Source organism: Actinoplanes italicus, assembly GCF_003001815.1.
In the GTDB taxonomy this organism is placed as follows: domain Bacteria; phylum Actinomycetota; class Actinomycetes; order Mycobacteriales; family Micromonosporaceae; genus Actinoplanes; species Actinoplanes italicus.
Map to the genome: position 1 here is coordinate 399,847 of NZ_PVMZ01000007.1, position 44,732 is coordinate 444,578.

Consider the following 44,732-nt stretch of genomic DNA (forward strand, 5'->3'; position numbering starts at 1 on the left):
CACGGCACGCACGAACGCCCGGTCCACCGCCACGTGCCCGTCCACCGGATCGCAGGTGACGGTCTCGGCACGGTCGCCGTCGCGGATCACCAGCTCGGTCTCGGTCAGGGCCAGGGCCAGCCCGTCGGCGTAGACCTCCAGCCCGGCCCGCTGCTTCCAGCCGAGCACGCAGGTGGCCGCCAGGGTCCCGACCGCGCCGCTCGCGAACCGCAGCACCGCGGTGGTGGCGCCGTCCACATCCGCGCCGTCGACCGGTGGCGGTGTCCCGTTGCCGTAGGCGAACACCTCGTCCACCTCGCCGGCCAGGTGCCGGGCCAGGTCGAGCACGTGCGCGGCCTGCTCGACGACCGGGCCGCCGGAGCGCCCGCCGATCGGCCACCAGGCCACCGGCGGCACCTTGTCCAGCCAGGACCCGGTGAGCAGCCGGACCGGCCGCCCGGCCAGCACCTCCCGGGCCCTCTCCACCACGGGCAGGTAACGCCAGTGGTGGCCGACCGCGGTGAGCACCTTGCCGGTCTCGATCTGTGCGGCGAGCTCCGAGGCGATGCCGTGGTTGATCGCGATCGGCTTCTCCACGAACATCGGCAGCCCGGCCGCGAGGACGGCCCGTTCGGCGTCGCCGTGGGCGAACGGCGGCACACAGACGTAAACGGCGTCCGGCCGGTCGGCGAGCAGGTCGTCGACGGTGGCGTACGCCCGGCCGCCGTGCTGTCCGGCGAGGCGCTCGGCGGCCTCGGGCACGACGTCGGTGACACCGCTGACCGTCACTCCGGGCAGTCCCGACAGCACGCGGGCGTGCCGGGCCGCGACGCCGCCCGCACCGATCAGGCCGATTCTCGTGGTGGTCATGCGCTCCCCTGTCCCTCGTCGGCCGGTTCTGTAACCGTCCCCGAGAATGCCAAACATCGATGCGGGAGGGATTCGTCACGCTCCAGGGGGATTGATCACGGTCGAACGCGGGAATGGGGGCGGAGCCGGCAAGATCGCGCAACTGGGGGTAGCGGATGTGGCACTCGCACGCGAACACCTCGCCCGTCGTCGAGGCATGGACGACCTACCGGACCGGTCACGCCGGTCGATGGACACCCGAGGCCCTGCTCGCCGCGAAGGGCCGTGACCGGGTCAGCGTCGTCATTCCGGCCCGCAACGAGGAGGCCACCATCGGCGCGATCGTCGCGACGATCCGCCGCGACCTGGTCGAACACGTGCCTCTGGTGGACGAGATCCTGGTGGTGGACTCCCGTTCCACCGACGCCACCGCGGAGGTGGCCCGCCGGGCCGGCGCCCGGGTGGTCAGCCAGGACCGGATGACCCGCGGACTGCCCCGGATGGAGGGCAAGGGCGACGCGCTGTGGGCCGGGCTCGCGGCCACCACCGGTGACCTGGTCGCGTTCGTCGACGGCGACCTGCACGAGTTCTCGTCGCACTTCGTGACCGGGCTGCTCGGCCCGATGCTCACCGATCAGTCGGTCGAGTTCGTGAAGGGCTTCTACCACCGGCCGCTGAACGGGCCGGTGAGCGTGGAGGCCGACGGCGGCGGGCGGGTCACCGAACTCGCGGCCCGGCCCCTGATCAACCTGTTCTTCCCGGAACTCGCCGGATTCGTGCAGCCGCTCGCCGGTGAGTACGCGGGACGCCGCCGGACCCTGGAGCGGGTGCCGTTCGTCTCCGGCTACGGCGTCGAGATCGGCATGCTGATCGACCTCGTGGACCTCGTCGGCCTGGACGCGCTCGCCCAGGTGGACCTGGGTGAGCGCAAGCACCGGCACCAGAGCAGCGAGGCGCTCGGTCGGATGGCCGCGCAGATCATGGTGACCGCCTGGTCGCGGATGTACCGGCGCGGGCTGGCCACCGAGCCGCTGCCACCGTCCACCCTGCTCACCCAGTTCCGCCGCGGCGGGCACGACGCGCTGCCCAACCTGGACCGGGAGATCGCGGTCACCGAGACCGCCGTGACCGAGCGGCCGCCGCTGGCCTCCCTCCGTAGCGCGGTGGCGGCATGAGCGAGCTCGCGAGCGAATCATCGGGCACAGGTGAAAACTCGTGCCGACGCCGGAGCGAAGCGGAGGTGGCGGCATGAGGGTCCTGATGAACGCCGGGCCGTGGCTGGCCGTGCCGCCGGCCGGGTACGGCGGCATCGAGAACGTCGTCGCCACGCTGATCCCGGAGCTGCGCGCGCTCGGTGTCCAGGTGGTGCTCGCCAGCGTCGGCGAGAGCACGGTCGAGACCGACGGGCGGGTGTCGGTCTTCGAGCGGGGCCAGTTCGCGCAGATCCAGCGGCCCTACAACCAGGCGGTCGGCGTCGTCCAGGCGCATCAGCACGCGGTGACCCGGGCGGTCGCCGGCGGCGGGTTCGACGTGATCCACGACCACGTCGAGGCGGCCGGGCTGGTCACCGCCGCGTCCCTCGGTGACGGCGCGCCGCCGGTGCTCCACACCCTGCACTGGGACCTGCACAAACACCCCGAGCTGTACGGGACCTTCGACGGCGGCGGCCGGGTCCGGGTCAACGGCGTGTCCGCGTCGCAGCTCGCCCGCGCCCCGGAGGCGCTGCGCCGGCACTCGATCGGCCACGTCCACCTGGCCACACCCCTGGCCGCCCAGCCCGTCCCGGAGGTGAGCCGGGGGTCGTACGCCGTCGTCCTGGGTCGTATCTTCCCGGGCAAGGGGCAGGACCTCGCGGCACGGCTGGCGCACGAGCACGGGTTCGATCTCGTGCTGGCGGGGCCGGTCGGGCCGTACCGCAACGCCGCCGAGCTCGCCCTCGCCGACCGGGAGAATCCGGATGTGCGTTTCTGGGACGAGCAGGTGGCGCCGCACGTCGACGGGACGCGGGTGCGCTGGATCGGCACGGTGACCGGCCGCGACCGGGACCTGCTGGTGGCCGGCGCCCGCGCCGCGCTCTTCCCGCTGCGCTGGGAGGAACCGGGCGGCACCGCCGTGGTGGAGTCGCTGGCGCTGGGGACGCCGGTCGTCGGGATGGCCCGGGGCTGCCTGCCCGAGCTGATCGACGACGGCGTGACGGGGCTGCTCACCGACGACGAGGACGCCCTCGGCGAGCTGATGAACAAGGCCGGCGCCGTGGACCCGGGTGTCTGCCGGGCGGAGGCGGAGCGCCGTTTCAGCCCCGCGGTCATGGCCGCCGCATATCTGGACCTGTACGAACGGCTCTGTTGACGTTTGCCCCCGGCGGACGCCGGGCACCCCTGTGCCTGACGTCCGCCGGGCGTCCGGCGCGGTCCGCGGGGAGGGAGACGCATGCCCAGCCAGCTCGTGTGCCGGCCGGTGCGGGACCTTCCGGTGGCGGTGCTCCGCATCAGCGGCACCCTGGACCACATCACCGGTGGTGCGCTCGGTGCGGCGGTACGCCGCAGCCTGTCGGTGCAGCCGGCGAAGGTGCTGCTCGATGTGACCCGATTACGCGTCGGCGACCCGGTGGCCCTGTCCGGGCTTGGCGCCGTGGTCTGTCAGGCCGAGGAGTTCCCGGCCGTGCCGATCGTGGTGTGCGGCGCCGACCCGCCCACCCTCGAGGCGCTCGCCGCCGACCGGGGCTGCGCGGGTCTCACGCTCGCTGACGATTGTGACAAAGCGCTCGCCGAGGCCGAGGCCCTGCCCGGCACCCCCTCGCTACGGGTCCGCCTGCGGCCGGTGCCGGAGGCCTGCCGGCAGGTACGTCACCTGGTAACCCAGGCGTGCACCGCCTGGCAGCGCACCGATGTGACGGCGACGGCGACACTGGTCGCCACCGAACTCGTCGCGAACGTGGTCCGGCACGCGCACACCACGATGGAGTTCACCCTCGGGCTGCGCGACGGCCGCCTGATCCTGGCGGTGCGCGATCGCAGCCGCGTGCTGCCCCGCACGCTCGACCCGGCCGTCACCGACGCGGGCGGGCGCGGTCTGCGGCTGGTCCGCGACCTCACCGACACGTGGGGAGTATTGCCGGTCTCCGACGGTAAGGTGGTCTGGACACAGCTCACCACCGGAGCCGCCGTGTGACCGAGCCCGCACCTGCCGAGCGCCGGGACCTGATCGCCGTCGGTGCCTCCGCAGGCGGCGTGGAAGCTCTGCGCGCCCTGGTCGGCGGGCTGCCTCCGGCGTACCCCGGAACTCTTCTGGTCGTGTTGCACATGCCGCGCTCCGCGCCGAGCGCCCTTCCCGGCATCCTGTCGCGCAGCGGTCCTCTCCCGGCGACCGCCGCCCGCGACGGTGAGCCGGTGGCCGCCGGACGGATCTACGTCGCCCCGGCCGACCATCATCTCCTGCTGATGGACGGCCACCTGCAACTGAGCCGGGGACCCACCGAGAACGGGCACCGCCCGGCCGTCGACCCGCTGTTCCGCTCGGTGGCCCGGGCCGCCGGGCGACGGGCCGTCGGGGTGGTGCTGTCCGGTTCCCGCGACGACGGCGCGGCCGGGCTGGCCGTGATCGCCGCGCGCGGCGGCGCCACCATCGTGCAGGAGCCGCAGGATGCCCTGCACCCGTGGATGCCGCGGGCCGCCCTGAATGCGGTCGAGGTCCACCACGTGGTGCCGGCCGCCAAGATCGGACCCCTGCTCGGTGAGATCACCGCGACGACGCTGGCACCGGCTTCCGCCCTGGGGCCCGACCCCCTGCTCGACGCCGAGGTCGCCGTGTCGGAATTCGTTCCGCTGAGCTCGGACCAGTTCGCGCCTCCGGCCGGTTTCGGCTGCCCCACCTGCGGCGGCAGCCTGTTCCAGATCGAGGAGCGGCCGATCCCGCGGTTCCGCTGCCGGGTCGGCCATGCCTGGTCACCGGAGACCCTCCTCGACGAGCAGGCCGAGGTGCTGGAGGGCGCGCTCTGGATGGCGTTGCGCGCGTTGCGGGAGAAGGCGGAGCTGAGCCGGCGGATGGCCGCCGGGGGCCGCGACCACTTCCTGGAGCGGGCCGAGGAGGCCGAGGCAGCGGCCGCCACACTCGGTGAGCTGATCGCCCGTCTCGGTGCCACCGCCACGAATTGACGTGCGGTAGCGTTCCGGATCGTGCAAGAGACCGACCCTCACTTCGAGGCCCTTCTGGTCTATCTGAAGGAATCCCGCGGCTTCGACTTCACCGGTTACAAGCGGTCCAGCCTGATGCGCCGGGTGAACCGCCGGATGACACAGGTGGACGCCGCCGAGTACCAGGACTACCTGGACTTCCTTCAGGTCCACCCGGACGAGTTCACCGCGCTCTTCAACACGATCCTGATCAACGTGACGGCGTTCTTCCGCGACCTCGACGCGTGGGAGTATTTGCAGTCGGACGTGCTGGAGCCGATGGTGGCGAGCAAGCCGGCCGACTCGATGATCCGGGTATGGTCCGCCGGCTGCGCCTCCGGCGAGGAGGCCTACACGCTGGCCATGGCCCTCGCCGAGCTGCTCGGCGTCGAGCAGTTCAAGGACCGCGTCAAGATCTATGCGACGGACGTGGACGAGGAGCAACTCAACGAGGCCCGGCAGGCGACCTACGGCGAGCGTGAGATGCAGGGCCTCTCGCCCGAGCTCGTCGAGCGCTACTTCGAGCAGAACGGTGGCCGCTACACGTTCCGCAAGGATCTGCGCCGCTCGGTCATCTTCGGCCGCAACGATCTGGTGCAGGACGCCCCGATCTCCCGGATCGACCTGCTCACCTGCCGCAACACGCTGATGTACTTCAACGCCGAGACTCAGGCGAAGATCCTCGGCCGGTTCCACTTCGCGCTGGCCGACACCGGCGTGCTCTTCCTCGGCAAGGCCGAGATGCTGCTCAGCCACAGCAGCCTGTTCACACCGATCGACCTGAAGCGGCGCGTTTTCCGGCGGGTTCCGCGGCTGTACGCGCCGCCCGGCGTCGTCTTCGCCGACCCGCCGCTGAACGGCGCCACCGCCGTAACCGGACTCGACGAGCTGCGCAACGAGGTCTTCGCGGCCAGCCCGCTCGCCCAGCTGGCGCTCACCCCCGACGGCCTGGTCGCACTGTCGAACCGGCAGCTGGAGAAGATGTTCGGGGTGTCCGCACGCGACATCGGCCGGCCGTTCCGCGACCTCGACCTGTCCTACCGGCCGGTCGAGCTGCGCCGCTACATCGAGCAGGCCCAGCTGGAACGGCGCACGCTGCGGGTCACCGACGTCGAGTTCCACCGCGGCTCCGAGGTCACCCACCTGGTGGTGCAGATCAGCCCGCTCAGCGGCAGCGACGGCAGCCTCCTCGGCGTCAACCTGATCTTCCACGACGTGACCGCGTCGCGCCGTCTGCAGGACGACCTCGAACACGCCAACCAGCAGCTGGAGGCGGCCTACGAGGAGCTTCAGTCGACCAACGAGGAGCTCGAGACCACCAACGAGGAGCTCCAGTCCACCGTCGAGGAGCTCGAGACCACCAACGAGGAACTCCAGTCCACCAACGAGGAACTGGAGACCATGAACGAGGAACTCCAGTCCACCAACGACGAGCTGCAGAGCATCAACGACCAGCTGCGCGTCAGCACGAGTCGCCTCGACGAGGCCAACGCCTTCCTCGAGACGGTGCTGACCAGCCTGCAGGCCGGCGTCGCGGTCGTCGACCCGGACCTGCGGATCCGCATGTGGAACCGGCACGCCGAGGACCTGTGGGGGCTGCGCTCCGGCGAGCTCATCGGCCAGCACTTCCTCAACCTGGACATCGGCCTGCCCATCGACCAGATCCGTCCGCTGCTGCGCGGCGCGCTCGGAGCCGACGGCGAATCGGGCGAGGTCCTGCTCGAGGCGGTCAACCGGCGGGGACGGCCGATCACCGTACGGGTGGCGTGCACCCCGCTGCGCGGCCGGGACGGTGGCACGATCGGGGGCGACGGGGCCATCATCGTCATGGAGACGGCCTGACGTTTACCCGGTCGAGACCGGGGAATTCGTGACAGGGCGGAAGGGCGAGGCCATGTCGATCCGGTGCGAAGTGTACGGCGACGGGACGACCCTGATCGCCGAGCTCTCGGGCGAGCTCCGCCTCTCCGACAGCGCGCCGCTCCGCGAGCGCCTGCTCAAGTGTCTCGCCGACCAGCCTGACGCCCTTCTGATCGACCTGTCCGGGATGCGGGTGGAACAGCCGCTCGCGCTGGCGATCTTCACGGCCGTGCTGAGGCAGGCCGCCCGCTGGCCCGGAACACCGATCCTGTGTTACTCACCCACCGGGGACACCCGTGAACTGCTGTCCGCCAAGGCGTACCACCGGCTGCCGATCTTCGGCAGCCGGGAGGCCGCGCTCGCACATCTGCACGACGGCCGGCTGACCGTGCCGTCGATCAGCGAGGAACTGCTGCCGGTCGGCGGGTCCAGCCGGCACGCCCGGGACGTCGCCACCGAGGCCTGCCTGCGGTGGGACCTGCCCGACCTGATCGCCCCGGCCAGCCTCATCGTCACCGAACTCGTCGCCAACGTGGTCGACCACGCGCGCACCATGATGACGCTGCGGCTGTCGCTGCGACCGCGTTACCTCAATCTCGCTGTCCGCGACGGATCACACGCACCACCGGTCGCCGCGATCCCGGCTCACCCGGAGGCGAAGCGGGGCCGCGGGCTGCTGCTGGTCAACGAGCTCGCGTACAGCTGGGGGCATCTTCCCTCGGACCACGGCAAGGTCGTCTGGGCGGCTCTGCGCCGCATCTGACTCTCAGGAACGGCTGACTTGCAGAAACGGCTGGCTCTCAGGAACGGCGCAACACTCCGGCCAGGCCCGACACGGCGAGGATCCTTGCGACGTACGGCTGAGCGCCCGTAACGCCGAACTCCACCCGCGCCGTCGCCGCGGCCTGCACGGCGTCCACCAGCACGGCAACGCCCGCGGCGTCCACCAGCGGGACCGCCGTGAGATCCACCGTCACGGCCGACACACCGTCACCGGAGATCGCGTGCCGCAGACCGATCCGCAGCCGGTCGGCCGTATCCCGATCCACCTCGCCGCGCACTCGTACCACCAGCGCGTCGCCGTCGCGGTCCACCGACACGTGCATGCCGGGGCGGCCGCCGCGCGTCTCGCCCTCCCAGTACGGTGGGTTGTCGCTGAGCATCGCCTCACGCAGCCAGGTCAGCGCCCGGCTCAGAAGCCGGGACACGTGCATCTGCGAGATGCCCAGCTCGTCGGCGATCTCCGCCTGGGTGCGGTTGCCGTAGAAACGCAACGCCAGCATCCGGCGCTCCCGGGCCGGCATCCGCAGCAGCAGGTCGGTCACGGTCAGCTTGTCGGTGACGGACTCCAGATCACCGTCGACGTCGCCGAGCAGGTCACCGAACTCCATGGCGCCGTCCTCGGCGACCGGCGCGTTCAGTGAAGCTGGTGAGTAACCGGCAGCCGACTCGACCGCCTCCAGCACGGCGGCCTCGGTCACCCCTAGACGGACCGCGAGTTCACCCACCGTGGGGGTACGGGCGAGCGTGCTGGTCAGCAGCATCGAGGCGTGCCCCACCTCGAGACTCAAGTCCTGCACCCGGCGCGGAACGTGCACACCCCAGGTGCGGTCACGGAAGTGGCGCTTCAGCTCACCGGAGATCGTGATGACCGCGTACGCCGTGAACGAGCCCCGCTCGGGGTCATAGCGGTCGACGGCCTTCACCAGGCCCAGCCGGGCCACCTGCTCCAGGTCCTCCAGGTACTCGCCGCGGCCGCGATAACGGCGGGCCAGCCGCCCGGCGAACGGAAGGCAGTAGCGGACCAGTTCCTCCCGGGCGGCGTCGATCTCGGCCCGGGTCGCACCGGCGCAGCGGTGCGCGTACGCAATCGCGGCCGCGTCGAGATCTTCGAGCGTGTTCTCAGCCGGTTCCCCGACCTGGCCTCGTGAGGGCATGTCACCCCTTCCGGAAGCGGAACCCGGACGGCACGGGAGTGCCCGGTGTCCAACCATCAACGGCATCTACTGCCCGGTCGGGCCGCGTCCCAAACACCCCCACCCTCCCTGCCGTGGACGAGGTTTCGCAATACCTCTCCCGCCGTGCCGGCACACGGACCCTCAGCATCGCTCATCGGACCGTCTCCCACGCCGGAACATCTCAGCTGTCAGCCCAAAGCGCGAACCTCAGCCGACGCCGCCCACCCTGACCACCGACAGCCGGCCATCCCTGAGACACGCATCCGCGCCGCTCGGCACACCGCGAATCGCCGCTTTCCGCGAGCGTCGCCTGTCCGCTCCGTGGTGACCCGTGCCCGCATGCGCACCACAAATCACCACCCACACCACCCACCCACGTCGCGTGGTGACCTACGCCCACAGACACACCACAAATCACCACCCACACCACCCACCCACGTCGCGTGGTGACCCGTGCCCGTATGCGCACCACAAATCACCACCCACACCACCCACCCACGTCGCGTGATGACCTACGCCCACAGACACACCACAAATCACCACCCACACCACCCACCCACGTCGCGTGGTGACCTACGCCCACAGACACACCACAGATCACCACGCCACCAGGCAGGGTGGCCTACCCAACGGACCGGTTGAACCACGACGCCAAACGCCCGCCATCCGGCACCCCGGCACGCGGCACGCGGCACCCAGCACCCGGCACGCGGCACCCGGCACCCGGCACCCGGCACCCGGCACCCGGCACAGATGATCAAGGCCGAGGCGAGGGTTCGTCCCCGGTCGTCGGGGCTCGGCCAGACGGACCGGTAGATCCTGCACCGCGGCGCGCGGCGTAGCAGCACGCGGCGCGAGGTTGCTGGTGGCCTATTGGCGCGGGCTGCGGCCGGGGAGGCCGCTGGGCGCGGTCGACGGGTCCTCCAGCCCCTCGGGCAGAGCGGCTGCTTCGGGACGGGTCAGGGCCACTCCGGAGCGGGGCGGCAGGCCGGACGGCACGTTCTCGTCGTCGGTCGGTGCGCCGTCGGAGAGGCGGGGTGCCGGCTCCGCGTGCGCGGCCGGAGCATTCTGCTGGCCCATGTCGGGTGCCTGCAACGGCCGCGGCGCGTTGTGCTGGCCCATGTCCGGGGCCTGCAGCGGCGAGCGGGCCGGGGCTTGCGCCGGATTCTGCTGACCCATGTCGGGCGCCTGCAACGGCGAACGAGCAGGAACCGCGGACATCGGCGCGTTGTGCTGACCCATGTCCGGCGCCTGCAACGGCGAACGGCCGGCCGCCGGCGGCATCGCAGCGTTGTGCTGGCCCATGTCCGGCGCCTGCAGCGGCGAGCGGGCCGGGGCCTGCGCCGGATTCTGCTGACCCATGTCGGGCGCCTGCAACGGCGAACGAGCAGGAACCGCCGACATCGGCGCGTTGTGCTGACCCATGTCCGGCGCCTGCAACGGCGAACGAGCAGGAACCGCCGGCTGCACGGGTACGTTCTGCTGTCCCGGGTCTGCGGGAGTCGGTGGGACGGCCGCGTTCTGCAGTCCCGGGCTCGCGGACGCCGATGGCATGACTGCGTTCTGCTGTCCCGGACCTGCGGTGGCCGATGGCAGGGCCGTGTTGTGTCCCGGAGCCGCGGGGACCGGTGGCATGGCCGCGTTCTGTCCCGGAGCCGCAGGAGGCGGTGGCATGGCCGCGTGCTGCTGTCCCGGACCGGTGGGTGCCGTGGGAGCGGCCATGTTCGGAGGCGGCATCGGCGTGGTGGGCCGGCTCTGGTCAGCGGGCTGCATCGGAGGCCCGGCCTGAGCCTCCGGCTGCGTGGACGGCAGGGCACCGGCCTGCGTCGAACCCCCGAAGCCGCCGGCCGGCGCGTTGCCCCCGAAGCCGCCGGCCGGGACGTTGCCGCCGAACCCGCCGGCCGGCGTGGAGCTACCGAAACCACTTGCGGACGCGGAGCCACCGGATTCACCCGCATACGCGGAGCCACCGGAATCACCGGCCGGGGCCGGGCCGCCCGCCGGGTCTCCGGCTCCGTACCCGCCCGCTGCGGCAGGGCCGCCGGGGATCGGCGGCGGCATGGCCGAGGACTGCTGCGCGGGCCGGGCCGAACGGGTGAACCGGGGTGCGTCGAGCGGGCTGTTCTGCTGGCTGTAGAGCGGCGGCCGCCGCATCAGCTCGTCCACGTCGTCGGTCATCGAGACGCTCGGTGGCGGCATGGCGCCTCCGAACGACGGCGACGCCTGTCCACCTTCCGCCGGGGCAACCGGGCCCGGCATCACCGGCACGGCCGGCATGAGACCGGTCGCCGCCGGACCGCCGGGCATCGCACCGCCGCCGGCACTGCCCAAGGGCATCTCGGGAGCCGGCATGGGGCCGCCGGGAACATGGCCGCCCGGCACGGAACCACCAGGAAGCGGGCTGCCGGGGACAAGGCCACCCGGGACGGAACCACCCGGCATGTAGCCACCCGGCAGCGACTCGCCCGGCAGCGGACCGCTGGGAACATGACTTCCGGGTACACCGCTTCCCGGCGCGCCGGGGCCGAACCCGCCGCCCTCGCCCGGCACTCCTCCGGCCGGCGGCGATCCCGGCACACCGCCGAAGGCAGATCCCGGCACACTTCCGCCCGGCACACCGCCACCACCGAACCCGGGCGCCGGCATGCCTCCGCCGGAAGCATCCCCACCGGGGAACGCTGGACCCGGCGCACCCTGGCCCGGCGTCACACCACCGTTGAACGCGGATCCCGGCGATTGCCCGCCCGGCACCGCACCGCCGGTGAATGCGGGACCCGGCACACCACCACCGCTGTATCCGGGCGCGGGCACGCCACCACCGGTGAATGTGGATTCCGCCGCGCCACCGGAACCGGGTGCGGGCATCCCGCCGGGGATGTCTTCGCCGCCCCAGGTGGAACCGGACATGCCGCCCGGAGCCGCACCCGCGCCACCGGCACCGGACGACCCGGTGCCCGCGAAGCCGGGAAGGCCACCACCGGAGGACCCGAAACCCGCCAGGTCGGTGTGCGCCGGCGACGCCCCCGGCACACCGCCACCGCTCGGGGCTGACCCGGGAACGCCGTCACCGGGCAGGGAGAGCCCGGACATGGTGCCGCCGGGAGAGGGAAGGCCGGGTACGGCGGTGGCCGGGAACACCGCTCCGGGCATGGACGCCACCGACGGCCGCTCGACCGGCGCCGATCCCGCGGCACCGTGACCGGGCATGCCGGTACCCGCCCACGGCGGCCTCGGCTCGCCCTCGGCGTTTCCGCCCGCCGCAACACCGCCTGTCACCGGCACGGAGCCCGCGAACCCGCCGCCCTCACCGGGCCCGGGCACCACCGCACGGCCGACCGCGCCCTCCGGCGACGTGCCGATCGGGAACATGCTCGAGACAGCGGCGACCCCTGCCGGGAGCGGCGTGCCGGAAGTGGTGCTCCCGGAAGCGGGACCACCGGGACGAGCGGCCTCAGAACCACCACCGCTCCAAGCACCGGCGACGTCCGGCAGCGGGATACCGGACTCGGCTTGACCCGCTGAACCGGGACGGGTCGCACCGGAGAATCCGGGAGCGGCTTCTGCCGTACCCGGGAATCCTGAAGTTTCGCCCACCGCGGACCCGGAGTGTCCCGTGTCCGGTTGTCCCGGGCTCAGCCAGGGAGGACGGGAACCCGCGGCCGCCCCCGAACCTCCGGCAGTGGACCATGCCCCGGTCTCCTCGGTGGCCCAGCTCGGGGCCGGCGATTCTCCGGAGGCCGGCTCGGGTGGCGGCCACATCTTCCGGAGGCCTGTATCGGACCGGAGGCCTGTATCGGACCGGAGGCCCGTATCGGACAGGGCGTGATCAGCGCCGGGAGAGGGAGCGACCGGATCGCCCGGCGGAGGCATGGAGACCGATCCGCGAGCGGTTCCCGCCATGCCGAGCGGATCGTCGGCAGCGAAAGGAACGTCGGCAGCAGGAGAAGGAGTATCAGCAGGGCCATGTGACAGGGACTCCTCGACCACCCATGGTGGCGGTGACGGCACGGCGGACGGCATCAGGCCGGACGCGGGCGAGAACGGTGTTTCCGCCGGACCGGGCGGGGCCCAGGCGGGACGGGTGGCGGCGACGAGACCGGAGGCCTCGGCCAGGCCGGCTGCGGCGAGGACCTCGGCGGCGGCCAGGGCGGTACGGCAGGGCAGCGGCTCGCCGCAGGCGGGACACTCGGTGATCCCGTCGTGCGGGCCGAGTCCTCCGCCGTGCGCTTCGACCATTCGCGTCGCGGTCCGTGCCAGCACACTTTCCGGTTTGACGTAAGTCGATGCCATCGCCGTGTCGCCCCCATCCCCCGCCTGTCCACCTGCCGGGACGACACGACGGTCCCGCCGGTTGGCTCGGCTCCGCTCCAGTTCACCCCTTCGGGGGTACCCGGGAGGTGGATTTCCCCAGATCAGTGCAGATCCGGTGGTGGGTTGCCGGAAATCGGGACGGATGGGGAGGACGGGCGGTATGCAGTGAGAGGAAATTCACTCACGGTGTTGAAGCGAGTTCTCTCCGTAGCATTGATGTACTTCCAGGAGGTGACCCCTATGGACGACACCGAACTGCACCGCGAGCGGATCCTCCGGCACGTGAGTCCCATCATCACCGGCCGCTTCGTCGGCTTCCAGACGTCCTACACCCGCGAGGTACAGATCGGCCGGCCGGTCGCCCTCGCCGTGTTCCTGCTCGCCGGCATCGTCCAGCTGATCGGTTCGCTGATGCGGATGAAACCCGCCCGGCGCACGCTGAAGGAGCTGCGCAAAGGCCCGGAGTTCCTGGTGACGCCGGTCCGGCTGCGCGACGACCTGGGGCAGATCTACGAGATCGAGATGCACGGACAGCTGCCGCAGTCGGCGCTGCACCGCGGCGACCTGGTCCAGGTGCGCACCGAACCGCAGCCCGACCCGACCCTGCCGGTCCGGCTGACGCAGGTGGTGAACCTGACGACCATGCAGCCGCTGACCCCGCGCATCCCGACCCAGTGGTCGCACATGGGCCCGGCCATGCTGGTGCAGGCCGCGGTCGGTGTCACCATCTTCGGCGCGGTGATGGCCTTCTGGCTGGGATGAAATTCCGGCCGTTCGGGTAGGAACAGCGCTCATGGAAGATCGATTGAACATCTGGCGAGAATGGACGGTCGCCACCGGGCACTCTGCCATCGACACCCGTCATCATGAGGGTGGGGGATGGCGGCTACGGCGCCGCGCTATCTCCTGGCGTCTGTAGAGACGGCTCGAAAGGTGGTGCGCGGTGGGCGAGAAAGTCGACCAGACCAATTTCACCCGCGAGGACCGAACCCGCTACCGGCAGAAGATCCGCCGTAGTCTCGACGTGTTCGCGACGATGTTGCGCGAGGCACGGTTCGAGTTCGAACGGCCTCTGACCGGCATGGAGATCGAGCTCAACCTGATCGACGAACAGGGCGACCCGGCGATGCGTAACGCCGAGGTGCTGGGCGCGATCGCCGACCCGGACTTCCAGACGGAGCTGGGCCAGTTCAACATCGAGATCAACCTGCCACCACGGCGGCTGGCCGGCGACGACTTCGCCGAGCTGGAGCGGGGTCTGCGGGCCAGCCTGAACCAGGCGGAGCGGCGGGCCCGGGCGGCGGGCGCACACATGATCCAGATCGGCATCCTGCCGACGCTGCGGCGCGAGCACCTCACCGGCGAGGCGCTCACCGTGAACCCGCGGTACCAGCTGCTCAACGAGCAGATCTTCGCGGCCCGCGGCGAGGACCTGGATATCCGGATCGACGGAGTGGACCGGCTGGCGGTCACCACGGACACCATCGCGCCGGAGGCGGCGTGCACGAGCACCCAGTTCCATCTGCAGGTGAGCCCGGCACAGTTCGCGGCGTACTGGAACGCCTCGCAGATCACCGCCGGCATCCAGGTGGCCCTTGGTGCCAACTCACCGCTGCTGTTCGGCCGCGAGCTGTGGCGTGAGACCCGGATCCCGCTGTTCGAACAGGCCACCGACACGAGGTCGGAGGAGATAAGAGCTCAGGGTGTACGTCCACGCGTGTGGTTCGGCGAGCGCTGGATCACCAGCGTCTTCGACCTGTTCGAGGAGAACGTCCGCTACTTCCCGGCACTTCTGCCGATCTGTGACATCCATGATCCGGCCGAAATCCTGGAACGCGGCGAGATCCCCGAGCTGAGCGAGTTGCGGCTGCACAACGGCACGGTCTACCGCTGGAACCGGCCGATCTACGCGGTCGTCAACGGCCGCCCGCACCTGCGGGTGGAGAACCGGGTGATGCCGGCCGGGCCGACGGTGGCCGACACGATCGCCAACGCCGCGTTCTACTACGGCCTGGTGCGCACCCTCGCCGAGGCGGACCGGCCGCTGTGGACGCAGATGAGTTTCCGGGCCGCCGAGGAGAACTTCCACAACTGCGCCCGGCACGGCATCGACGCGACCGTGTTCTGGCCGGGCCACGGCACCCTGCCGGTCACCGAGCTGGTGCTGCGGCGGCTGCTGCCGCAGGCGGCGGACGGCCTCGACCTGTGGGGTGTCTCGCCGGCCCAGCGCGACCGGCTGCTCGGCATCATCGAGCAGCGCTGCCTGCAGCACCGCAACGGCGCGTCCTGGCAGGTCGACACGTTGCACGCGCTGGAGGCGCAGGGGCACGACCGGCAGGCGGCCCTGCACGAGATGGTGCGTCGCTATCTGCCGCTGATGCACGACAACATCCCGGTCCACGAGTGGCCGGCGGCCAAGAAGTAGGCCGGCTCACTGATCCCGGGACGTGGCGACCGCCACGGTCACCCCGTCCCGGGCCGTCTTCGGCAGAAGGAGCACCGCGCCGGGACCGGCCGCCAGCAGCGCGGCCGCCTCGGCGACGCTCGGGGCGCCGACCGCCACCTCAGCGACCCGCCCCGGGTTCGGCACGGGTTGAGCGGCCAGGACGTCCGCCGGATAGCCCGCCAGCCGCCAGCCGTGTGCCGCGGCCAGGGCCCGGACCCGCTCCTCGGCGGCCCGCCGGTCCAGGGTGGCGAGCACGTCGACGTCACCGGCGCCGAGGCCGGCCGACGCCAGGGCGGCCAGCACCGGGCCGGTGAGCGCGACGCCGCTGCGGGCACCCAGCCCGAGCGCGATCATCGGGCCGCGGCGGCGACCAGGTTGCGGGCCAGCGCCGGGACTCCGGCCCAGTGCAGGTGCAGGTAGGACGCGTGCAGAGCCGGTGTGGCGAAGCCCTCCGGGTCGGCGCCGCGCCACGCCCAGGCCGCGCCACCTGCCGGGGACAGCAGCAGGCCCGAACGTGGGTGCACGGTGGTCCGGTGGAACTCGTGCCCGGTGACGCGGGTGCCGGCCGGGGCGAGCGGGCTGTCCGACAGCGCCACCGCGTCCCGGTATCCCAGGGTCAGCGACGGCGTCATGGCCGCGTCGGCGTCGAGCACCCCGCACATCGGCTTGCCGTCCAATGTCCTGCACAGCCACAGCAGACCCGCGCACTCGGCGGCGATGACACCGCCGAAGTTCCGGACGGCCGCCAGCAGCCCGGTGTTCTCCGACAGGGCGGACGCGTACACCTCGGGGAACCCGCCGCCGACCACCAGCGCCCGGGTTCCGGCGGGCAGCGCCGGATCGTGCAGCGGGTCGAACGGCACGACGGTCGCTCCCGCACCGGCCAGAAGTTCGGTCGTCTCGGCGTACGAGAAGGAGAAGGCCGGACCACCGGCGACCGCGACGACCGGACCACCCGGCACCGGGTCCTCGGCGAGGGGTGTCCACGGCGTAGCCGTGAAGGGTGACGCCGAACGTGCCACCGCGGCGACCGCGTCCAGATCGACCGACGCCGCGATCAGCGTGGCCATGGCGTCCACCGAGGCCAGCGCCTCGGCGTGGCGTTCGGCCGCCGGGATCAGCCCGAGATGCCGGGACGGCGCCGCGACCGCGTCGGCGCGCCGCAGCGCACCGAGCACCGGCGTGCCGACCTCCTCGCAGGCGTCCCGCAGGATCCGCTCGTGGCGCTCCGATCCGACCCGGTTGAGAATCACCCCGGCGATCCGGGCGTTGCCGAAGCTGCGGAACCCGTGCACCACGGCGGCGATCGACCGGCCCTGCGCCGCCGCATCGATCACCATGATCACCGGAGCGTCGAGAAGGGCCGCGACCTGTGCCGTCGACCCGGCCTCGCCGGCGCCGGTCCGCCCGTCGTAGAGGCCCATGACGCCCTCGACGACCGCCAGGTCGGCGCCGGCCGAGCCGTGCGCGAACAACGGCCCGACCAGGTGCTCCCCCACCATCACCGGGTCCAGGTTGCGTCCCGGCCGTCCGGCGGCGAGCGCGTGATAACCCGGATCGATGTAGTCGGGCCCCACCTTGAACGGCGCCACCCGCAGCCCGCGCCGCGCGAACGCCGCCAGCAGCCCGGTGGCCACGGTCGTCTTGCCGTGCCCGCTCGCCGGAGCCGCGATCACCAGCCGGTTCACCACTCGATGCCCTGCTGCCCTTTACGACCCGCGTCCATCGGGTGCTTCACCTTCGTCATCTCGGTCACCAGGTCGGCCGCCGCAATCAGATCCGGATGCGCGTCGCGTCCGGTGATCACCACGTGCTGCGTGCCGGGCCGGTTCGCGAGCGTCTCGATCACGTCGGCGACATCCACCCAGCCCCACTTCATCGGGTAGGTGAACTCGTCCAGCACATAGAACCTATAGGTCTCGGCGGCCAGGTCCCGCTTGATCTGAGCCCAGCCCTCGGCGGCCTCGGTGGCGTGGTCGCGCTCGGTGCCGGCCCGCTGGATCCAGGACCAGCCCTCCCCCATCTTGTGCCAGGTCACCGGCGCTCTGCCGGCCTCGCCGAGGGCCTTGAGGGCGGCCTCCTCACCGACCTTCCACTTCTCCGACTTGACGAACTGGAACACCCCGATCGGCCAGCCGGCGCTCCAGGCCCGCAGCGCCATCCCGAATGCCGCCGTCGACTTGCCCTTGCCGGGCCCGGTGTGCACCGCGAACACCGCCTGCCGCCGGCGCTGCCGCGTCGTCAGCCCGTCGTCGGGCACGCTGGTGACTTTCCCTTGCGGCACAACCCCTCCTACAGCCACGAAGATCAAACCCCTTTGGCGGTACGCGGAAACCCGCTCCGCCGGACCGGGACCGTCCCGCCGTCGCGGGCATACGGGCTCGGCGCGGCTCACGCCCCTCACCCTCCGGCGGAACTCACCGTCACCCCGGGATCCGGTCCCGCGCCACCACGAACCAGCGGTGCGCTGCGGCGGCCGATTCTGCCGCGGGTCACGCAGCGCGCCGGTACGCACGATCCGGAGCGGGGGCGGGCGCGACGCCCGGGCCCCGGCGGACAGTGGTGGCGTCGAGCTGTTCGAGCGGCATGACCTCGGCCGACAGGGCGGCGGCCAGCTTGCGGGCCAGGCCCAGGCGGATCGGGCCGGACTCGCAGTCGACGACCACGGTGGCCACCCCGGACAGGGCGGGCGTCAGGCGCAACGGGTCGGGGCCGCTGGTCGCACGGCCGTCGGTGACGATCACCAGCAGCGGCCGGCGGCGCGGGTCGCGGCGGCGTTCGGTGGCGATCGTCGCGACGGCGGCACGCAGACCGGCGGCGAGCGGGGTACGCCCGCCGGTACGCAGCGCGGCCAGCCGTTGCACGCCGACCTCGTGACTGGAGGTCGGCGGCAGCACCACCTCGGCGTCGGCCCCCCGGAACGTGATCATGCCGATCCGGTCCCGCCGCTGGTAGGCGTCCCGCAGCAGCGACAGCACCGCCGTCTTGACCAGGGTCATCCGCTTGCGCGCCGCCATCGAGCCCGAGGCGTCGACGACGAACAGCACGAGGTTCGCCTCCCGCCCGACGTGCACCGACTCACGCAGGTCCCGCGGGAGCACCCGGATCATCGGGCCGCCGCCGGATGTCGCGCCGTCGAGGGCGGCCCGGTCCAGGGCGGCTCGCAGCGTGGCGAACAGGTGCGGGGCACCGGCCAGTTTGCCCTGTGGCGGACGGGCTCCCACGACGCGACCGCGACGGGCGAAGGCCGGGGACCGGCGGCCCGCGTGACCGCCCTCGCCACGGGCGGTGATCCGCAGCGTGCGCGTGCGGTAGGCGGTGCCGGCGACGGCCACCGCCCCCGGCGGCGACTGCCCTGAACCGCTGTCGTCCGCGGAAGCCGACGGATCGAGCCCCGGCGCGGGTGCCTCACCGGGAGCGGGAGGCGCGTCGGACTCGGCGGGCGGACGGGTGCTCTGTCCCGTACCGCCGGAGGGGTTCTGGGGGCCGGAAGGACCGCCTCCGCCGCCCGGGCCATCGTCCTCGGGATCGCCGTCCTCAGGGGAATCAGAGGGTTCGGAAGGATCCGGGGAGGCCGCGCGGTCCTCCTCGGCCTGGCGTTCGGCCTCGGCGAGGGCGTCCTCGAGCTTCTGCTCGTCGGTGCCCGGCGGGTCGAGCGGATCCGTGCGGCGGCGGTGCGGGAGCGCGAGCCGGGCAGCGTCGCGGACGTCGTCGGCGGTGACCCGGTCGCGGCCGTGCCAGGCGGCCAGCGCGACGGCGCAGCGGGCGACCACGATGTCGGCGCGCATGCCGTCGACGCCGTAGGCGAGGCAGACGCGGGCGATCCGGTCGAGCTCGGCGTCCGGGAGCGTCACCGACGGCAGGACCGCGCGGGCCGCGGCGATGTGGGCCGCGTACTCGTGTTCCAGCTGCTCATAGCGGGTGGCGAAACCGGCCGGGTCGGCCTCGTAGGCGAGCCGGCGCCGGACCACCTCGGCCCGCTGACGGGCGTCGCGGGGTGCGGCCACCGTGACGACCAGGCCGAAACGGTCGACGAGCTGCGGGCGGGGTTCGCCCTCCTCCGGGTTCATGGTGCCGACGAGCAGGAAGCGGGCGGCGTGCTTGACCGAGACACCGTCGCGCTCGACGTGGGCGCGGCCCATCGCGGCGGCGTCCAGGAGCAGGTCGACCAGGTGGTCGGGGAGCAGGTTGACCTCGTCGACGTAGAGGACGCCCCGGTGTGCGGCGGCGAGCAGGCCCGGTTCGTACGCCTTGACGCCGTCGCTGAGGGCCCGTTGCAGGTCGAGCGTGCCGACGACGCGGTCCTCGGTCGCGCCGACGGGGAGTTCGACGAGGCTCGCCGGCCGGTCGTCCGACGGCCCGCCCGGAGTGTGCGGGCCGTCGGGACAACCGGGGTCGGGCGCGGCCGGGTCACACGCGAACCGGCAGCCGTGCACGACCGTGACCTGCGGCAACAGGCCGGCCAGGGCGCGGACGACGGTGCTCTTGGCGGTGCCCTTCTCGCCCCGGACCAGAACCCCGCCGACGGCCGGGGAGACCGAGGTGAGCAGCAGGGCGAGGCGTAGGTCGTCGAGGCCGACCACGGCCGAGAACGGGTACGGAGTCGTCACCGGGATCCCTTCGGTGCGGGTGTCCACGCCCGCGCGTCGGTTGTCACGAGCGGCCGGAGTTCCTGGCTCCCGGAAGCCCTGTCGAGGGCCTCCGGTCACAGTGGCGGGACCGTCCCGGATTCGCACCGGGTTCCTCCGCTACCGCTCGCCGGTCACTCTTCCCGACCGGCCGGGCACCCGTCAACGCGGGGTCCGTCACGCCGGACCCGGCTGTGTCGCACCGCTGGCTCGAGCGCGGTGAGACAGCGGTGCGGCACAGCCGGGGTGATCAGGATTGGACGGCCTTCTCGGTGCCGGGCAGGGGTTCCGGGGCGAGACGGTCGAGTTCGGCGACCACATCGAGGACTGCCAGCGCGGACTTCTCCACGAGCGGCCGCAGCCTGCGGTAGAGCTCGGCGTCGTCCGGGTCGGGGGTGACCGGCCGGCCGGTGGGCACGAGCGCGGCCGCCTCGTCCAGGTCCGGCAGTTCGCCGAGGGCGTGCCGGGCGAGCAGGCAGGCGCCGAGCGCGGTGCCCTCGGGCACGTCGGCGACGGAAACCGGCAGATCAAGGGCGGCGGCGAGTACGTCCACCCACAGCTTCGACGCGGCCGCGCCACCGGTGGCCCGGATCTCGGTGAGCGGGTTGCCCTCGGCGTCGAACGAGTCGCGGACCAGCGCCAGCTGCTGGCAGACGCCCTCGACGGCGGCCCGGACCAGGTGCGGGCGGCCGTGCTCGCGGCGCAGTCCGAGGTAGGCGCCGCGCAGGCCGGGCCGCCACCACGGGGCGCGTTCGCCGAGCAGGTAGGGCAGGCAGAGCAGCCCCTCGCTACCGGCGACGACCCGGGACGCCTCCTCCAGCAGGGACGCGTCGCGTTCGTCGGCGTCCTCGCCGTCGCCACCGGGGACCAGGGTCTGCCCGGCCCAGCGGACCACCGAGCCGGCGTTGTTGACGGCTCCGCCGATCACCCAGCGGTCCTCGGTGAGGGCGTAGCAGAAGAGCCGGCCGGCCTCGTCGGCGGTGGGACTTCCGACGACGGTACGCAGCGCGCCGCTGGTGCCGAGCGACACCGCTCCGATGCCGGGCGGGGTGGCGCCGACCCCGAGGTTGGCCAGCGGCCCGTCGGCGGCGCCGATGATCAGCGGGGTGCCGGGGTCGAGCCCGGTGGCGGCGGCGACCTCGGCGCTCAGGCGCAGCGCCTGGGTGGTGGGCACCACCTCGGCGAGCTGCGACGGGCGTACTCCGGCGATCTCGAGGGCCTCGTCGTCCCAGCGCCGGGCGTGGATGTCGTAGAGGCCGGTGCCGGAGGCGATCGACAGGTCGACCAGGAACGGCCCGCCGGCCAGTGCCGCGACGACCAGCTCCTTGACCCCGCCCCAGCGTGCGGTGCCACGCAGGGTGTCCGGGTCGTGCTCGGACCACCAGGCGAGTTTGGGCAGCGGGGACATCGGGTGGACCGGGGTGCCGGTGCGGGCCTGCAGCTGCCTGGCCCGGCCGTCGGCGACGATCCGCTCACACTGCGCGGCTGCCCGGTTGTCGGCCCAGGTCACGACCGGGCCGGCCGGCTTTCCGTCGGCGTCCATCGGGACGAGGGCGTGCAGGAACGAGCTGAGACTGACAGCGATCACCCGGTCGCCGTGTTCACGGCAGGCGGCGGACACGTCGATGAGGGCCTTCAGCGCCGCGTCGGCGAGCTGGACCGGGTCGAGCTCGGCGCGGCCCGACGCGGGCACGGCGAGCGGGTAGTGAACGCTGGTCAGGGCGCGGATCTCACCGCCCGGCCCGGCGGCGACGCCCTTCGTCGAGGTGGTCCCGGTGTCGATGCCTATCACGACGTCCATGCGCGTCCTCCCGCTGAAATCCCTGCCCTGCGAGCCTTTCATGCCCGCGGGGGCCACCGCGCAAGCCCGGTCGCGGCCGGAACGCGGACGCCCCGCCGGCAGTTGCCGGCGGGGCGTCCGTGAAACGATCAGACTGGAGCGGGTCAGCGCTGGTCGAGCGGCACGAAGTCGCGGACCGGAGAGCCGGTGTAGATCTGCCGCGGGCGGCCGATCTTGTTGGCCGGGTCGGTCATCATCTCGCGCCACTGCGCGATCCAGCCGGGGAGCCGGCCGATCGCGAAGAGAACGGTGAAAGCGTTCGTCGGGAAGCCCATGGCCTTGTAGATCAGACCGGTGTAGAAGTCGACGTTCGGGTACAGCTTGCGGGAGATGAAGTACTCGTCGGAGAGCGCGATCTCCTCGAGCTTGAATGCGATCTCCAGCAGCGGGTCCGGCTTGTCCAGGGTGTTCAGCATCTCCTGGGCGGCCTTCTTCACGATGGCGGCGCGCGGGTCGTAATTCTTGTAGACCCGGTGGCCGAAGCCCATGAGCTTGACGCCCTTTTCCTTGTTCTTCACCCGGGTGACGAACGAGGTGACGTCTCCGCCCTCCTTGCGGATCTGCTCGAGCATCTCGAGCACCGCCGCGTTGGCGCCGCCGTGCAGCGGACCGGACAGCGCCGCGATGCCGGCCGAGACCGACGCGAACAGGTTGGCCTGCGAGGAGCCCACCAGGCGCACCGACGAGGTCGAGCAGTTCTGCTCGTGGTCGGCGTGCAGGATGAACAGCATGTCCAGGATCTTGGCGATCTTGGGGTCGACGTTGTAGTTGACCGTGGGCAGGCCGAACGTGAGGCGCAGGAAGTTCTCGACGTAGTCGAGGGAGTTGTCCGGGTACGGCAGCGGGTGGCCGATGGACCGCTTGTAGATGTACGCCGCGATAGTCGGAAGTTTCGCCATCAGACGGATGGCGGAGATGTCGACCTGCTCCTCGTCGAGCGGGTCGAGCGCGTCCTGGTAGAAGGTCGACAGCGCGGTGACCGCCGACGACAGCACCGACATCGGGTGCGCGTCACGCGGGAAGCTGGAGAAGAAGGTGCGCATCTCCTCCTGCAGGAGCGTGTGCACACGGATCTTGTCCGCGAAGTCCTGCAGCTGAGCCGTGGTCGGCAGCTCACCGTTCATCAGCAGGTAGGAGACCTCCAGGAAGGTGCTCTTCTCCGCCAGCTGCTCGATGGGGTAGCCCCGGTATCGCAGAATGCCCTGGTCACCGTCGATGTAAGTGATCGCCGACTTGGTCGACGCGGTGTTCACGAAACCCTGATCGAGGGTTACGTAACCGGTCTCCTTCAGCAGAGCACTGACGTCGATGCCGCCCGGCCCGTCGACGGCCTTCGTGACCGCCATCGACAATTGACCACCGGGGTGGTCGAGCTTGACATCCGTCATGTATTTCCCTCACTTCACCGGCAGATGTCCCAAAGATTTTGCCGTTCACCGTAAACCCTCAACCTGAATGGGTCATCAGGTGGCCACCGGTTGAGGCATTGGTCACCAGTACGTATGGGTCGTTGCGCCATAGACAATGGTCGGTATATTGCGACTTCGTTACGGAGGGCCCATGCAGATCCCGAGTGACGGACCCGTCGTCCTGGGAGTAGGCGATCCGGCGACCGACGCGGCCGCGGTCCGCCTCGCCGCGCGGGAGGCGGCCTCCCGCGGGCGGGTGTTGCAGGTCGTGCACGCGTTCGCCGGGCCCGGCGACGCCGGCTGGGGTCCGGCCCGGCGGGTCGCCTCGCTCGTTGTCGACGAGGCGGTCTCCATCGCCCAGCGTTCCACACCTGGCGTCGACGCGCGGGGTCAACTGGTGGATGGCCCGCCGGGACGGGTTCTTCTGCGCCTGAGCCGCGGCGCCGTCCTGGTCGTGGTGGGCGGCCCGCTGATCGAGGTGGTGGCGCGGGCCTGGTGCCCGGTGGCGGTGGCACGGGTCCATCGCACACCGTCCGGACCAGTGCTCGCGGCGGTGGACGGTTCGCCCAGCTCGGTGCTGGCGCTGCGGTTCGCGGCCGAGGCGGCCGGGCGGCGCGGCGGTGCCGCGCACGTGGTGCACGTGGCCGAGCCCGGGCGGGAGTCCGACGGGGAGCGGGTGCTCGACGACGTGCTGGCGCGGGCGTCGCGGGCGACGGCCGTACGCCCCCTTCTGTTGATCGGTAGTCCGGGAGCCACCCTGGTCCGCGCGTCCCGCAAGGCCGGGATGATCGTTCTCGGTCCGCGCGGTGTGACCGCGTCCGGACGGCTCGGCACGATCGCCCGCGAGGTGCTGCACAGCGCGGCCTGCCCGGCCGTGTTCGTGCACGGAGCGAGCCGCCCGGCAGGTTTCGTGAAGCCCGGTGATGCGGTGCCCGTATTGCTACCGTTGACGCATACATAGGTCTTCGGGCTGTACGAGAGGAATGCCCGGTGCGATCGGTACTCCCGCCGGGAATCGCCCGCCGGCTCTGGCAGGTCATGGCCGGCGGCGGGATCCTCGCCACGGTCGTCTACACCGTCTTCCCCTCCTCGGTCCTGAGCAATGTGGCGTTCGCCGGGCTCGCCGTCACCGTGGTGGCAGCCTGCTTCATCGGGCCGCGCCGCTGGGCGGCCGAGCCCCCGTCAGCCTGGCGCAGCATGGCCGCGGCCGCTCTGCTCTTCATGATCGGCGTACTGATCCGGCCCACCGTCACCGACATGGCGATGCCGTGGCCGCTGCTGGCCGACGCCGCCTCCTTCAGCGGATACCTGCTGCTCGGCGTCTTCGTGCTGATCCTGCTGCACCGGCGCGGCAGCCTCGACCGGCACGCCGCCCTCGACGGGCTGACCGTCTGCCTCTCCGCCGGTGTCGCCAGCACCCTCCTGCTGGCCCTGCCCGCCGCCGCGATCGCCGACCGGGACCCGGTGCTCTCGCTCATCCAGGGCACCTACCCGCTCTTCGACATCATGCTGGCGCTGCTCACGGTGAACCTGACCTTCACCGCCAAGCACTGGCCGGTCAGCCTGATCGGGCTGCTCACCATGATGATCGGGATCTTCGTCGGCGACCTGGCGTACGCGATCGAGGGCGTCAGCGGCAAGATCTACGGATCACCGCTGCTCAACGTGCCGTTCATGCTCGCCTACACGGCTCTCGGGGTGGCCGCGCTGCACCCGTCCGTGGCGGACATGGGCCGGGCCGCGAAACCGCCGGTCCAGGCCTGGTCGTGGCCGCGCATGTCGCTGCTTCTGCCCGCGCTGGCCGTACCGTACGCCCTGCTGCTCACCCCGGTCTCGCGGTCGGCCACCGGACGGAACCTGATCGCGGTGGCCGGCTGCCTGTCCGTCGCCCTGCTGCTGATCCGGGCCGTCTCCGCGGTCCGCGCCCAGGTCGCCGCCCAGCTGCGCTCCGAGCACCAGGCCACCCACGACCCGCTGACCGGCCTGCCCAACCGGCAGTCGATGACGTCGCAGATCGCCCGCCTTGTCACCGTGGCCGATCCGGAGGGACACGACCGGGTCTGGGTCTACATGCTCGACCTGGACGGCTTCAAATGGGTCAACGACTCGTGGGGGCACGACACCGGCGACCAGCTGGTGATCGAGGTCGGCCGGCGGCTGCGCAGCACGGTCCCGGGCAGCATCCCGGTGTCCCGGGTCGGCGGCGACGAGTTCCTGCTCGGCTTCATCGGCGAGAAGGGCGGCGCGCTGCGCCTGGTCGACGACATCCGCGGCTGCTTCGCCCGGCCGTTCACGGTCCGCGACCACGACGTGGTGATCAGCGCGTCGATCGGCATCTCGCACGCCGAGGGCGACCCGGACAACGCCACGGTCACCGCCGAGGCGCTGATGCGCGACGCCGACACCGCCATGTACCGGGCCAAGGGCGAGGGCCCCGGCCGGTCGACCATCTTCGACACCAGCATGCACGCCCAGGTACGCGAGCGCATCGAGCTGGAGGTCGCGCTGCGGCAGGCGCTCGCCGATGAGCAGCTGCACGTGGCGTACCAGCCGATCGTCCGCCTCGAGAGCGGCATACCGGTCGGCGCCGAGGCGCTGGTCCGCTGGCTGCACCCGGAACGCGGGGCGATCCCGCCGATGACGTTCATCCCGATCGCCGAGGACGCCGGCCTGATCACCGCGATCGGCACCTGGGTCCGCAAGGAGGCGCTGCGCCAGCTCGGCGTGTGGCGCTCGGAGGGGACCGTCGGCGACGACTTCTACCTGTCGATCAACGTGTCGCCGCGGCAGCTGTCCGACCCGGAGCTGCCGCTGATCGTCTCCGGCGAGATGATGCGGTACGGGGTGCCACCGCACTGCGTGGCCCTGGAGATGACCGAGTCGGTGATGGTCGACGGCTCCAGCGTGACCTCGCGGGTCCTCTTCGAACTGCGCGAGCTGGGCGTGAAACTGCTGATCGACGACTTCGGCACCGGTTTCTCGGCGCTGGGATACCTGCGCCGCTTCCCGGTCACCGGCGTCAAGATCGACCGCTCGTTCGTGACCGGGCTCGGCGTGAACCACGAGGACGACGAGATCGTCCGTGCCGTGGTGGCGATGAGTCACGCCCTCGGCCTGTCGGTCATCGCCGAGGGCGTCGAGACGCCGCTGCAGCGCGAGGCGCTCTATGCGGTCGGTGTCGTCAACGGGCAGGGCTGGCTGTGGGGGGCGGCGGTGCCGGCGCCCGAGTTCGCCCAGCGCTGGCGGGACGTGGTGCTGCGCGGCCCGGAGATCCCGGCGATCGTGTCGAACCCGTCGGGCCGGCACCGCCGGCCCGACTGAGATCGGCCGTCAGACCCGCGACGCGCGCCGCTCGGGCTGGCCGTCCGAGAGCTTGTTCGGCAGGCCGCGCCGCTCGGCACGCCGGTACGGCTTGTCGTCCTTGGGGAACTCGTACATCCAGAACGACTGGGCGTCGAGCCGCGTCGGCTGGGCGCGTCCGGCCGACGACGCCCGGCTCAGGATCATCGCGATCATGCGGGGCAGCTGGTTGCGCTCCTCGTTGAACCCGCAGATGTCGAAGAAGACCTTGCCGTCGACCTCCTCGATCGGCGCGTACATCGTGCGCTGCAGGGCGACGAACACCCCCTGGCCGCGGTGTCCCAGCGCGGAGCCCGCGAACAGGCAGTAGAAGAGCCGGTGCTGCTCGTACAGCTCGGGCCAGTGGTATTTGAAGTAGTCCGCCGAGATCAGCGGGATCGACTCCAGATCGTTGGTGATGGTGCCCATCCCGGCGATGCCGTCGTCGTCCACCGCCACGTGCTTGTCGATGCGTTTGTCGTGCATCACCTCCTCGAACTCGTGCCGGTACATCAGATGCCGGTTGACCGCGAGGATCCGCAGGTCGCTGAAGCAGTCCCGGTAGAACTCCCAGGCCTCCTCCATCAACTCGGCCGGCAGTTCGTCCATGATCTCCACGCGCATGTCGTCGCCCCCTCTCGAGGACAAACCTTCCAAAGACCCCGCGGCTGTGAGGGCAACTCCGGCGATTCACCGGTAGAAATCGGGTATGCGCTTCGCGACGTGGAACGTCAACTCGGTCAAGGCCCGGCTGCCCCGCCTGCTCGACTGGCTCGCCGGCACCGCCCCCGACGTCGTCTGCCTTCAGGAGACCAAGGTCGCCGACGACGGCTTCCCCTCGGCCGAGGTCGCCGAACTCGGTTACGAGACGGCCGCGTACGGCCAGGGCCGCTGGAACGGTGTGGCCGTGCTCTCCCGCATCGGGCTGGACGACGTGCGCCGCGGGTTCACCGGCGTGCCCGGCTATCCCGAGCCGGAGGCGCGCGCGGTCAGCGCCCGGTGCGGCGGCATCCGCTTCATGTCGGTGTACGTGCCGAACGGCCGCACCCCCGACGACCCGCACTACGCCTACAAGCTGCAGTGGCTGGCCGCGCTGCGCGAGGCACTGATCCCGGACCTGAAGGCGGGGCCGCTCGTGGTCGCCGGCGACTACAACGTGGCACCTGCCGACGCCGACGTGTGGGACATCACGCTCTTCGCGAATTCCACCCACGTGACACCGCCGGAGCGGGCGGCGCTCGCCGCGATCCGGGAGATCGGCCTGACCGACGTTCCGGCGCGGGCGCTCAAGGGTGATCATCCGTTCACCTACTGGGACTATCGTGCCGGGATGTTCCATCAGAACAAGGGCATGAGGATCGATCTCGTGTACGGCAGCGCCGACGTCGCCGAGCGGGTCACCGACGCCTACGTCGACCGCGAGGCCCGCAAGGGCAAAGGCCCCTCCGACCACGCCCCGATCGTGGTTGATCTGACCGATTGACGGGGGAGCACGTAGGCTGGTGTCGATCCTGGAAGCGCGACGACAAGGGCAGGAGGCGGCGATGACGGCGCTCAGACCGGCACCGGCTCTGCTGGAGGCCGCGTTCGAAGCCGCCCGGGAAGCCATGGTCCTGTGCACCGCGGATCGGGTGGTGGTGATGGCCAACGAGGCCGCTCGCCACCTGCTGCCCAGCGCACGTCCCGGCAGCCCGGCCCCCGCGCCCCTGCCCGCCGACGGAGCCGACTCCTTCCAGGCCGAACACGAAGGCCGGCAGCTGTACGGCATGCGCCGCGAACTGGACGACGGGCACCACGCCTGGTTCCTCCGCGACCACACCGAGGAGCTCGCCCGCACCACCGCCCTGGAGGTCGAACGCTCCCGGACGGCGTTCCTGGCCGAGGCCGGGCGGCGGCTCTCCGCGTCCCTGCACATGCGGCGCTGTGTGCGGACCGCGGTCGAGCTCGCCGCGACGCACCTGGCCGACGCCGCCATCGTGGTGCTGCCGCCGGAGCGCCGGCAGAGCGCCTGGACCCGGCTGCTGCCCGGCCTGCCGGTCGAGGAGGGCACGCTGCGCGAGCCCCAGCTCGGCGAGGTGCCGGGCCTGCTCGAGGCGCTCGGTGGTTTCCCGCCGATCCCCAGCCGCTGGCTCGACCCGTCGCAGGCCCCCGGCTGGCTGGTGCCGGCCGGGTTCGGTCCGGTCGGCGCACTGCTGGTGATCCCGCTGCCCGGCAACGCCGAACCGGCCGGGGCGCTGATCCTGGCCCGGTGCGGCCCGGCAGCCGTCTTCACCAGCGAGGACGAGGTGCTGGCCCGGATCTTCGCGGCCCGCGCGGGAGCCGCTGTCTCGGCCGCCGTCCTGTATCGCGAGCAGGTCGACACCACGGCGATCCTGCAGGCCGACCTGCTGCCGCCGGAGCTGCCCGAGCCCGAGGGATTCGAGCTGACCGGCGCCTACCAGGCCGCCCGTGAGGGCCTGCGGATCGGCGGCGACTTCTACGACGTGTTCGGCCCGGCCGGGGCCAGCACCGACACGGTGATCGCGCTCGGCGACGTCTGCGGCACCGGCCCGGAGGCCGCGGTACTGACCGGCAAGGTCCGCCAGACCCTGCGGGCGCTGCGCCTGGTCCACACCGAACCCGCGGCGATGCTCACGGTGCTCAACGAGGCGCTGCTGCAGCAGTCGTCCCGGCAGCCCCGGTTCGTGACCATGGTCATCGGCTCGGTGCACCGCATCGACCACGGCCGGGTCCAGCTCGAACTCGCCAGCGGCGGCCACCCGGCGCCCCTCGTGCTGCGCCACGACGGCTCGGTCGAGGAGGTCCCGACCAGCGGCACCCTGATCGGCGTGCTTCCGCGTACCGTCGTGCGGCCCGCGACTGTCGAACTCGCCCCCGGTGAGCTGTGCCTGCTCTACAGCGACGGCCTCACCGAGGCGCGCGGCGGCCCGACCGGCACCGAACAGTTCGGCGAGGGCCGCCTGCACCAGGCGCTCAGCGAGTGCCGCGGCATGCCCGGCGCCGTCGCCGTCGAACGGATCCGGCAGCTCGTCTCCGACTGGGTGCGCGGCGGCGACTCCGACGACATCGCCATGCTCGCGGTCCGCGCGCCGACCCGGACCCCGCTCAGCCTGCGCGGCGGTGGCGCGCCCGCGCAGTCCCCGTACGTCATCGCCGCGCGCCGCGGCGACCGGCGCCCCAGGAACTTCTGATGACCGCACCCGGCGGCACGATCACACCTGCGGTCAGCGGGGCGATCGCCGGCCACTACCTCGGTCTGGTCGCCGACGGTGACGAGCTGGGCGCCACCGAGCTGGTCGACGATCTGCTGAAGGACGGCGTCCCGGCCCAGCGGGTCATCGTCGACCTGATCGGCGCCACCCAGGCCCGGGTCGGCGACCTGTGGGCCGCCAACCAGTGGTCGGTCGCCCGCGAGCACGCCGCCACCGCCGTCGGCGAACGCGCCCTGGCCGCCGTCGCCGCCCGGACCACCACGCCCACGGCCCGCGGCCGGATCGCCCTGGCCTGCGTCGACGGCGAGTGGCACGGTCTGCCCGCCCGCATGCTCGCCGAGCTGCTGCGCCTCGACGGCTGGCGCGTCGACTTCCTCGGCGCCAGCGTCCCCGGCCGGCACCTGATCACCCACCTGCACCAGACCGGCCCCGACGCGGTGGCCCTGAGCTGCATGATCCCCACCCGGCTGCCCCGGGCCCACGCCGCCATCACCGCCTGCCGCTCGGCCGGCGTCCCGGTGATCGCCGGCGGCCGCGGCTTCGGCCCCGGCGGCCGCTGGGCCGAACGTCTCGGCGCCCACGCCTGGGCCGCCTCCGGCGAAGAGGCGGTCACCCTGCTGGCCGACCGCTGGCCACCGCGCAACATGACCGACTTCCCGCTGCCCGACGGCGAGGCCTTCATCGGCGACGAGGAGTACACCCATCTGGTCCGCTCCCGCCCCCAGCTGATAGCCACGGCGATGGACCGCCTGCCGGTCGCCTATCCGCCGGCCCACGACTACGACGACGCCCAGCTCGAGGCGACCACCGACGACATGGGCCACATCGCCGACTTCCTGGCGGCCGCCCTCTACATCGGCGAGCAGACCATCTTCACCGACTTCACCGAGTGGACCACCTACGTCCTGCAGTCCCGCGGCGTACCGCCGACCGCCCTGCGCATCGGCCTCGGCCTGATCCGCGATCAGCTGGTCGACTTCCCGACCGCGACGTCCATGCTCGACGCGGCGCTCGCCGGCCTGCCAGCCCGCTGACCCGGTTCCGCAGCCCTCACCGGCCGATTCCGCGGGCTTCCGGCGCCCAGCCACCCCAACCCCACAGGATCCGCAACACCACCCACCCCGCTCCCACCCCTCCTGTCGCTCCCCTCCCCTCCTTCCCTCCCCTCCTTCCCCGCAGACCTTGCGACTTTCAGCCGCCCCAGCCACCCCAACCCCACAAGATCCGCAACACCACCCACCCCGCCACCCACCGCGTTCCCCCCTCCCTTCGCTCCCTCCCTCCCCTCCTCCCCCGCAGACCTTGCGACTTTCAGCCACCCCAGCCACCCCAACCCCACAAGATCCATGGCGCCCGCCCACCCCGCACCACCCACCGCACCCTTCCCCTTAGACCTTGTGACGCTCGGCCACCCCAGCCACCACAACGACACAAAGGTCCGCAGCACCACCCACCTACGCCACCCGCCGCGTTCCCTCCCTTCCCCGCAGACCTTGTGACTTTCGGCCATCCCAGCCACCTCAACCCCACAAGATCCACGGCATCGCCCACCGCGCACACCGCGCCGGGTGGGGTTGGCCGAGGTGCGACGGGCCGGGCGCGATGGGCGGGCGAGACGCCGCAGGCCGAGGCACGATCAGCGGGCGAGACGCCGCAGGCCCGGGGCACGATCAACGGGCGAGACGCCGCAGGCCGAGGCGATGCGCAACGAGGACGGCGAGGCGCGACGGGCCGGGCAGAGGTGCGGTCGGCGGGACGGGACGGCGAGAGCAGCGGGACGGGACGGGGCCGGCGGGCGGGGCCGGCGGGACGTACGAATAAATGGATGGCGGTGGCCTGAGGGGCGGATTAGCGTTAGCGCCATGCTGTGATGCCTTCCCGACCGCCGCCTGCCGCCCGCCGCAACCGCGTCGTGGCCGTGGGCCGCGTTGATCTCCGTGAGCCGAGCCTGGGCCGGAGTGGGATGGTCCACGCGTCTCTCCGTTCAGGGCTCCGGCACGTCCGGGTAGGGCTTCACGCGCCTTCCGGGCTTTCCGGCCGTTCCTTCCGGTTCTACGAACGGCGCAGCGATCATCTTCGTATCGCGAGCCCGCCGAACCGTGATTCCGGCCCTCATCGCTGAACATCGAACGCCCCAGAGGCGCGAGTACTTCTGCCGCCCGCGTGGAGCGACGAGCTGCCCCCTCAGAGCCGCCATGAGTTGCCCCCTCGGAGCCCTTACGAGCTGCCCGAGCGGGCAGCCACGAGCTGTCCCGTCGGAGCAGCCATGAGCTCCGCAGGGAGCAGCCACGAGCCGTCCCGAGCGGGCAGCCACGAGCTCCGCAGGGAGCAGCCACGAGCCGTCCCGAGCGGGCAGCCATGAGCTCCGCAGGGAGCAGCCATGAGTTGCCCGCGTGGGTCCGCAAGGAGTCGCTCGCTTATGGGTCCGCAAGGGCTCCCGTGTGGAGCCGCAAAGGAGGTCGCCTTATGCCTGCCAAACCGTTTTCCGTACACCTGAACCTCGACGAGATCGCCCAGCAGGACATCGCCGCGGCATTGCGCCCGAGCAACGCCACCGGTGGGCCGGACGGCCAGCAGACCGATACGACCGCCGCCCATCACGGTGCCCGCGACGCCCGCCAGGCGGCCCGGGAACGCTCGGGCCGGGATCACGCGGGCCGCGCCGGCCGTGCCTCCGGTGGCCGCTCATACGTGTTCCGCCGAAGCTGAGAGCCACCGGCACCAACAACGGCGGGCAGCCGTCCTAAGGGCGCCGGCGGAAGACGAGAACGCCCGGTGTCGCAGATCGCGACACCGGGCGTTCCACTGTGACCAGAACGAATACCGACCCGGATCAGAGCAGCTGGACGAGGACCTCGTCGAGCTGGCCGTGATACATGTCGCCGTTCGCGGCGAGGTTGGGGCCGCCGACACGCAGCGGCATCGCGTTGTCGACCGAGGCGGTGGCCGGCAGGGTGACCTTGGAGCCGGCCACACCGTCGACGGAGACCGCGAGGGTGGTGCCGATCCGCTCGCAGACGACGCGGTGCCAGGCACCGTCGGCCACGGGGCGGGCGGAGATGGCGGAGAAGGTCTGGCCGGTGGTGCGGGCGACCATCACGCACTGGGCGCGACCGGTCTTGCCGGTGACCTGCATCTTCCACTGGCTCTCGGCGTCGGCCACACCCTTCTGCATGATGTTGGCGTTGCCGCTGAGCTGGGCGGTGGTGAGGCGGACGCTGGCCGCCCACCGGAAGTTGCGGGTGCCCGGGTCGAGGTCGACGTCGTCGGGCGCCTCCATGAGGGCCTTGGCGCAGGTGACGGCGTTGGCGGCGCAGACGCCGGGGAAGGCCGCGAAGCGGTTGGTGCCTTCGGTGTTGATGGCGACCTGCCCGTTGGCGGAGCCGCGGATGGTGAGGGCGGTGCCCCGCCCGGACAGTTCGGAGACTCGGCCTGCGGTGGCGCCGCCGTCGAAGCTGTAGCGGGCTACCAGGGCCGGGCCGGTGGGCTCGGCGGCCGCGTGGGCGGGGGCGCCGAGCAGGGGCAGCGTGAGCATGGCGGTCAGGGCCGACAGCCTGAGGATCTTCATGAGACGAAGATGGCCTACTGGGCGTTTTGGTGCTTAGAGTCCGGAACAATGTAGCCCGTTAGAGGAGGCCCTCCGCCTCCGCGATCATGCAAACGGCGACCAGGCGCAGCAGCGGGAAGCCGGCGGCCAGCCACTCGGCCGTGGTCATCGGGGCGAAGCCGGGCTCGGGCAGCGGACGGCCGATCCGGGCGGCGCCGGCCGCCATCGAGCGGGCGTAGGCGGCCAGCCCGTCGGCGTCGGTGATCCGGCCGGCGTCCAGCAGGGCGTCGCGGACCGCGGCGGCGTGCTGGTCGAGGCGGGCGAGCAGGGCGGGCTCGGCGAAGGCGGCGGTGAGCCCGTCGACACCGACCCGGGCCATCATCTCGTCGAGGAAGGCGCCGGCCGGGCGGGCAGCGGCGACAGCGGCGGTGATCGGGGCGGCGAAGTTCGTCATGCCGAGAACCCTAGGAGGCGCCGCCCGGTCACGACAGGGGCGTGACCGAACGGCACCTACAGCGCACCGAGCTGCAACCGACTAGAGCGGCAGAGCGTCCATCGCCTTGAATATGCGCTTGTCGGAGACGGGGTACGCGGTGCCGAGCGCCTGCGCGAAGTAGTTGATCCGCAGCTCCTCGATCATCCAGCGGATCTCCCGCAATCCCTCGGTGGCGGGACCGTTGGCGGGTGCTGAATTACGCAGTTCGCGGTACTCCGACTCGATCTCGTGGATCTGCGTGGTCAGCTGACGGTCGCGGGCCAGACTGCCGCCGAGGCGGTCCAGCCGGTGGACGATGCCGCGCAGGTAGCGAGGCATCTGGTGCAGCTGACGCCATCCGGCCTCGGTCGCGAACCCGGCGTGGACCAGGCCCTTGAGCTGCTGCCGGATGTCGGCGAGCGCGGGCAGGTAGGCCGGATCACGCAACGACTTGAGGCGCTGCTCCACGTCGTACGTCGTGGCGAGCACCGCCCGCACCTGGGTGACGAGGTTGGCGACCGCGTCCACGAGGTCCTGCCGGACGGTGTCGCGCAGGGACGCGAACTCGACCGACGACCACACCGGGCCGCCCGCGTCGGCGACGAGCCGGTCCACGGCGGCGCCCGCGCAGTCGTCGAGCAGGTCGGCGATCGACCGGTACGGGTTGGCGCGCGACAGCTCGAGTTTGGCACGGTTGTCGAGCCGCCCCTGCAGGAAGCGCGCCGCCGGTGGCAGCGTGAGCATCAGCAGTCGACGGGTGCCGGCGACCATGGCGACCCGCTGGGACGCCTCGTCCTCGAACACCCGGATCGCCACGCTGTCGCCCTCGTCGACCAGCGCCGGCCACACGTTGACCTCGTATCCGCCGCGCACCTGGGCGACGCGCCGTGGTATCGCGCCGAAGTCGTTGGCGGTGATGCCGCGCCGCTCGATGTTGCCGGCCGCCTTGGAGATGGTGGCCTGTACCTTGGGCGCGAGCTGGCGGCGCAGCACCTCGAGGTCACGGCCCTCGGCGACGACGTCACCTGCTTCGTTGACGATCCGGAAGTTCATCCGCAGATGCTCGGGCACCTGGTCGGGCCGCCACGCGTCGCGCGGCACGATCGTGCCGGTCAGCCGCCGCAGCTCGTTGCCGATGGCGTCGGGCAGCGGCCCGCGCCGCACCGGCACCCGGTCGAGGACGGCCTCGGCCCAGTCCGGTACCGGCACGAAGCTGGTGCGCAGATGCTTGGGCAGGGCCCGGATCAGCGCGATCACGACCTCCTTGCGGAAGCCGGGCACCGACCAGCCGAAGTCGTCGGCGTCGATCTTGTTGATCAGGTCGAGCGGCACCCGCACCGTGACGCCGTCGGCGGGTGAATTGGGCTCGAAACTGTAGGAGAGCGGCATCTTGATGCCACCGGAGAGCCACGCGTCCGGGAACTGGTGGGGGTCGATGGTGTCCCGGCCCGCATTGACCAGGTCCTCGCGGGTGAAGGTCAGCAGTTCGGGCTTCTCGTGCCGGGCGCGTTTCCACCAGCCGTCGAAATGGCGGGCGGAGACGACCTCGCCCGGGATCCTGGCGTCGTACAGCGCGTAGACGGTCTCGTCGTCGACCGCGATGTCACGCCGGCGTGCCCGGTTCTCGATCTCGGTGATCTTCTCGAGCAGTCGTTTGTTCTCGCCGAAGAACTTGTGGTGGGTCTCCCAGTCGCCCTCGACGAGCGCGTGCCGGATGAACAGTTCCCGGGAGACGACCGGATCGACCTTGCCGTAACCGACGCGGCGCCGCCCCACGATCGGCAGTCCGTAGAGGGTCACCTTCTCGAACGCCATCACGGCGCCCATCTTGCGGTCCCAATGGGGCTCGCTGTAGCTGTGCTTGACCAGGTGCGGAGCGAGTTTCTCGGCCCATTCCGGCTCGATCCGGGCGTTCACCCGGCCCCACAGCCGGCTGGTCTCGACCAGTTCGGCGGACATCACCCAGCGCGGCTGCCGCTTGAACAGCGCGGACCCCGGGAAGATCGCGAACTTCGCTCCGCGCGCGCCGACGTACTCCCGTTTCTCCTGGTCCTTCATGCCGATGTGGCTGAGCAGACCCGCGAGCAGGGCGGTATGCACCGGTTGTGCCGCGACTCCGGCCTCCCAATCCTCTTTCAAAGACAGATTGAGGGTACGGGCGACCTGCTTCAGTTGTGAGTAGATGTCCTGCCACTCACGCACCCGCAGATAGTTCAGGAATTCGCTGCGGCACAACCGGCGGAACTGGTTGCCGGACAGCTCCTGCTGTTTCTCCCGCAGATAGCGCCACAGGTTGAGATAGCTGAAGAAGTCCGATTCCTTGTCGGTGAACCGGGCGTGTTTCTCGTCGGCCTGCTGCTGTTTCTCGGCGGGCCGCTCGCGCGGATCCTGGATGGACAGCGCACCGGCGATGACCATGACCTCGGCCAGGCACTCCTGCCGGTCTGCCTCGATGACCATGCGGGCCAGGCGCGGGTCGACCGGGAGCTGGGCGAGCTGGCGTCCCATCGGGGTGAGCTTGCGGTCCTCGAGCGCCCCGAGCTCCTCGAGCAGCTTGATGCCGTCGGTGATGTTCCGCTTGTCCGGCGGGTCGATGAACGGGAACTTCTGCAGATCGCCGAGGCCCAGGTTGGTCATCTGGAGGATGACGCTCGCCAGGTTCGTGCGCAGGATCTCCGGCTCGGTGAACTCGGGACGCTGCTCGAAGTCCTCCTCCGAGTACAGCCGGATGCAGATGCCGTCGGACGTACGACCGCATCGGCCTTTTCTCTGATTGGCGCTCGCCTGGGACACCGGCTCGATCGGGAGCCGCTGCACCTTGAGCCGATGGCTGTAGCGGCTGATCCGGGCGGTGCCGGGGTCGATGACGTAGCGGATGCCGGGGACCGTCAGCGACGTCTCGGCGACGTTCGTGGCCAGCACGACGCGCCGCTCGCTGTGCCGTTCGAAGACCCGGTGCTGTTCGGCGGCCGAGAGCCGGCCGTAGAGCGGGATCACCTCGGTGCCCCGCAGATCCTTCTTGTTCAGCGCGTCGGCGGTGTCGCGGATCTCCCGCTCGCCGGAGAGGAAGACCAGGATGTCGCCGTCGCGGGGCAGCTCGTCGACGGCCGCCGCGATGCCGTCGATCTGGTCGATCGGCTCCTCGCGGATCTCGTCGTCGTCGATGACCGTGGTGGTGAGCAGCGGGCGGTAGCGCACCTCGACCGGATAGGTCCGCCCGGAGACCTCGATCACCGGCGCCGGCTTGCCCGCAGCGTCGGCGAAGTGCTGGGCGAACCGCTGCGTCTCGATCGTGGCCGACGTGATGATCAGCTTGAGATCGGGCCGCCGGGGCAGCAGGTCACGCAGGTAGCCGAGGATGAAGTCGATGTTGAGGCTGCGCTCGTGCGCCTCGTCGATGATCAGCGTGTCGTACCGGTACAGCATCCGGTCGTTCTGTATCTCGGCCAGCAGGATGCCGTCGGTCATCACCTTGATCATGGTGTCGTCGCTCACCTGGTCGGTGAACCGCACCTTGTAACCGACGGTGGACCCGAGCGGCCGGTCGAGCTCCTCGGCGATCCGCTCGGCCACGGTGCGGGCCGCGATCCGGCGGGGCTGGGTGTGCCCGATCTGCCCGCGGACGCCACGCCCCAGCTCCACGCAGATCTTCGGGATCTGGGTGGTCTTGCCGGAGCCGGTCTCGCCGGCGACGACGACCACCTGATGGTCGCGGATCGCGGCGGCGATGTCGTCCTTGCGGGCGCTGACCGGCAGCGCCTGGGGATAGGTGACCCGCGGCACCGACGCGAGGCGGCTCTGCAGGCGCAGCCGGGCCTGTTCGGTCTCGGCCGCGATCTCGGCGAGCACCGCCGAGCGGGCGCCGTCGTCGCGGATGCGCTTGGTCCCCTCCAGGCGGCGCTGGAGCCGCCGCTGGTCACGGGGCAGCAACTCGGAGATCTGGGTACGCAAGGTGGCGGCGGGCGTTATCGACATGGCGGGCCAAGAATAGGCGCAAGCGGGCCGGAACGCCTGGTGATTAACGCCGCCCCGTGTCCCGCGGCCACGGTGCGTCGATAACCCGGATGACGGGATCACCGCCACGAGCGAAGAAGAGGCCGACTGTGATCGTAGTTGCCGAGGATCACGACGATATCCGGTACGTGCTCAAACGCTCCCTGGAACGCGCCGGGCACCGTGTGGTGGCCGCGGCGGACGGGGCGTCGGCACTGGAGGCGATCCGGGAACACCGGCCCGACCTGGTCGTCACGGACGTCGACATGCCCCGGATGACCGGGCTGGACCTGTGCCGCGCGATCCGGGCCGACGACACCCTGCGGCACATCCCCATCGTGGTGGCGAGCGGCTCGCTGATGCCGGGCGACAACCTGGCCGAGGACGCGGGCGCCTCGGCCACGCTGCTCAAGCCGTTCGTGCCGGCACAACTGCTGGCCCTGATCGCCCAGCTGCTTCCGCCACGGGTGAGCGCCGACTAGTCCTGGCGCTGGTGGCGGCGTTCCGGGATCGGGGCTCGCAGACGGCCCGGGGCGGGCTCGTCGGACGGCACCACGCCGGGCGGCATGACGAGGCCGGACAGGCTGGCCGCCTCCATCATCGCGGCACGTTCGGCCAGAGCCCGTTCCAGGGCCGCGCGGACGGCGTCCTCGTCGTCGGCCGCGCTGTTGTCGGTGCTGCTCATCTCGGGCTCCTCACTGAGGTCGGCGGCGGGCAGGGTGAACCAGAAACGCGTACCCCCGCCGGGGTTGTCGGCGACGCCGATCTCGCCGCCGTGCCGCTGGACGATGCGCTGGCAGATAGTCAGGCCGAGGCCGGTGCCGGAATAGCCCGCCGCGGCCGCGGTGCGGTGGAAGGTCTCGAAGATGTGCGGCTTGTCGTCGTCCGGGATGCCGATGCCGGAGTCGGCGACCTCGATCCGTGCCATGCCGGGTTCCGCCGTGCCCGCGGCGATCTCGACCCGCGGCGTGCCGCCCGGCCGGACGTACTTCATCGCGTTGCCGATCAGGTTGTCCAGGACGTGCCGCAGCATGGCCGGGTCGGCCCGCACCGCCGGCAGCGGTTCGAGCGACCACTCCGGTGCCGGGCGGTCCGGTCCGAGGCCGACGATCCGCTCGTCGATGATCTCCCGGACCATCGCGGCCGGGTCGACGGCGACCGCGCGCAGCGGCGCGTGCCGGGCCGTGGTGTAGGCGAGCATCGTCTCGATCAGCCCGTCCATCCGGTCCACGGCCTGCACGATGCGGCGTAGCCCGTCGCGGATCTCCGCGCTCTCCGGCCAGCCGTCCGGCACGTCTTCGAGGACCAGCTCGGCAAGCCCGCGGGCCGTCGACAGCGGCGCCTTCAGGTCGTGCGCCACCACCCCCGCGAAGATCGACAGGTCGGTCTCGTAGCGGCGCAGCTCGGTCACGTCGCGGCAGACGGCGACCGCGCCGTGCTCACCGGCGCTCGGGTCGAGGGGCCGGCCGTCGATGCTGAGCAGCATGCCCTCCGGGCGCCCCGGGTTACGGATGATCACCTCGACACCGTCGGTGGACTCACCGCCCAGCGCGCGGATCAGCGGCATCTCCTCCAGCGGGAACGGTGTCCGGCCGTCCGGCCGGAAGACGCCGAAGTGCTCCTGCCACTGCTGCGGGCCGTCCGGCCGTTCCTTGACGCCGAGCAGCCGCCGGGCCGCCGGATTCTCCAGCAGGAGCTCGCCGCGCGAGCCGACCACGGTGACGCCGTCGCTGATCGTCGTCATGATGGCGCCGAGCAGCTCGGCCTGCCGGCGGCTCTTGCCCTCGGCCTCGCGCAGTCCCGCGGTGGCCGCCTCGACCTGGGCGCGGGCCCGGGCGCGGCCGGTTGCCAGCACGTGCACCTGCCAGGCCAGCAGCCCGGTGAGGATCAGCCCGCCGGCCAGCACGACCACCGGCAGGTACCACCCGGAGCCGACCAGGTGCCGGAAGTCGCCGTGGGTCTCGAGGATCCAGTCCCGGTCGCCGACCCTGATCAGGTCGGAACGGTGCAGGTCCGGCGAGCCGGGGCCCTCCCAGCCGGCGACCTGATGCCGGGTGCCGTCGGCGTTGACCGAGAGCAGTTCTCCGGAGATCTGCCGTTCACTGACCTTGATCAGGATGTCGCTGAGGAAGTCGCCGAGGCGCAGGCTCGAGGTCACCCAGGCCTGGAAGTGCGGGGTGTTCCCGGGCGCCCAGACCGGGACGGCCAGGATGAAGGACTTCTGCTGCTCGGCCGCCGGCACGTCGCGGCGGTCCCGCGCCAGGACGTAGGCGTCGGAGACCACCATCTCGCGGTTGTCGCGGGCCTTCGCCAGGGTCTGGGCCAGCAGCGCGTTCGCGGCGCCGTCGGCGCCCGAGGGGTTGACGGCCTCGGAGTCGTCGAGATAGCGCACATAGACGCCGAAGTAGTGCTCCGTGAGAGCCGGATCCGGGTGGAGGGTGACCGTGGCGCCGCGGTCACGCCACAGCCGCTGCGCCTCCTCGACGTCCTCGGTGCGGACCGGTACGAGATAGGCCACCGACGCCGCGCCCATCAGCCGGGCGTCGGCCAGCGGGGCGGTCGCCCCGTCCCACTCCTCCCAGGTCAGGTCGGGGTCGTTGACGAGGCCGGCGGCCAGGGTCTCGAGCAGGCGGTGGTAGCGCTCGGTCTCGCTGCGGATCGCCCGCAGGGCCATCTCGTGGCGCTGGCTCATCTCGCGGGTGGCGGTGTCGCGCTGGGCCGAGTAGAGGGCCGCGGCGGACAGGACCGTGGCGATGAGGCCGGTCAGAAGCACGAAGACGGAGAGCAGCGGGCCGGTGGCCCGCTGCGCTCCGTTCACTCGTCGCTCCACCATACGGAGCGTATGCCGCTAATTACTTCCAGGTGTCGTAGCGGTACAAATCGTATTTCGTCATGATGCCGGTGACCTTGGTGTAGTACTTCGGGTCGGTCGCGTACCCGGCCTTCCACACCGTCCAGATGAACTTGTTCGCGTCCTTCGTGTGGGTGAACGCGGGGGCGTACCGCTTGTTGTTCCTCAGGAAGTGACCGTGGTCGCGGAACGAGCGCGCCATCGACGCGTACGTCCGGAAGGCGTCCGACGTCTCGAAGCACTTGCCGGCCTTGTCGCACTCGGTCGTGCTGTAGACGTGGCACCCGCTGGCGTGCGGACCGTGGTAGCCGTTCTGGCACTTGATGCCGAAGTAGTTGCGGTCGGTCGCGGAGAGACTGCTGCGGCCCCAGCCGGACTCCAGGATCGCCTGCGCGATCGTCACCGACGCCGGCACACCGTACTGTTTCCAGCCCTGCTGGGCGCCGGACGACGCGGCCGCGATGAACTGCTCCGGCGTGAGGACAGGCGCGGGCGTCACCGGGGGCGCGGGGCAGGCCCCGACCGTGCCGGAGATCACGTACGCGTGCGAGATGTACTGCCCGTCGGACAGCCGGTCCCACTGGGTGGTGGTCCGCACCGTGCCGGCGACCTTGGCGCCCTGCACCGAGCAGGCGATCTTGACGGCCGCGCCGTTGGCGGCCTTGCGCACCACGGCGTTGTGGGCGGAGGGCCCGCTGCGCACGTTGACCGGGCCGTCGGCGGTGCGGACCTTCCCCGCGATGTACGTCTTCGAGCTCACCGGCGTCGAGCAGGCCGGGATCGCGGTCGCGCCACGGACGTACGCGTGCGACACGTACCGCCCACCGGCCAGCCGGTCCCACTGTGCCGTGGTGCGCACCTTGCCCCGCACCTTCTGTCCGGTCACCGCACAGTCCACGGTGATCCGCTGTCCGTCGCGCAGGGTGCCCACCACACTCGCCGTCCAGCTGGGCCCGGAACGAACCTTGAGCTCGCTGTTCACGTCGACGGTCACCGGAACCCCGGCCGCCTGCGCGGCGAGCGGGCCGGTCACCGCCCCCGCCCCGGCGGCAAGCACCAGCAGAGCGCCGGTGAACAGTCGTCGGGTCGTGTGCCTCATGAGTCCCCTTCGCCCCGGCCGAAGCCGGATATATCCGTCGGCATCGGATACGAAGGTCCGTCCCGGGCGTTGCGCCCGCGGGGTCCGATCGGGTGCACTCACGTTGCCGTGCTTGGAAACCGGCCGGACGGGGAAAGCCGTGTCGGCGTCGCCGAGCCGCTTCGGCGTCGCCACTCCAGGAGGTCCTCGATGACGGCAGTCGCGTCCCGCCCGGTCACCGCCGACACCGGCAACCGCTCGCCGGGCAGCACGTGGCACACTCTCAGCCCGCTACTGGCCGCGGTCCTCGCCGCGGTCGGCGCGTGGGCCGTGCACCGGCTGTTCGTCGGCACCCCACTCGGACAGGAGCTGGACACCGCGGCGCTCCGGGGCGGGGACTTCGACCATCCGCGGGTGAGCGAGGTGCTCACCCGCACGCTCGACGCCACCCGCCTGGCCGTACTCGCTCTGGTCTGTGTCCTGGCCGCCGTCTTCGGCGTGCTGCGCCGGCGCCTCGACCTGGCCGTCGCCTCGGCCTTCCTGGTGGTCGCCGCCAACGTGATCACCCAGCAGCTCAAGGCGAACCTGGACCGCCCGCTCCTGGACGCCTTCCCGGCACCCAACTCGTGGCCCAGCGGGCACGCCACCGCCGCCGCCTCGGCCGCGTTCGTGCTGGTCCTGGTCTTCCCCCGGGCACTGCGCGGCACCGTGGGCCTGGTCGGCGCCGGCTATGTCGCGATCGTCGCGGTGGCCACCGTCTGGGCCGAGTGGCACCGCCCCAGCGACGTCATCGCCGCCCTGCTGATCGTGCTTGCCTGCGGTTGCCTCACGGTCTTCGGCGTACGCCTGCGCCGCACCGGACCGGCGCCCCGCATCCACCTCCCGAACCGCCTGGTCATGGTGGTCCTCGGCGCGGCCGCGGCGATCGCCACCGCTGCCGGGATCTTCGGGATGGCCTCGGTGGCCCTCTCCGAACGCGCCCTGCCCGACCTGGTCTCCGGGCGGTTCGCCTTCCTCACCGGCACGGCCGGCATCGTCGCCGCCACGGCCGCGACCTTCATCGTCTGGGTCCGGCTCACCGCCGGCGAGCCCGCGCCCCTCAAGGGAGACAAAGAATGAGCACCCCGTCCCACGATTCACCCACCAGCCCGATCCCGCCCGCCGACTCCCCCACCGCACCGATCCCACCCACCGCGCCGGCCGACTCGCCCACCGCCGTCATCCCGCCGGCGACCTCACCGGCTTCTCCGGCCGCCACGCCCTCGACGGCTCCTCCGGCCGCCACGCCCTCACCGGCTTCTCCGGCCGCCGCGGCCTCTCCCGCGGCCGGGGCGGGTACCGCGGCCGGGGCGGGTACCGCGGTGCCGCCCGGTCCCGGCGGCAGCGTGCCCGCGCTGCCCGCCCAGACGACCGGAACCGGCATGGCGACCGGCCCGACGGCTGTGGTCGGCACCTACCCCGAGTACGCGCTGGCCCAGCAGGCGGTCGACCACCTGTCGGACAACAAGTTCCCGGTCCAGCGGACGTCCATCGTCGGCACGGACCTCCGCCTGGTCGAGAACGTCCTGGGCCGCCTCACCACGGCCCGGGCAGCGGTGGCGGGCGCGGCCAGCGGCGCCTGGTTCGGCCTGTTGATCGGCCTGTTCTTCGGCATCTTCAGCGACTCCAGCTGGATCGCCGTGCTCCTCACCACGGTCGTCATCGGTGCCGTCTGGGGCGCGATCTTCGGCGCCATCGCCCACGCGGCCACCGGCGGACGCCGCGACTTCACCTCCCGCAGCTCCCTGCAGGCCGCCACCTACGAGGTGCACGCCGACGCCGACGTCGCCGACGAGGCCCGCAGCCTGCTGATCAGCCTCAACTGGCGGGCCAGCGGCGCTCAGTGACAGGTGGTCCGGCGGCCCGGGAAGCTCACGATCCGAGCTCCCCGGGCCGCCGTCATCTCAAATCCGATGTCGTACGGACGTGGCCGGCACCCGACCGCACCGGCAACGTCCCGGACTACGACGCGACGCAGGCGGGACGTCCGGGCCTCAGCGCGACCGCCGGGGCTGAGGGCGACCCCTCGCCCTTCAGCCGAACCCGCTACGCGGCCGCCGCCACCAGCCTGCCCCACCCCAACGTGGCGACCCACGAGCCGCGCCTCACCACACAGGACGCCCCAACCCCGGCGTGGTGACCTACGCCCACCCACAGGCCGCAACTCACCACACAAGACGCACCACCCCCAGCGTGGTGACCTACGCCCACCCGCAAGCCGCAACTCACCACACAAGACGCACCAACCCCGGCGTGGTGACCTACGCCCACCCGCAAGCCGCAACTCACCACACAAGACGCACCACCCCCAGCGTGGTGACCTACGCCCACCCGCAAGCCGCAACTCACCACACAAGACGCACCACCCCCAGCGTGGTGACCTACGCCCACCCGCGGGCCGCTAATCACCACACAAAGCGCCACCCGCCTCTGCGTGGTGACCTACGCCCACGGGTGCGCCGTAGTTCGCCACGAACAGGGCGGCCGGTCGGCAGCGTGGTGATCTGTGGACGGCGGTGCCCTGCCGGACATGACGGCGAGCGGTGGCGGGGCCATCACAGCTGTGCCGTATCGCTGTCTCGAGGCGGCGAAGACAGCGATACGGCACAGCCGGGGCTCAGCGTTCGCCGGCTTACTCGGCCAGCTGGCGGCGCAGCTTGGTCAGGGCCTTGGTGAGCAGGCGGGAGACGTGCATCTGGGAGATGCCGATCTGCTCGGCGATCTGGCTCTGGGTGAGGTTGCCGTA

The 44,732-nt window shown here is 71.7% G+C and carries 33 protein-coding genes and 1 riboswitch (1 of these 34 running past the window's edge); of the genes, 17 read left to right on the forward strand and 16 right to left on the reverse strand.

The window, feature by feature from the left end; genetic code table 11:
* Window positions 1-849, reverse strand: the 5' portion of a protein-coding gene (locus CLV67_RS19945; protein ID WP_106320478.1) for a Gfo/Idh/MocA family protein. Its footprint begins 126 nt before the window's first position; only the first 849 of its 975 coding nucleotides appear in the window; the start codon lies at window positions 847-849; its stop codon lies beyond the left edge, outside the window.
* Window positions 850-1,004: 155 nt separating this feature from the next.
* Here CLV67_RS19945 and CLV67_RS19950 point away from each other — a divergent pair, with 155 nt between their 5' ends.
* The 6 genes from CLV67_RS19950 to CLV67_RS19975 all read left to right on the forward strand — a co-directional run bounded on the left by CLV67_RS19950 (window position 1,005) and on the right by CLV67_RS19975 (window position 7,623).
* Window positions 1,005-2,003 carry a glucosyl-3-phosphoglycerate synthase gene (locus tag CLV67_RS19950; protein WP_106320480.1) on the forward strand — a complete coding sequence of 333 codons (999 nt, stop codon included), beginning with the start codon at window positions 1,005-1,007 and terminating at the stop codon, window positions 2,001-2,003.
* A 73-nt stretch (window positions 2,004-2,076) separates the two neighbouring features.
* A complete protein-coding gene (locus CLV67_RS19955; protein WP_106320482.1) occupies window positions 2,077-3,177 on the forward strand; it encodes a glycosyltransferase in 1,101 nt (366 codons plus the stop codon).
* A gap of 81 nt (window positions 3,178-3,258) precedes the next feature.
* Complete coding sequence (locus CLV67_RS19960) at window positions 3,259-3,999, forward strand: ATP-binding protein (protein WP_106320484.1); 741 nt, start codon at window positions 3,259-3,261, stop codon at window positions 3,997-3,999.
* Entirely contained in the window at window positions 3,996-4,982 is a 987-nt protein-coding gene (locus CLV67_RS19965) for a chemotaxis protein CheB (RefSeq protein ID WP_106320486.1), read from the forward strand. The genes CLV67_RS19960 and CLV67_RS19965 overlap by 4 nt, the downstream gene beginning before the upstream one ends.
* A gap of 21 nt (window positions 4,983-5,003) precedes the next feature.
* Window positions 5,004-6,842 (forward strand): CheR family methyltransferase, encoded by a 1,839-nt coding sequence (locus CLV67_RS19970; RefSeq protein WP_106320488.1) that lies wholly within the window; start codon window positions 5,004-5,006, stop codon window positions 6,840-6,842.
* A 52-nt stretch (window positions 6,843-6,894) separates the two neighbouring features.
* Window positions 6,895-7,623 (forward strand): ATP-binding protein, encoded by a 729-nt coding sequence (locus CLV67_RS19975; protein ID WP_106320489.1) that lies wholly within the window; start codon window positions 6,895-6,897, stop codon window positions 7,621-7,623.
* A gap of 37 nt (window positions 7,624-7,660) precedes the next feature.
* On the opposite strand, the gene CLV67_RS19980 is transcribed toward CLV67_RS19975, so the two are convergent.
* Together CLV67_RS19980 and CLV67_RS19985 are read right to left on the reverse strand one after the other, a co-directional pair.
* Complete coding sequence (locus CLV67_RS19980) at window positions 7,661-8,797, reverse strand: SigB/SigF/SigG family RNA polymerase sigma factor (protein ID WP_106320491.1); 1,137 nt, start codon at window positions 8,795-8,797, stop codon at window positions 7,661-7,663.
* A gap of 891 nt (window positions 8,798-9,688) precedes the next feature.
* Window positions 9,689-12,187, reverse strand: a complete 2,499-nt coding sequence (locus CLV67_RS19985; protein ID WP_106320493.1) for a hypothetical protein — start codon at window positions 12,185-12,187, stop codon at window positions 9,689-9,691.
* Window positions 12,188-13,369: 1,182 nt separating this feature from the next.
* Here CLV67_RS19985 and CLV67_RS19990 point away from each other — a divergent pair.
* Window positions 13,370-13,891 carry a hypothetical protein gene (locus CLV67_RS19990; protein WP_106320495.1) on the forward strand — a complete coding sequence of 174 codons (522 nt, stop codon included), beginning with the start codon at window positions 13,370-13,372 and terminating at the stop codon, window positions 13,889-13,891.
* Between the two features lie 181 nt (window positions 13,892-14,072).
* Window positions 14,073-15,554 carry a glutamate-cysteine ligase family protein gene (locus tag CLV67_RS19995; protein ID WP_106320497.1) on the forward strand — a complete coding sequence of 494 codons (1,482 nt, stop codon included), beginning with the start codon at window positions 14,073-14,075 and terminating at the stop codon, window positions 15,552-15,554.
* A gap of 6 nt (window positions 15,555-15,560) precedes the next feature.
* Here CLV67_RS19995 and CLV67_RS20000 read toward each other — a convergent pair whose 3' ends face one another.
* From CLV67_RS20000 to CLV67_RS20025, 6 genes are all read right to left on the reverse strand, one after another.
* On the reverse strand, window positions 15,561-15,929 hold the full coding sequence (locus CLV67_RS20000; RefSeq protein WP_106320499.1) for a cobalamin biosynthesis protein: 369 nt from the start codon (window positions 15,927-15,929) through the stop codon (window positions 15,561-15,563).
* Window positions 15,926-17,266 (reverse strand): cobyrinic acid a,c-diamide synthase CobB, encoded by a 1,341-nt coding sequence (locus CLV67_RS20005; protein WP_106320501.1) that lies wholly within the window; start codon window positions 17,264-17,266, stop codon window positions 15,926-15,928. Before CLV67_RS20005 ends, CLV67_RS20000 begins: the two co-directional genes overlap by 4 nt.
* Entirely contained in the window at window positions 17,260-17,859 is a 600-nt protein-coding gene (gene cobO / locus CLV67_RS20010) for a cob(I)yrinic acid a,c-diamide adenosyltransferase (RefSeq protein WP_106320503.1), read from the reverse strand. The genes CLV67_RS20005 and cobO overlap by 7 nt, the downstream gene beginning before the upstream one ends.
* 208 nt (window positions 17,860-18,067) lie before the next feature.
* Window positions 18,068-20,185: a VWA domain-containing protein gene (locus tag CLV67_RS20015; RefSeq protein WP_106320631.1), complete on the reverse strand. Its 2,118-nt coding sequence runs from the start codon at window positions 20,183-20,185 to the stop codon at window positions 18,068-18,070.
* A gap of 34 nt (window positions 20,186-20,219) precedes the next feature.
* Window positions 20,220-20,346: riboswitch (cobalamin riboswitch) on the reverse strand.
* 107 nt (window positions 20,347-20,453) lie between these two features.
* The gene (locus CLV67_RS20020) at window positions 20,454-22,004 is read right to left on the reverse strand and encodes a gluconokinase (RefSeq protein ID WP_106320505.1); all 1,551 of its coding nucleotides are present in this window, start codon (window positions 22,002-22,004) and stop codon (window positions 20,454-20,456) included.
* Between the two features lie 143 nt (window positions 22,005-22,147).
* Window positions 22,148-23,431, reverse strand: coding sequence for a citrate synthase (locus tag CLV67_RS20025; protein ID WP_106320507.1), 1,284 nt, complete (start codon window positions 23,429-23,431; stop codon window positions 22,148-22,150).
* Window positions 23,432-23,603: 172 nt separating this feature from the next.
* Here CLV67_RS20025 and CLV67_RS20030 point away from each other — a divergent pair, with 172 nt between their 5' ends.
* Complete coding sequence (locus CLV67_RS20030) at window positions 23,604-24,413, forward strand: universal stress protein (protein ID WP_170153929.1); 810 nt, start codon at window positions 23,604-23,606, stop codon at window positions 24,411-24,413.
* A gap of 29 nt (window positions 24,414-24,442) precedes the next feature.
* The gene (locus tag CLV67_RS20035; protein ID WP_106320511.1) at window positions 24,443-26,773 is read left to right on the forward strand and encodes a putative bifunctional diguanylate cyclase/phosphodiesterase; all 2,331 of its coding nucleotides are present in this window, start codon (window positions 24,443-24,445) and stop codon (window positions 26,771-26,773) included.
* A gap of 9 nt (window positions 26,774-26,782) precedes the next feature.
* On the opposite strand, the gene CLV67_RS20040 is transcribed toward CLV67_RS20035, so the two are convergent.
* Entirely contained in the window at window positions 26,783-27,415 is a 633-nt protein-coding gene (locus CLV67_RS20040; RefSeq protein WP_203737183.1) for a hypothetical protein, read from the reverse strand.
* Window positions 27,416-27,500: 85 nt separating this feature from the next.
* On the opposite strand from CLV67_RS20040, the gene CLV67_RS20045 reads away from it, so the two are divergent.
* From CLV67_RS20045 to CLV67_RS20060, 4 genes are all read left to right on the forward strand, one after another.
* Window positions 27,501-28,274 carry an exodeoxyribonuclease III gene (locus CLV67_RS20045; protein ID WP_106320513.1) on the forward strand — a complete coding sequence of 258 codons (774 nt, stop codon included), beginning with the start codon at window positions 27,501-27,503 and terminating at the stop codon, window positions 28,272-28,274.
* Between the two features lie 61 nt (window positions 28,275-28,335).
* Window positions 28,336-29,982: a PP2C family protein-serine/threonine phosphatase gene (locus CLV67_RS20050; RefSeq protein WP_106320515.1), complete on the forward strand. Its 1,647-nt coding sequence runs from the start codon at window positions 28,336-28,338 to the stop codon at window positions 29,980-29,982.
* On the forward strand, window positions 29,982-31,037 hold the full coding sequence (locus tag CLV67_RS20055) for a cobalamin B12-binding domain-containing protein (protein WP_106320517.1): 1,056 nt from the start codon (window positions 29,982-29,984) through the stop codon (window positions 31,035-31,037). Before CLV67_RS20050 ends, CLV67_RS20055 begins: the two co-directional genes overlap by 1 nt.
* A gap of 1,432 nt (window positions 31,038-32,469) precedes the next feature.
* Complete coding sequence (locus CLV67_RS20060) at window positions 32,470-32,712, forward strand: hypothetical protein (protein ID WP_106320519.1); 243 nt, start codon at window positions 32,470-32,472, stop codon at window positions 32,710-32,712.
* Window positions 32,713-32,836: 124 nt separating this feature from the next.
* Here the strand turns inward: CLV67_RS20060 and CLV67_RS20065 are convergent, their stop codons facing one another.
* The 3 genes from CLV67_RS20065 to hrpA all read right to left on the reverse strand — a co-directional run bounded on the left by CLV67_RS20065 (window position 32,837) and on the right by hrpA (window position 38,000).
* Window positions 32,837-33,571, reverse strand: coding sequence for a LamG-like jellyroll fold domain-containing protein (locus CLV67_RS20065; protein ID WP_106320521.1), 735 nt, complete (start codon window positions 33,569-33,571; stop codon window positions 32,837-32,839).
* A 58-nt stretch (window positions 33,572-33,629) separates the two neighbouring features.
* Window positions 33,630-34,004, reverse strand: coding sequence for a DUF6401 family natural product biosynthesis protein (locus CLV67_RS20070; protein WP_106320523.1), 375 nt, complete (start codon window positions 34,002-34,004; stop codon window positions 33,630-33,632).
* 81 nt (window positions 34,005-34,085) lie between these two features.
* Window positions 34,086-38,000, reverse strand: a complete 3,915-nt coding sequence (gene hrpA / locus CLV67_RS20075) for an ATP-dependent RNA helicase HrpA (protein ID WP_106320525.1) — start codon at window positions 37,998-38,000, stop codon at window positions 34,086-34,088.
* 128 nt (window positions 38,001-38,128) lie between these two features.
* On the opposite strand from hrpA, the gene CLV67_RS20080 reads away from it, so the two are divergent.
* The gene (locus tag CLV67_RS20080) at window positions 38,129-38,500 is read left to right on the forward strand and encodes a response regulator (RefSeq protein ID WP_106320527.1); all 372 of its coding nucleotides are present in this window, start codon (window positions 38,129-38,131) and stop codon (window positions 38,498-38,500) included.
* On the opposite strand, the gene CLV67_RS20085 is transcribed toward CLV67_RS20080, so the two are convergent.
* Together CLV67_RS20085 and gsmA are read right to left on the reverse strand one after the other, a co-directional pair.
* Window positions 38,497-40,836, reverse strand: coding sequence for an ATP-binding protein (locus CLV67_RS20085; RefSeq protein WP_239166424.1), 2,340 nt, complete (start codon window positions 40,834-40,836; stop codon window positions 38,497-38,499). The two genes, CLV67_RS20080 and CLV67_RS20085, sit on opposite strands and share 4 nt — an antisense overlap.
* A 34-nt stretch (window positions 40,837-40,870) precedes the next feature.
* Complete coding sequence (gene gsmA / locus CLV67_RS20090) at window positions 40,871-41,968, reverse strand: sporangiospore maturation cell wall hydrolase GsmA (RefSeq protein ID WP_106320529.1); 1,098 nt, start codon at window positions 41,966-41,968, stop codon at window positions 40,871-40,873.
* 189 nt (window positions 41,969-42,157) lie between these two features.
* On the opposite strand from gsmA, the gene CLV67_RS20095 reads away from it, so the two are divergent.
* Together CLV67_RS20095 and CLV67_RS20100 are read left to right on the forward strand one after the other, a co-directional pair.
* On the forward strand, window positions 42,158-43,066 hold the full coding sequence (locus tag CLV67_RS20095) for a phosphatase PAP2 family protein (protein WP_106320531.1): 909 nt from the start codon (window positions 42,158-42,160) through the stop codon (window positions 43,064-43,066).
* A 242-nt stretch (window positions 43,067-43,308) separates the two neighbouring features.
* A complete protein-coding gene (locus CLV67_RS20100) occupies window positions 43,309-43,833 on the forward strand; it encodes a YflT domain-containing protein (protein ID WP_106320635.1) in 525 nt (174 codons plus the stop codon).
* 785 nt (window positions 43,834-44,618) lie between these two features.
* On the opposite strand, the gene CLV67_RS20110 is transcribed toward CLV67_RS20100, so the two are convergent.
* A partial coding sequence (locus CLV67_RS20110; RefSeq protein WP_282958708.1) for a sigma factor-like helix-turn-helix DNA-binding protein occupies window positions 44,619-44,732 on the reverse strand: 114 nt, incomplete at its 5' end.

Coding starts and splice junctions, on each gene's coding strand:
- CLV67_RS19950 (WP_106320480.1), top strand. CDS start 1,005: ATGTGGCACTCGCACGCGAACACCTCGCCCGTCGTCGAGGCATGGACG.
- CLV67_RS19955 (WP_106320482.1), top strand. CDS start 2,077: ATGAGGGTCCTGATGAACGCCGGGCCGTGGCTGGCCGTGCCGCCGGCC.
- CLV67_RS19960 (WP_106320484.1), top strand. CDS start 3,259: ATGCCCAGCCAGCTCGTGTGCCGGCCGGTGCGGGACCTTCCGGTGGCG.
- CLV67_RS19975 (WP_106320489.1), top strand. CDS start 6,895: ATGTCGATCCGGTGCGAAGTGTACGGCGACGGGACGACCCTGATCGCC.
- CLV67_RS19980 (WP_106320491.1), bottom strand. CDS start 8,797: ATGCCCTCACGAGGCCAGGTCGGGGAACCGGCTGAGAACACGCTCGAA.
- CLV67_RS19985 (WP_106320493.1), bottom strand. CDS start 12,187: ATGTTCCCGATCGGCACGTCGCCGGAGGGCGCGGTCGGCCGTGCGGTG.
- CLV67_RS19990 (WP_106320495.1), top strand. CDS start 13,370: ATGGACGACACCGAACTGCACCGCGAGCGGATCCTCCGGCACGTGAGT.
- CLV67_RS20000 (WP_106320499.1), bottom strand. CDS start 15,929: ATGATCGCGCTCGGGCTGGGTGCCCGCAGCGGCGTCGCGCTCACCGGC.
- CLV67_RS20020 (WP_106320505.1), bottom strand. CDS start 22,004: ATGGACGTCGTGATAGGCATCGACACCGGGACCACCTCGACGAAGGGC.
- CLV67_RS20025 (WP_106320507.1), bottom strand. CDS start 23,431: ATGACGGATGTCAAGCTCGACCACCCCGGTGGTCAATTGTCGATGGCG.
- CLV67_RS20030 (WP_170153929.1), top strand. CDS start 23,604: ATGCAGATCCCGAGTGACGGACCCGTCGTCCTGGGAGTAGGCGATCCG.
- CLV67_RS20040 (WP_203737183.1), bottom strand. CDS start 27,415: ATGCGCGTGGAGATCATGGACGAACTGCCGGCCGAGTTGATGGAGGAG.
- CLV67_RS20045 (WP_106320513.1), top strand. CDS start 27,501: ATGCGCTTCGCGACGTGGAACGTCAACTCGGTCAAGGCCCGGCTGCCC.
- CLV67_RS20050 (WP_106320515.1), top strand. CDS start 28,336: ATGACGGCGCTCAGACCGGCACCGGCTCTGCTGGAGGCCGCGTTCGAA.
- CLV67_RS20055 (WP_106320517.1), top strand. CDS start 29,982: ATGACCGCACCCGGCGGCACGATCACACCTGCGGTCAGCGGGGCGATC.
- CLV67_RS20060 (WP_106320519.1), top strand. CDS start 32,470: ATGCCTGCCAAACCGTTTTCCGTACACCTGAACCTCGACGAGATCGCC.
- CLV67_RS20065 (WP_106320521.1), bottom strand. CDS start 33,571: ATGAAGATCCTCAGGCTGTCGGCCCTGACCGCCATGCTCACGCTGCCC.
- CLV67_RS20070 (WP_106320523.1), bottom strand. CDS start 34,004: ATGACGAACTTCGCCGCCCCGATCACCGCCGCTGTCGCCGCTGCCCGC.
- hrpA (WP_106320525.1), bottom strand. CDS start 38,000: ATGTCGATAACGCCCGCCGCCACCTTGCGTACCCAGATCTCCGAGTTG.
- gsmA (WP_106320529.1), bottom strand. CDS start 41,968: ATGAGGCACACGACCCGACGACTGTTCACCGGCGCTCTGCTGGTGCTT.
- CLV67_RS20095 (WP_106320531.1), top strand. CDS start 42,158: ATGACGGCAGTCGCGTCCCGCCCGGTCACCGCCGACACCGGCAACCGC.